Below are 46944 nucleotides of genomic sequence, written 5' to 3' on the forward strand. Positions count from 1 at the left end.
GCCGCAACCCGCACCGCCCAAGCCGCAGCCGGAACCGCCGAAGCCGCAGGTCGCGCCGCCGCCGCCGAAGCCCCGCGTACAGCCCAAGAACGCCATTACGCAAAAGGCCGAGCCGGTCGCCCCGGCGCCGCAGCAAACGCCGGTCGAACCCGTGCAGAATGCCGCGCCTACGCCACCCGCACCGCCTGCCCCGGCCCCCGCGCCCGCGCCGTCCGGCCCGATCGAGGGTCTGGCCGTGAAATGCGAAGATCCGCGTGTGGTCTACCCGACACAGTCGCGTCGCGTCGGCGAAGAAGGCACGGTCACGTTGCGCCTGGTGATCGATACACGCGGCGTGGTGTCCAGCGCCAATGTCGTCAAGTCGAGCGGCTTCCCCCGTCTCGATCAGGCCGCCCGCACCGCTGCACTGGCGATGCGTTGCGCACCCCCGATGCAGAACGGTCGCGCAGTGGAAGCCGCCGCGACCAAACCGTTTAACTTCAATTTGAACGATTAACGCAGCGCGGCAGTCACGCGCTTGTGTAACCATTTAACGAACTGGATCTCCAGAGGAACGCAAAATGCAAGAGTATGGTTTGAGCCACGTCTGGGCACAGGGCGACTTCGTCACCCGCGCCATCGCGATCGTGTTGCTGGTGATGTCGGTGCTGTCGTGGACGGTGATCATCATCAAGGGCACCCAGGTCTTCCGCCTGAGCCGCCTCACGCGCACTGCCGAGCCGGACTTCTGGCACTCGGAAAACTTCTCCGCCGGCCTGCAGAAGCTCGGCGAATCGGGTCAGAACAATCCGTTCCTCGCACTGGCCCTCGCCGGTCAGGACGCCGCCGAGCATCACCGCCAGAGCCAGCCGCATCTGCACGACAAGATGGACGTGAGCGACTGGATCACCCGCGCACTGAAGAATTCGGTGGACGACACGGTCTCGCGCCTGCAAAGCGGTCTGGCGATGCTGGCCTCGATCGGCTCGACTTCCCCGTTCGTGGGCCTGTTCGGCACGGTGTGGGGCATCTATCACGCCCTGCTGGCCATTGGCGCCTCGGGTCAGACGACCATCGACAAAGTGGCCGGCCCGGTGGGTGAAGCCCTGATCATGACCGCCTTCGGTCTGTTCGTCGCCATTCCGGCAGTGCTCGGCTTCAACGCCCTCACGCGCGCCAACAAGGGCATCGTCTCGAAGCTCAACCGCTTTGCGCACAGCCTGCACGCCTACTTCCTGACCGGCGCCAGCATGCACTCGACGCAGTTCGCGAGCAACGTCACCCCGGTGCGCAAGCCGTCCACGCCGGCCAGCGCCAACTAAGCCGGCACGCAAGACAAGGAGTTCGCTATGGCTATGGGTTCATACAGCAGCGACGACGGTGCCGATGACGCCATGATGAGCGAAATCAACATGACGCCGCTCGTCGACGTCATGCTGGTGTTGCTGATCATCTTCATCGTGACGCTGCCGGTGCTCAATCACGCGGTCAAGCTCGATCTGCCGCAGGCAAGCAGCCAGCCGGAAGACACGAAGCCCGCCAAGGTCGACCTGTCGATCCAGGCGGACGGCACGGTCTTCTGGGACAAGCAGGCCATCGACGAGGCCACGCTCAAGGCGCGTCTGGCGCAGGCCGCCGAAGCGCAGCCGCAGCCGGAACTGCATCTGTTCGCCGACAAGAACGTGCGTTACGAAAGCGTCGCCAAGGTGCTCTCGGAAGCGCAGACGGCAGGCGTGACCAAGCTCGGTTTCGTGACCGATCCCGCGACCAAGTAAGTCCGGTCGACGCACGAATCGCAGAAGAGAAGCGCGGTGCATCCCACCGCGCTTTTTTTCGCCCATTCGATTCGTTGCTGCCTCTCCCCATTTCTCCGCTTTTACCCGGCATTGTTCCAATCGGGTAACAATCCTTCCAGCGTTACGGTCTACTCTGCGTGCCATGCGCCCCGATATAGTGAGGACATGACATTGGACGCAAGACGCCATCTCGGCGAGCGTCCCCACAGGAGATTCCGACATGAGCACCACCTTCGCCCGTCCGGTCACCCGTGTCTTCACGGCGGCACAAACGCAGGAAGGCGCCGGTTTTCACGTCAACCGCCCGTTCCCGACGCGCATGATGATGGACTTCGATCCTTTCCTGCTGCTCGACGAAATGGGCCCGATGCAGGTCGCCCCCGGCGACGCCAAGGGCGCCCCCGATCACCCGCACCGCGGCTTCGAGACAGTCACGTATCTGCTCGCCGGCGAGATGGAGCATCGCGACTCGCAAGGTCACGCCGGCAAGCTCACCCCCGGCGACGTGCAATGGATGACGGCCGGTGCGGGCGTGATTCACTCGGAGATGCCTTCGCAGGCGTTCCAGCAGCGCGGCGGTGAGATGCACGGCTTCCAGCTCTGGGTGAACCTGCCGCGCACGGACAAGATGATGACGCCGCGGTATCAGGAACTGCCCGCCGCGGGTATCCCGAGCGCGACGAGCGAAGACGGCAAGGTCTCGGTGCGCGTGATCGCGGGCGAGGCGCTTGGCACGCGCGCGGCCATCGAGACGCGCACGCCGATTCTGTACCAGCACTTCACGCTGCAGCCGCAGGCCTTGCTCGATCATCCGGTGCCGGCGGACTTCAACGTGTTTGCCTACGTGATCGACGGCGAAGGACACTTCGGTGCCGAGGCCACGGCCGCCAAAACGCATCAGATGGTCGTCTTCGGCAACGAAGGCGAGAGCGTTACCGTGCGCAACGATAGCGACAAACCGATGTCGTTTCTGTTGATCGGTGGCAAGCCGTTGGGCGAGCCGGTGGCACGCTACGGCCCGTTCGTCATGAACACGGAAAGCGAGATCCGCCAGGCGATTCTCGACTTCCAGGCCGGACGCATGGGACACATTCCGGCATCGGGCACCCACGCCTGAACGTTGTCGCGCATGACGTGAGGCGGCAATCCGTCACACGGCGGAGCGTGACACCCGTCGTTCGCACCGGCCCGGCGAAATTGGGTCACAATGACACTCAATGTGCGCATTGTGGCCCGAGACATTCGCCGGGCCGTTTTCATCGAGCCCATCAGGAAAACAGGAGCTGTCATGGCTGCAGAAGCGATTGTCACCGCCCATTTAGGCGCCGCGGGTTTCACCACTCACCTCTCGGACGGCAAACACGAATGGCTCGCCGACGAGCCTGCGACGCTCGGCGGCGCCGATCTCGGCCCGGCGCCTGCAGCACTGCTGCTGTCGAGTCTCGGCGCGTGCACATCGATCACGTTGCAGATGTACGCGCGCCGCAAGGAGTGGCCGCTCAAGGACGTAAAGGTCACGCTCGCGATGAATCCCGATGGCAAACCGCCCGCCGGGACCACGCAAATCACGCGAAAGATCGAACTTGCCGGCGATTTGTCGGAGGAACAGCGTCAGCGCCTCTTGGAAATTGCCAATGCGTGCCCAATTCACAAGGTGTTGTCGGGCACGATCGCCATTGACAGTACGCTGGTCGAGTAAGATCCGGCGCGGCCGGCACGCCATGACATGCGTGCCGACCGTCATCGATTGAAGGGGAAAATTCTTGCAGTACGAGCATCTCATCGAGGTCAATGACCTCCTGAACCCACTGGCGTTTTCGCTGTCGCGCGAACAGTTGTGGCGTGGCCTCGTGCTACGCGCCGAGCAACCGGAATCCTTCGTGCTGGGGCTGGATCAATGCGTCGTGCACGAACGCACGGACGATACGCTGGTGCGCGAGTTGCGCTTCGGCGAAGCCGTGGTGCACGATCGCGTGGTCTTCGACGACCGGCAATCCGTCCGCTACGAGACCGCCGCGACCGAGCAGCATGCGGGTGGCTCGCTCACGATGCGTATCGAGGAGCCGACACCGACGCACTACTTCGTGCGCTTCACGTACAGCACCACGCTGCCGGAGGACGCCGCGACGGCCGATACGCGCTATAGCGAATTTGTGAAATCCGCCTATCGTGAAGCCGACATCGACACCGTGACCCAGATTCGCGCGCTGGCCGAGCAAGGCGCACTGGGCTAAGCACCGCCGGGCGGCCGTCTCCGACGGCGTGCTGCCGGACGACCGCACGCGCCGTCCGGCAATTCTGATTATCAAAATCTATTTTCTCAAACACGCCAATAGTCAAATTCAAATATAAATGGGAATGATTCTCATTTAATATTCATCTCACAGTCAGCCACACGGATGAGCGAGATGACCGCAAGCCACACCACTGCCCGCCAGACCCCGCCCGCCACGGCACCGCGTCGCACCCTGTCGGTAGCGCGCACGCAAGTGGCCAGTCCGGCGGCAGAGAAGCCGGCCAGCCACGCAACGGGCCGTGTCCTGACGAGCGATCACCTGCTGCAAGGCACGCAATGCGTGAACATCCTGCACAACGGACAGACGTACCAGTTGCGCGCCACGCGTTACGGCAAGTTGATCCTGACGAAGTAAGCCGTTGAAGTCGTAAAGTATTTTGGCGGTGGCAAGACCACGACCTTGCCGCCACCTTCACCGAGTTTTGTGGGGACCACCTCGCCTAAGAGGTGTTTGGCAGTAGCCAGCGAACGCAACGCGATCCCATGTAGTTACGGCAAGCCCCTCTCTACCTGCGTTGCGCGCCAGCCAAGCCACTTTTTTTGTCCACCCACACGGGTTTCATTGATGTTCTCCTCGTGGTTCCACCTGCCAAGCCTCAGGTGGGCCATCCGGCCTGACAAGCCTTTGACCCGTCCGCAAGGACGGGTTTTCTTTTTCTGACGCTTCCACTGCGCCTAACGGGCACAAGGGCACAAAAAAACATCGCCGGCTCTCACCGGCGATGTTTTCGTCATTCTGGCGTCGGGCAATCCACCTGAGGATCGTTGCCCGGACGGTGCTCAGGCGCGTTACTTGCCCGTCACCGTGGCGATGCCTGCGCGGGCGATCTGCGCGTCTTGCGCCGACTTCACACCGGACACGCCCACTGCACCGATCACGTCACCGTCAACGATGATGGGCACGCCGCCCTCGAGCATCGCCGTGTTCGGCGCGCTGAGGAAGGCAAAACGTCCGCCATTGATCATCTCTTCGAACGCACCGCTTTCGCGACGGCCGACCGCCGAGGTCTGGGCCTTGCCCAGCGACATCATGGCGGTGCTGGGGGCGGCGCCGTCCATGCGATACATCGACAGGGCATGACCGCCGTCGTCGACGATCGTGATGCACACATTCCAGCCATTCGCGGTGGCTTCGGCCACGGCGGCGGCGTTGATCTTCTGCACGTCTTCAACGGTCAGAACAGCTTTCGTCTTCATACGTCTCTCTCGTTTTTCAGGGTTGGCAATTCATGGAGCCCATGCCGCGGCCGGGCTCCGGGAAAATCTGCCTGCTACGATGCCGGGACTTCATGACATCTCGCAGACGATGAGCGCGCCTGGCAATCCGGGCGCACCCATGGATCAATGGCCCACGGCGAGCGCCATCCACTCGCGCATTGCCGCACGCGTGGTGCGCAGGCCGTCGAGCGTGGGCCATACGCCAGGCACGGCATCCGGATCGAGCGGACGCGTGTTGCAACACGGTGCGGGTACCACCGTGAGACCGGCGCGCTCAAACTGGTCGACGGAACGGCGCATATGCCAGGCACTCGTGACCAGGTAGACGCGCGACACGCCGACGTTCGTCAGCATACGCGCGCTGAAAGTGGCGTTTTGCGCCGTATTCAGGGATTGTCCTTCGGTCCATCGCACAGGCACGCCGAACTCGTCAGTGGCGACTTGGGCCATCATGCGACCTTCCGTCACACGACCGCTAGGACTGCCGCCCGAGACCAGCACCGGCAGTTGGGTGTGTCGCGCGAGGAATGCACCATAGCGCACACGCGCCAGCGTATCGGGACTCAAATCGGCGCCATTGTCTCGGCCGAACTCTGCGGCGTTCAGGCTGACGCCGCCACCGAGGATCACCACGGCTTGGGGCAACGTCGCCGCAGCCGCCGGGGTTTGGCGTGCCGCGTCGTAGGCTTTGAGATCCACTACCGTGCCGACCTCGAGCGGGCGGGCCAGTAGATTGCCGAACCAGGGCATGGCCTGCACCCAGAACGCCAGCACCGCGAGGATCATCAGGGTCTTGCCGACGCGCGGACAGCGCCGCCAGAAGATGAGCGCCAGCACCGCGATCACCAGCACATTGGCGGGCGGCAGGAACAGACTGACGAGGAGATTTCGGGCGAGCCAATCGATGGGCATCCCGCCAGTCTACTGGACTGGACTCCCAAGTGCACCCTTTCTCTATGACGGTTCGCGCTCGATAGGGACGCCCGTGCCAACGGTCGCGGCGGGCCACGCTCCGTACTTTCCTCAAGAGGTTCGCGCGGGCATTCCGGTTACACTGCCCGCATGCCCAACCACTTCGCAGCGGACGCCACAACGCTCCCCCGCCAACTGCTGGTGACGCCCGACGTCTCGTCTCGCGCCCACATCGCCACCTTCGCTTCACAACTCGCGCAAGCGCTTGCGCGTGGCATTCGCCTCGTACAGCTTCGCAATCGTTCGCTCGATGCCGACGGCTACCGGGCACTCGCGGAGAGCGCGCTGGCGCTCACGCATGCCGCCGGCGCCGAGCTGATCCTGAACCCGCCGCACGACGTGGCGGATCTCTGGCTCGACGCCGTCGACGATGCGCGTGCCGGCATCGTGCCGCAGGCCGACGGCTGGCACCTGACGAGCGCGCGACTGATGGCCTGCAAGGCGCGCCCACGCGGATGGAAACGCGTGAGCGCCGCCTGCCACGACGCCGCACAACTCGCACACGCCGCTCGACTCGAACTCGACTTCGTCACGCTCTCGCCCGTGCTCGCCACGGCAACGCACCCGAACGCCACGCCACTCGGCTGGCCTGCGTTCACCGCGCTCGCCTCGCAGGCCTCGCTGCCTGTCTTCGCGCTTGGCGGCATGCGTGCCGACATGCTCGCGAACGCCCGACATGCGGGTGCGTACGGCGTCGCCGCGATACGGGCGTTCTGGCCCGCCGCCTGACACCAGACCCCGACGCCGTTCGGGCATCGACCGTACATGAACACGCGGGGACGGTGTCATCCGCCCCCGCGCGATTCGTCGGCTCACACGGTACCAACCGTACCGTCCAGCGCTTCCCTTACTTCGCCAACGCCTGACGCGCGGCGATCACGCCTTGCGCGTACGCCGGATCGATCTTCTCGAAGTGCGCGATCTGGCGGGTCGACACGTCGTCGGGCACCCCCTGCATCGCGGCGGCGATGTTGCCGAACAGGCGCGCCTTCTGTGCGTCGTCGAACAGGTTGAAGAGCGCACGCGGCTGCGAGTAGTAGTCATCGTCTTCACGATGGTCGTAACGGTCCGCCACGGCGCCGACCGCTTGCGGTGGTTCGCGAAATTCCGGCTGCTCGGCGAACGCGCCGTAGCGGTTCGGCTCGTAGTTCGTCGTGCTGCCGAGGTTGCCATCCACGCGCATCGCGCCGTCGCGATGGAAGCTGTTGTGGAACGGGCACTTCGGCGCGTTGACCGGAATGGCGCCGTGATTCACGCCGAGCCGATAACGCTGCGTGTCGCCATACGAGAACAGGCGTCCCTGCAGCATGCGATCGGGCGAGAAGCCGATACCCGGCACGACGTTGGCCGGATTGAACGCCGCCTGCTCAACGTCGGCGAAGTAGTTTTCCGGATTCCGGTTGAGCTCCAGCACACCCACGTCGACGAGCGGATAGTCGGCATGCGGCCACACCTTCGTCAGGTCGAACGGGTTGATGCGATACGTGGCGGCGTCGGCCTCCGGCATCACCTGGACCTGCATGCGCCAGCGCGGGAAGTTACCCGCTTCGATAGCCTCGAACAGGTCGCGCTGTGCGCTCTCGCGATCACCTGCCACGATTTGCGCGGCCTGCGCGTTCGTGAGGTTCTCCACGCCCTGCATCGACTTGAAGTGAAACTTCACCCAGAAGCGTTCGTTCGCCGCATTGACGAAGCTGAACGTATGCGAGCCGAAACCGTGCTGTTGACGATAGTTCGCGGGCAGCCCGCGATCGCTCATGAGGATGGTCACCTGATGCAGCGATTCCGGGTGACGCGACCAGAAGTCCCACGCAGCCGTCGGGTTGCGCAGGTTGGTCTTCGGATCGCGCTTTTGCGTGTGGATGAAGTCGGGGAACTTGAGCGGATCACGCACGAAGAACACCGGCGTGTTGTTGCCCACGAGATCCCAGTTGCCTTCGTCGGTATAGAACTTCAGCGCGAAACCGCGCACATCGCGCTCGGCATCGGCCGCGCCACGCTCGCCGGCCACCGTCGAGAAGCGCAGGAACACCGGCGTTTCCTTGCCGATGGCTTCGAACACGCGCGCCCGGCTGTACTGCGTGATGTCGTGCGTGATGGTGAGCTTGCCGAACGCCCCCGATCCCTTGGCATGCACGCGACGCTCGGGAATCACTTCTCGGTCGAAGTGAGCGAGCTTCTCGAGGAACCACACGTCTTGCAACAACGCGGGGCCGCGCGGGCCGGCAGTCATCGTGTTCTGGTTGTCGGGCACCGGGGCTCCGGCGGCGGTCGTGAGTTTTTGGGTATCGGACATGTGACGCTCTCCTTTTTTGATCGAACAATCGCGCGAAATTGATACGCGCTTCACACTGACTTCACGCTGGCTTCTCGTTGACGTCACGCACCCATGAGGGCGAAGTCGGCGAGTACCTGCGTCAGCGTGGTTTCGATGTCGTGCAAATACGCCTTGAGTTGGGTCATCGTCGGCACCTCGAATGCGTCGGGCTGCATGAGCGGTCGTGAGCGGTTGCAAGCGGTCGGGGGGCGTCTGAGTCGTGCCGCAGCTCCGTTGGAACGGTCGTTTCAAACGCCTGCGACCAGATTAATTATTTTTATCGAAATTATCGAATTGATCGTTTTTATGCATTCAATAGGCAAAAGCAATACGCCGCGGCACGGAGGCAGCGGCGTATGGCTTTTTCGGGGGAACGAACGCGGGGTAGATACGCCCCGCAGCGTCAGTTCGACATCAGTTCGATGTCGCGGGCAGGTCGAGCGGAATCACACCCGGCAGGTCGCATTTGGCAATGGCTTGCGCCACGGCTTCAATGGCGGGCAGGCGCGTGAAGCTCTTGCGCCACGCCAACACCACGCGGCGGTCGGGCACCGGCGCCGAGAACGGCACGTAGCGCAGCAGACTGTCGGGCGCCTGTGTCTCCGGCACCGACGTCTTTGGCAGCACGGTGATCCCCACGCCACTCGCCACCATGTGGCGAATCGTTTCCAGCGACGAGCCTTCGAACGTCTTCTGAATCCCGTCCGCGTTCTGCGAGAAACGCATCAGCTCCGGGCAAACGCCCAGCACGTGATCGCGGAAGCAGTGACCGCTGCCGAGCAGCAGCATCGTTTCCTGCTTCAGATCGCCCGCGTCGATCTGTTCGCGCGTCGCCCAGGGGTGCGAGCGCGGCAGCGCCACGACGAACGGCTCGTCGTAGAGCGGACGCACCATCAGGCCGCTCTCCGGGAACGGCAGCGCCATGATCGCCGCGTCGATTTCGCCCTGCTTGAGCAACTCGATCAGCTTGAGTGTGTAGTTCTCCTGCAGCATGAGCGGCATCTGCGGCGTCGTCTCGATCATCTGCTTGACGAGTGCCGGCAGCAAATACGGTCCGATCGTGTAGATCACGCCAAGTCGCAGCGGGCCGGCGAGCGGATCGCGGCCCTGCTTGGCGATTTCCTTGATGGCGATGGTCTGTTCAAGCACGCGCTGCGCCTGCGCGACGATCTGTTCGCCGAGCGGCGTCACACTGACTTCGGCCGCGCCACGTTCGAAAATCTGTACGTTCAGCTCGTCTTCGAGCTTCTTGATGGCCACCGAGAGCGTCGGCTGGCTGACGAAACAGGCTTCCGCCGCGCGACCGAAATGGCGTTCGCGCGCCACCGCCACGATGTACTTGAGTTCCGTGAGGGTCATGTCGTCCTAACCTGTGTAAATTAATCGAATTACCGCAATCGATAGATTTTGTTTTTTATAGCACAATCGGGCGGTAATTGCCCGTTTTCGGGCGGTGACTCGCCCTGACTTCCGCGCAATTCACGCCGCGCGGGCGCACCTGTCGGCCGCCGTTCACGCCTTAAGATAGTCTTCGCGCGCGCCCAGCCAGCGCTCCAGATGTGCAGCCACGGCCCCCGGGTGCGACTTCAGCAATTGCTCTGCCGCTTCCTGCGCCCCCGGGATCATCCATGCGTCTTCGTTCAGATCGACGAAGCGCAACATGGCCGCCCCCGACTGCCGTGCCCCAAGAAATTCGCCCGGCCCTCGAATCTCCAGATCGCGACGCGCGATCACGAAACCATCGGTGGTCTCGCGCATCGTCTGCAGGCGCGCCTTCGCGCCCATCGACAACGGCGAGGCGTACATCAGCAGGCACACGGATTCCGCCGAGCCGCGCCCGACGCGTCCGCGCAATTGGTGCAGTTGTGCGAGTCCGAAGCGTTCCGCATGCTCGATCACCATCAGCGACGCATTGGGCACGTCGACACCCACTTCGATCACCGTGGTCGCCACCAGCAAATGCGTGTCGCCGCGCGTGAAGTCCTCCATCACGGCGGCCTTCTCGGCGGGCGAGAGGCGTCCGTGCACGAGGCCCACGCGCAGTTCCGGCAGCGCGGCCACGAGTTGTGCGTGCGTGTCGACCGCCGTCTGCAGTTGCAGGGCTTCGCTCTCTTCGATGAGCGGGCAGACCCAGTACACCTGACGGCCGGCAAGCGCCGCCGCCCGCACGCGATCGATCACCTCCGGGCGGCGCGTGTCGCTGATGAGCTTCGTCACCACCGGGCTGCGGCCCGGCGGCAGTTCGTCGATCACCGAGACGTCGAGGTCGGCGTAGTACGTCATGGCGAGCGTGCGCGGAATGGGCGTCGCGCTCATCATCAACTGGTGCGGCATGGCGTTCTCGCCCATGCCCGCACTCTGCATCTTGCTGCGCAACGCAAGCCGCTGTGCCACGCCGAACCGGTGCTGTTCGTCGACGACAGCCATGCCCAGCCGGGCGAACGTGACCGAGTCCTGAATGATCGCGTGCGTACCAATGACGAGTTGCGCTTCGCCGCTCGCCACGCGCGCCAGCGCTTCGCGCTTCTCCTTCGCCTTCATGCTGCCCGCGAGCCACGCAACCTGTACGCCCAGCGGTTCGAGCCAGGCGGAGAGCTTGCGCAGGTGCTGTTCCGCAAGAATTTCGGTAGGCGCCATGATCGCCGCCTGAAAGCCGGCGTCGATGGCTTGCGCAGCGGCGAGTGCGGCAATGATCGTCTTGCCGCTGCCCACGTCCCCCTGCAACAGACGCTGCATCGGATGCGGCTCGGCCAGATCGGCGCGAATCTCCGCCCAGACGCGTTGCTGCGCGCCTGTCAGACGGAACGGCAACGCCGCCTCGAAGCGTTCCAGCAATCCGCCCGCTACGTGCGTGCCGAGGGCCGGTGCGGCGAGCCGTCGGCGCGCGGCCTGCGCCCGTTTGAGCGAGAGTTGCTGCGCGAGGAGTTCTTCGCATTTGATGCGCAACCATGCCGGGTGCGAGCGCTCGATGAGCGCCGTCTCGGACACGTTGGGCGGCGGCGCATGGAGCAGACGCACGGCGTCGGCGAGCGCAGGGAGTGGATGATCGGGGCCGATGGCATGTTGCAGCAACCCGGGCGGCAGTAGCTCGGGCAGCGGTGTGCGTTCCATCGCGTTGTGGATCGCTTTGCGCAGATACGCCTGCGACAGGCCCGCCGCGCTCGGGTACACGGGCGTGAGCGATTCGGGCAGTGGTGCGGCGGCGTCCTGCACGACGCGATACGCCGGGTGCACCATCTCCAGCCCGAAGAAGCCACCGCGCACTTCGCCGCGCACCCGTACCCGCGTGCCGATGGCGAGTTGCTTTTGCTGGCTACCGTAGAAATTCAGAAAACGCAGCACCAGTTCGTCGCCTTCGTCCGCAATGCGTACGACCCACTGGCGGCGCGGCCGGTACGCAACCTCGCTGGACGTCACTACGCCCTCGACCTGCGCCAGCTCGCTCGGCAGCACTTCGCCGATCTTGCGCAGCGTGGTTTCGTCCTCATAGCGCATCGGCAGATGCAGGATCAGGTCGATGTCGCGCTTCAGGCCGAGCTTCGCGAGCTTGTCGGCACTCCCGGCGCCCGCCTTCTTGGCTGCGGGCTTGGCGGGCTTGGCCGCCTTGCCGTCCCTGGACGCTTTGGCAGGCTTGGCGTCGGTGGGGAGGTCGGCATCGGGGCGCTTCGCGGTGCGTCTGGCGCTTTTGGCGGCCGGACGCGGCGAATCTGCCGCGTCGGCAAGATCGACAAGGTCGGCAGGGGCGTCGTCAGGCGCGGTGGCGGGCATTCTGCGTTCGGTCATGCAGTCGCGAGTCGGGCGTTCGCCGATCAGGCACACACCATATCGGCAGCCTTTCGGACGAACCAAGTAAAATAACGGTTGCTACGCATTGTAAACGCTGATGTATACCCTTTCCGATTTCGATTTCGACCTGCCGCCGGAGCTGATCGCGCAGACCGCGCTCACCGAGCGTACCGCCAGCCGACTGCTGGAGGTCGACGGCAGCGTCACGCCGCCGTCCCTTTACGACCGGCACTTCGCCGACCTGCCCAACCTGCTCGCCCCCGGCGACCTGCTGGTGTTCAACGACACCCGCGTGATCAAGGCGCGACTGTTCGGCCAGAAGGCCAGCGGCGGCAAGATCGAAGTCCTCGTCGAGCGCGTGATCGACAATCGCACCGCCCTCGCCCAGATCCGCGCCAGCAAGAGCCCGGGCCCCGGCACCCTGCTTCGTCTGGCCGATGCCTTCGAAGTGACGGTCGGCGAGCGTGTCGATCAGTTCTACACGCTGCATTTCCCCGACGACTGCTACACGTTGCTCGAGACCTACGGCCGTCTGCCGCTGCCGCCCTACATCGAACACGATGCCGACGCCGCCGACGAAACCCGTTACCAGACGGTCTACGCCCGCAACCCGGGCGCGGTGGCTGCGCCCACGGCGGGCCTGCACTTCGACGACGGCCTGTTCGCACGCCTCGACGCACTGGGCGTGCAACGCGCGACCCTGACGCTTCACGTCGGCGCGGGCACGTTCCAGCCGGTGCGTGTCGAGAACATCGGCGAGCACAAGATGCATGCGGAATGGTACGAAGTCACGCCTGCGCTGGTGGACGCCATCGCCGCAACCCGCGCGCGAGGCGGACGCGTCATCGCCGTGGGCACGACCTCGATGCGCGCGCTGGAGTCGGCGGCGCAAGCCACGCTGGCGGCCGGTGGCGCCCCGGGCACATTGCGCGCGGGCAGTGCCGAAACGGACATCTTCATCACGCCGGGCTACCGTTTCCAGGTGGTCGATCGTCTGATTACGAACTTCCATCTGCCCAAATCCACGCTGCTCATGCTGGTGTCGGCTTTCTCGGGCATGGAGACGATCCGCGCGGCCTATCGCCACGCGATCGAGCAGCGCTATCGCTTCTTCAGCTATGGCGACGCGATGATCCTCTCGCGCGTGGAAATGCACGACGCGCCGAAAGCCGCCGCCTGACCGGCATCGCCGGATACCCGGATCGCAGCATCGACCGGCGCACGCCGTCACAATGACGGCCGTGCGACCCGGTACAATACCGCCTTGGCCGCGCATGGGGCGCTGGCCGCTTTTTTGACGTCCCGTGCGGGCGCCGGCTTGTTTTGCTGGTGGTGCCGGGGCGCATGACACATGCTCAAGTTCGAACTCATCACCACCGACGGGCAAGCCCGTCGGGGGCGCGTCACGCTCAATCACGGCGTGGTGGAGACGCCCATCTTCATGCCCGTGGGCACGTACGGCTCGGTCAAGGCGATGTCGCCGGCCGAACTCGTCGAAAACAATGCCCAGATCATTCTCGGCAACACGTTCCACCTCTGGCTGCGCCCGGGACTGGAAACCATCGCCGCACACGGCGGCCTGCACCGCTTCATGGGCTGGGATCGTCCGATTCTCACCGACTCCGGCGGTTTTCAGGTCTTCAGCCTCGGCGAGTTGCGCAAAATCAGCGAAGAAGGCGTGAAATTCGCCTCGCCGGTCAACGGCGACCGTCTGTTCCTGTCGCCGGAAATCTCGATGCAGATCCAGCACGTGCTTAATTCGGACATCGTCATGCAGTTCGACGAATGCACGCCGTATGAGATCGACGGGCGTCCGGCCACGGAAACGGAAGCCGGCCAGTCGATGCGCATGTCGCTGCGCTGGGCCAAGCGCTCCATCGACGAATTCAACCGCCTGGAGAACCCGAACGCACTGTTCGGTATCGTGCAGGGCGGCATGTACGAGCATCTGCGCGACGAGTCGCTCGCAGGGCTCTCCGAGCTGGACTTCCATGGTTACGCCATCGGCGGGCTGTCGGTGGGCGAGCCGAAGGAAGACATGATGCGCGTGCTCGAGCACGTGGCACCGCGCCTGCCGGCGAACAAACCGCACTATTTGATGGGCGTGGGCACGCCGGAAGACCTGGTGGCCGGCGTGGCGGCGGGCGTCGACATGTTCGACTGCGTCATGCCCACGCGAAACGCCCGCAACGGCTGGCTCTTCACGCGTTTCGGCGATCTCAAGATCCGCAATGCGTCGCACAAGACCGATACGCGCCCGCTGGACGAAACTTGCGGCTGTTACACCTGTCGAAACTTCTCGCGCGCCTATCTGCATCATTTGCAGAGAGCCGGGGAGATTCTGGGTGCGCGGCTCAACACCATCCATAACCTGCATTACTATCTCACGCTGATGCAGGAAATCCGGGATGCCATCGAAGCCCACCGATTCGACGCGTTCGTCGCGCAATTCCGCGCCGATCGCGCGCGCGGCGTGCAGTAATGGCGGGGGCCCGGCGACGGGTACCGAATCCCCGTGGAGGGGCGTCGGGCAGTGGTAAAATACCGGGCTTGGATCCTGAATCCTCGCACCGAAACACACGCCGCGCGTATCCGGGTCACCGGTCACACGCGGCTTCTACACGTCTTACATAAGGAGAACCGAACGTGCTGATTTCCGAAGCTTTCGCTCAGACGGCAGGCGCCGCCAGCCCGACCAGCAACCTGATGAGCTTCCTGCCGCTCGTGCTGATGTTCGTGGTGCTGTATTTCATCATGATCCGTCCACAAATGAAGCGTCAGAAAGAAACGCGCAACATGCTGGCCGCCCTCGCCAAGGGCGACGAAGTCGTGACGTCGGGTGGTCTGGCCGGTCGCATCTCGAAGGTCGGCGAGACCTTCGTGACCGTCGAGATCGCAGAGAACGTCGAGATCAACGTGCAAAAGGGTGCGATCACGACCCTGCTGCCGAAGGGCACCATCAAGGCGCTCTGATCCTTCGCGCAACCGCATGCGGCCGCCCTCTCCGGCGGCCGCAGTGCATGGCGGCGCGGGTCTGGCGACCTGCGTTGCCTTGCTAGCCGGTCTGAAGCACGGTTTGCCACGAGGCATCACCCTAGCCCGCCGCTATGAATCGCTATCCTCTCTGGAAATACATCATCATTCTGGTGGCGCTCGCCATCGGGGTGCTCTATACGCTGCCGAACCTGTTCGGTGAAACACCGGCGGTACAGATTTCCAGCGTCAAGGCGACCGTCAAGGTCGATCCCTCGACGCTCTCGCGCGCTGAAGACGCACTCAGAGCACAGAACATCGCCTTCCAGGGCGCTGTGTTCGACAGCACGGGCAACAACCCGAGCGTGCGCATTCGCTTCGCCGACACCGACACCCAGCTGCGCGCCAAGGACCTGCTCCAGGGCGCACTGAATGCCGATCCGACCGACCCGACCTACGTCGTCGCCCTGAACCTGCTCTCCGCTTCGCCGGAATGGCTCACCCGCATTCACGCGCTGCCGATGTACCTCGGCCTCGACCTGCGTGGCGGTGTGCACTTCCTGCTGCAAGTCGACATGGCCGGCGCGATCACCAAGCGTCTGGACGCCGCCGCTGCCGACGCCCGTACGCTGCTGCGCGACAAGAACATCCGCCACAACGGCGTGACGCGCACGGACAACGGTATCGAAGCCGCCTTCAGCACGCAGGAAGAAGCCGAGCGCGCCCGTGGCGCCCTCAGCGACGGCCTGCCCGATCTCGCCTACACCACGCAAGCCGGCCCGAACGGCACGTTCAAGGTGGTCGGTGCGTTCACGGAAGCGGCCCGCCGCGCCGTGCAGGACAACGCCGTCAAGCAGAACATCGTGACGCTGCACAACCGGGTGAACGAACTCGGCGTGGCGGAACCGGTGATCCAGCAGGAAGGTCCGGACCGCATCGTGGTGCAGTTGCCCGGCGTGCAGGACACGGCCAAGGCGAAGGACATCATCGGTCGCACGGCAACGCTCGAAGCCCGTCTGGTCGATCCGGACGCCCCTCGCTTCGTGTCGGCCGACACGCCGGTGCCCCCGCAGGACGAACTGTTCCTGCACGGCAATGGCGCACCGGTCATGCTCAAGCGTCAGGTGATCTTCAGCGGCGATCGCATCACGAGCGCTTCGGCTGGTTTCGACGATCACCAGCAGCCGTCCGTGAACATCAAGCTCGACGCCGCAGGCGGTCGCGTGCTGCGCGATGTCTCGCGCGACAACATCGGCAAGCCGATGGCAATCGTGCTGTTCGAGAAGGGCAAGGGCGAAGTGCTGACGGTGGCGAACATTCGCAGCGAACTGGGCCAGAGCTTCCAGATCACAGGCATGGGCTCGGCACAGGCCGCCAACGACCTGGCGCTGCTGCTGCGCGCCGGTTCGCTCGCCGCCCCGATGGAAATCATCGAAGAACGCACCATCGGCCCGAGCCTCGGCGCCGACAACGTGCACAAGGGTGTGGACTCGGTGCTGTACGGCCTGATCGCCATTGCCGTGTTCATGATGGCGTACTACATGCTGTTCGGCGTGTTCTCGGTCATCGCGCTGCTGTTCAACCTGCTGCTGCTCGTGGCCATCCTGTCGTTGATGCAGGCCACGCTCACGCTGCCGGGTATCGCCGCTATCGCGCTCACGCTCGGTATGGCCATCGACGCCAACGTGCTGATCAACGAACGTATCCGCGAGGAACTGCGTGCGGGGGCCTCGGCACAGAAGGCGATTTCGCTGGGCTTCGAGCACGCCTGGGCCACGATTCTGGACTCGAACGTGACCACGCTGATCGCCGGTCTGGCGCTGCTGGCCTTCGGTTCGGGCCCGGTGCGCGCGTTCGCCGTGGTGCACTGCCTCGGTATCCTGACCTCGATGTTCTCGGCCGTGTTCTTCTCGCGCGGTCTGGTCAACCTGTGGTACGGCGGCCGTCGCAAGCTCAAATCGCTGGCGATCGGTCAGGTCTGGCGCCCGGACGGTGCGAAGAACGCACCGGACGCAGGCGAGCAATAACCGCAGGCGCGAGAGGAAACAGTCATGGAATTTTTCCGCATCAAGAAAGACGTGCCGTTCATGCGGCACGCCCTGATCTTCAACATTGTCTCGGCGCTCACATTCGCGGCGGCGGTGTTCTTCCTGGTCACACGGGGCCTGCACCTGTCGATCGAGTTCACCGGCGGCACGGTCATGGAAGTGGCCTACTCGCAGGCAGCCGATCTCGAGAAGATCCGGGGTGAAGTCGGCAAGCTTGGCTATCGCGACGTGCAGGTGCAGAGCTTCGGCACCTCGCGCGACGTGATGATCCGCCTGCCGATTCAGACCGGTCCGGACGGCAAGCAGGTCACCAGCGCGCAGCAGAGCGATGCCGTGATGACCGCACTCAAGGCCGACGCCCCCGACGTGCAGCTGCGTCGAGTGGAATTCGTCGGACCGCAGATCGGGCACGAACTGTTCACGGACGGGTTGCTTGCGCTCACCTTCGTGGTCGTGGGCATCATCATCTACCTGTCGTTCCGCTTCGAATGGAAGTTCGCTGTCGCGGGCGTGATCGCCAACCTGCACGACGTGGTGATCATTCTCGGCTTCTTCGCCTTCTTCCAGTGGGAGTTCTCGCTGGCGGTGCTCGCGGGGGTGCTGGCCGTGCTCGGCTACTCGGTGAACGAATCGGTCGTGATCTTCGACCGGATTCGCGAGACGTTCCGGAAGATGCGCAAGGCCACGGTGCAGGAAGTCATCGATCACGCCATCACCACGACCATGTCGCGTACGATCATCACGCACGCGAGCACGGAAATGATGGTGCTGTCGATGTTCTTCTTCGGCGGCCAAACGCTGCACTACTTCGCACTGGCACTGACCGTGGGTATTCTGTTCGGTATCTACTCGTCGGTGTTCGTGGCCGCCGCCCTGGCGATGTGGTTCGGCGTGAAGCGCGAAGACCTCATCAAGCACAACAGCAAGGACGGCGAAGAAGACCTCGATCGCAACGATCCGAACTTCGGCGCACGCGTCTGATCGGCGCACTGCGCAGTCTCGATGCATGAAGAAAACCGCCGGCGCGTCCGGCGGTTTTTTTTCGCCCGCCGGCATGTGCAGGTGTCGCAGGCTTGCGGTAATCTCGCGAGGTTCGCCCTTTACGAATTTTCACGCCAATGAAGTCGATCCGCATCTGGGACCTGCCCACTCGCCTGTTTCACTGGTCGTTCGTCGTGCTGGCCGTGGCCGCCTATGTGACCGCCAAGACGGGCGGCAACGCCATGGTCTATCACTTCTGGTGCGGCTATGCCGTGCTCGCGCTGCTGCTGTTCCGGCTGGTCTGGGGCATTGCCGGGCCGCGTTACGCACGCTTCAGCGCGTTCATCACCGGGCCGGGCACCTTCTTGCGCTCGTTGCGCGACCCGCAGGCCACCGACGCGCGCTTCGCGGGTCATACGCCGCTCGGTGGTCTGTCGGTCATCGCCATGCTGCTCTTCTTCGCGATCCAGGCCGGGCTCGGCCTCTTTTCGAACGACGACATCTTCAACGACGGCCCGCTCGTGAAGTTCATCGACAAGGACACGAGCGACATGCTCACCGGCTGGCACCTGCGTAACCAATGGGTGCTCGTGGCGCTCGTCGCGCTGCACGTGCTCGCGATTCTGTACTACCGCATTGCACGCAAGAAGGATCTGATCAAGCCGATGATCGTGGGCGACAAGCGTACGACCGCGCCCGTGCATCCGGCTCGCGACGACTGGCGCGTGCGCACCGGCGCGCTGGTGTTGATCGTGCTCGCCTCGGCGGTGGTGTACCGGATCGTTCATCTGACGCCCGCCGTGGCAGCGTTGCCGTCATATTGAGCGCAGCAGAGGTCTGCCGTCAGCGCATAAAAAAAGCCGGTCATACGACCGGCTTTTTCGTTAGCGAGCGAGCGACGCTTACTTCGCGCGGAAGTTGTCGTGGCAGCTCTTGCACGTCTGTGCCGCTTCGCCGAAGGCCGTCTTGATCGACGCGAGATCGCCGCCCTTGGCCACGGTATTGAGCTTGGCCACGGCCGTTTCCATCTTCTCGGCGGCCTGCTGGAACTTCGCCTTGTCGGAGAACACCTCGGGCTTCGCTTTGCTCTTGGCCGTCGTCTGGCCGCCTTCGAACGCCGGCCACGGCAGCTTCGAGAGCGTTGCAACGAGTTCGGCGTTCTTCGCCACGTCGTCCTTGTTGAACGGGGCGTCGCCCTTGACCACGGCGCCGATGCGGCCGAAGTGATTACCGAGCAGGAACAATGCCGATTGTCGGTACTCCACGGCGTCGTCCGCCTTGGCGAACTGGGCTTGTGCGAGTGCCGGGGCCACGGCAGCGGCGATTGCCGCGAAAGCGAAAGCGAGCTTCATTTGTGGGGTTCTCCTTATAGATTGTGCGGCTATGATACACAGCAACCCACCTATGCGTATGACATGGATGTCATATCGTCATGCCGCCCCTCCAAGCAAAACGGGCCGCATAGGCGGCCCGTTTCGCAGGTGCATCGGCGTCCGGCAGCGTTCGCCGGGGCCTGACGCATGAACCTTACACGCGCTTGGCGAGCGCCTCCGCGATACCGACGTAGTTCGCCGGCGTCATCTCCAGCAGGCGCGCCTTGGCGTCTTCCGGAATCGCCAGTTGCTTGATGAAGGCCTGCAGCGCTTCGCGGGTAATGCCCTTGCCGCGCGTGAGCTCCTTGAGCTGCTCGTACGGGTTCGGCACACCGAAGCGACGCATCACGGTCTGCACCGGCTCGGCCAGCACTTCCCACGTGTTGTCGAGGTCTTCGTCCAGACGCTGCGGATTGACTTCGAGCTTGCCCAGACCGCGCAGGCACGAGTCGTACGCGAGCAGGCTGTAGCCGAACGCCACGCCGATGTTGCGCAGCACGGTCGAATCCGTGAGGTCACGCTGCCAGCGCGAAACCGGCAGCTTGTCGGCCAGGTGGCGCAGCACGGCGTTGGCCAGGCCGAGGTTGCCTTCCGAGTTCTCGAAATCGATCGGGTTGACCTTGTGCGGCATGGTCGACGAGCCGATTTCGCCCGCTTTCGTCTTCTGCTTGAAGTAGCCGACCGAGATATAGCCCCAGACGTCGCGGTTCAGGTCGAGCAGGATCGTGTTGGCACGGGCCACGGCGTCGAACAGCTCGGCCATGTAGTCGTGCGGTTCGATCTGGATCGTGTACGAGTTGAACGTCAGGCCCAGGCGCTGCTCGATCACGGCCTTCGAGAACGCCTCCCAGTCATACGACGGGTAGGCCGACAGGTGGGCGTTGTAGTTACCGACCGCACCGTTCATCTTGGCGAGCAGCTCGACGCGGCGAACGCGCTCGAGCGCACGGGCCAGACGCACGGCCACATTGGCCAGTTCCTTGCCCAGCGTGGTCGGCGAGGCCGGCTGGCCGTGCGTGCGCGAGAGCATCGGCTGCGACGCGTGTTCGCGGGCCAGCTCGCTCAGCTTGGTCACGAGCGATTCCAGCGCCGGCACGATCACCTCGTCGCGCGCGCCCTTGATCATCATGCCGTGCGACGTGTTGTTGATGTCTTCCGAGGTGCAGGCGAAGTGAATGAATTCGCTCGCCTTTTCGAGTTCGGCCTGACCCTGGACCTTTTCCTTGAGCCAGTACTCCACGGCCTTCACGTCGTGGTTCGTGACCTTCTCGATGTCCTTGATGCGCTGGGCATCGGCGTTCGAGAAGTTGGCGGCCAGGTTCAGCAGGAACGTCTCCGCCTCGGCCGAGAACGGGGCGATTTCGTCAAGGCCGGCCTTGGACAGGGCGATCAGCCAATGGATTTCGACCGTCACGCGGTGACGCATGAATGCCGCCTCGGACAGCCACGGACGCAGGGCGTCGGTCTTGCTGGCGTAACGGCCGTCGAGCGGGGAAAGCGCGGTCAGGGGGGAGAATTCGTCGGACATGGCACTGGGCACCGAAAAAGAAAACCGGAGAGCCGGCAATGCGCCAACTCGGAAAGGCCAGTATTTTACCATTCCCCGGGGACGGGCATCCCGCACGTTATACTCTCCCCCGCGCTATCGCGATATATCAAGGATTCACATGAAGTTGATCGGTGCCCTCGCCAGTCCCTACGTTCGCAAAGTCCGCATTGTGCTGGCGGAGAAAAAGCTCGACTACAAGCTCGAACTGGAGAACGTCTGGGGTGACGACACGCGCATCCAGCAGTCCAACCCGCTGGGCAAAGTGCCCTGTCTGGTGATGGAGGACGGCGAGGCCGTGTTCGATTCGCGGGTGATCTGCGAGTACCTCGACACCCTCTCCCCGGTGGGCAAGCTGATCCCGCCCTCGGGCCGCGAGCGCGCCGAAGTGCGCTGCTGGGAAGCCCTCGCCGACGGCCTCACCGACGCCGCCGTGCAGATCCGTGTCGAGACGATGTTCCACGACGAAGCCTCGCGCTCGCAGAAGCTGATCGACCGCCAGATCGGCAAGATCCAGGAAGGTCTGCGGGCGATGGCGCGCGGTCTCGACGAGCGTCAGTGGTGCGCCGGCAACCGCCTGACGCTGGCCGACGTGGCCGTCGTCTGCTCGCTCGGCTACCTCGACTTCCGTTACCCGGAAATCGACTGGCGCGCCGCACACCCGAATCTGGCCCGTCACTTCGAGCGCATGTCCGCACGGACTTCCGTAGCCGACACCGTTCCGACGCTTTGATTTTTTTGCTTCTGAAGCCTTCAGACGGCGGGCTCGCTTGCGCGACTACCCGTCAACCACCGCGCGGGGCGTAGATTCGCGCGGTGGCATCAGCACTGCCGGCCGGTCTCGTCCGGCCCCGGCCGACGGGCTGTGCGTGAGCCACGTTCCCAATCCCTGTAGCAAACGCCAGGCGCGCGATGTGTCGCCGTCGTCCATCTTCGCCTTCGATTTGTCGGTGACCGACGTGCGGGGCGGCGGGGGCATCGAGGCCATCGAGGGCGGCAAGGGCGGCGCTTGGGTGACGTCTCCCAAGCTTGCCCGACGCCGTTGAGCGCCCAATGGCGTAACGTCCCGGGCCACCGCCGCTGCGTCTGCGCGCCCCGCGCCGGTCCGCCCGGCTGTGTCGTTTTTACCCGCTGACGCCGACCGCTGCGGCGCACCGGCGTCGCGCAGACGTGAATAACCCGCCATCACCTTGCGCACGTACTGCTGCGTCTCCGGAAACGGTGGCACGCGGTGTCCGTGACGCAGCACGGCCCCTTCCCCGGCGTTGTACGCCGCCAGCGCCAGGCGCACGTCACCGTCGAAGCGTTTGAGGAGCCATTGCAGATACGACGTCCCCGCACGCAGATTCTCCTCGGGATCTTCCAGACGTCGCACGCCGAAGCGCTGTCCCGTCAACGGCAACACCTGCATCAGGCCGATGGCACCATGCACCGAGACCGCCTGCGGGTCGTATCCCGACTCCGTGTCGATAATGGCGTGCAACAGCGCCGCATCGATCGACGTCGCGCTCGCCGCGCGTTGTATCAGGGCGTCGAACGGCCGGGCGTCGGGCTGCGACGGCGACGTCACCGGCTCGGGAGCAATGGCGATGTCCGGGAGCGTCAAGGGCTCGAGTGGTCTGCCGACGAATGCGCGCGGTTCGGGCACGACGAGTTGGGCGTCCGCCACGCGTGGATGAAACGGCAACAACCCGCGTTCGATCGCTTGCGCCGGCATTGGCGTCGTCGTGAATGCTGCCAACGCGGTTGCCCCCCACAGCACGGGCTGTCTCCATCGCCGCGGCGCCCAAGCCGTCATGCGAGACCTCCCGGCCGGACGTCCCCTTTACGCGATGCGTCGCGCCCGCACTCCCCGCACTCCCCGCACTCCTCGCGCCCCTCATCGCGCTCATCGCCGTCATCCCCCTCGCTCCCCTGCACCTCGTAGGGCAGATCGAGGGCGAGACGCAGAATCGCTGCGACAGCGTCGAACAGATCCGGGGGAATGGGGGCATCGATCTCCACATCGTCCATCAATCGGCGGGCTACCGGCACGTGTTCGACCACGGGCACGCCCGCGCGCTCGGCGAGCCGCACGATGCGGCGCGCGCGCGCATCGCGTCCCTTCTCGATGACGAGCGGTACCGCCGTCTCGCCGGGGACATAGCGCAGGCACACGGCGACATGCGTCGGGTTGCGCACCACGGCCGTCGAGCGTTGCACGTTGTCGGACAGACTGCCGCTCTCGATCGTCTCGCGGTGAATGTCGCGACGTCGGCGCTTGAGCTCCGGATTCCCCTCGACTTCCTTCGTCTCCCGCTTGATCTCGTCGAACGACATCATCAGTTGCTTGCGCAGCTGGTACGTCTGATACGCGAAGTCCAGTCCGCCGAACACCACGTACGCAGCCACCAGCACCGCCATCAACCAGAACAGCAGCTTGACCGTCAGCGCGAGTCCACACGCCGGCCCACACTGCGGCAGCACCGCAAGCGACGGTGTGTACTGACGGATCAGATAGAAGAACACCACACCGAGGACCCCCACCTTGACGAGCGACTTGCCGAACTCGAACAGCGACTGCATCGAGAAGAGTTGCTTGGCCTTCGCGATGGGGTCGATGCGCTCATACTTCGGACGCAAGACATCGGGCGCGACCAGCGCGCCGACCTGCAGCACCATCGTGAGCCACGTCGTCACGATCAGCACTGCGGCGAATCCGCCCGTGAAGCGTGCGAAGACCAGCAGTGACGGGCCGAGCATGCCTTGCACGGCTTCGTCGACCGGATCGCGCAGCACGAGCAGCATGCGCGCGACGAGTGCGATCAGCGCGTCGTAGAGCGCGGGGCCTTCGAACGTCAGCCATGCGAGTGTCACGCCGAGCTGCACGCAGACGGCCAGGTCGGCACTCTTCGCGACGCGTCCCTTCTTGCGCTCGTCCTCGATCTTCTTGGGCGTTGGCGGCCGGTTCTTTTCGCTCATGCGCGCCTCACGATGCGGGGAGTGTCAGCGCGATCCACGCGCGAAACACGTCCGGCAGGCGGTACCATCCGGCGAGCGGCACGGCGATGGCGAACGGCAGGCTCGCCACCGTGACGAGCAGCGCCATCGCGCTCTTGACCGGCATGGCGAGGAAGAACACGTTGAGCTGCTGCGCGGCACGATTGACGAAACCCATCGACATGTCGACAAGCACCATCACCACCATCGCGGGCAGTGCCACGGCCACGCACATCACCTGCATGGCCTGCCACAGCGAAAGCAGCCACGCCAGGCCCCCGTCGTGCCATTGCCACGGGTGGCCGACCGGCAATGCGGCGTAGGATTCGTAGAGCGTGGTGAGCAGCGCGTGCGCCGCCGGGGTAATGAAGAACAGCACGCAGAGCATCTGCGTGAGCGCGATGCCGAACACCGACGACTGCGCCCCCATCAACGGGTTGAGCACGCTCGCCATCGACGCACCGCGCATCGTGTCGATGACGTACCCCGTCATGTCGACCGCCCAGAACGGCAGCGCGGCGGCAAAACCCAACAGCCCGCCGATGCACAGTTCGCGCAAGACCAGCATGCCCCACGCGCCCCATTGCGACGGGATATCCGGCGCCGCGTGAACGAGTGGCACGACGGGGATCGCGAGCGCGAGCACCAGCGCGTTGCGCAACATACCCGCGCCGAGCATGCCGATGGAGAACACCGGCAACAGCATGGCAATGCCCAGCGGACGCAGCATCGCCACGCCCCACGCCAGCAGCCAGCCGAAGAGTTCGCTCCACAGCGGGGCGAGAAGACCGTAGGTGGCCGCGTCTGCGCCCGGAAAGAAGGTTGATGTCATTGCGCTACCGCATCCGGCTGATCTGCTCGAACGCACTGCCCGCGTAGTTGAGCAACACATGCCCCATCCACGCATAGGTGGCGGCCAGCGTGACCGAAACGGCGATCAGCTTGATCAGGAACTGAACGGTCTGGTCCTGCACCTGCGTGAGCGCCTGCACGAGCGAAACCAATACACCGACGGCCGAGGCCACCACCACGGTCGGCAACGACATCAACAGGGTCAGCCAGAGCATTTCGCTCGTGAGATTGACGACGATGGCTTCACTCATTCGCAGGCTCCCACAGGCGTCATGCGTAGGAGAGCATCAACTGCCGCACCAACTGTTCCCAGCCATTCATCATCACGAAAATCAGTAACTTGAACGGCAGCGCAATCGTCATGGGCGACACCATCATCATCCCCATCGCCAGCAGGATGTTCGAGATCACCAGATCGATCACGACGAACGGCAGATACAGCAGCAAGCCGATCTTGAATGCTTCGGCAAGCTGACTCAGCGCGAAGGCCGGCATCAGCACAAGCAGCGAATCGGCCCCGAGACGGTCCCGATGCGCCGCCGGCCACGTCTGACTTCCCAACCCGGCAAAGAAGTCGCGCTGGCGCACGTCGGTGTGACGGGTGAGGAATGCGCGGTACGGCGCGAGGATGCTCGCGTCGACATCGGCGACGAAGTGCTTCGACGACATCGACACGGGACGCGCATCGAGATTCGCCTCGATGTCGAACGCGACCGGCGCCATGATGAAGCACGTGAGCACGAGCGACAGGCCGTAGATGGCGATGTTGGGGGGAATCTGCTGCGTGCCCAGCGCATTGCGCAACAGCGCGAAAACCACGGCCAGCTTCAGGAATGCAGTCCCCAGCACCACCAGCAACGGCAGGATCGAGAGCAGCGAAAGCAGTACGACGAGCTGCACCGGATGGTCGAGCAGGGACATACGAACTCCAGGGAATGCCGCCCGTTGGCGGCGCGACGCCTCGACAGATGACCGGTATGCCGAGGCAAAGCAGCAAGGGAAGCGCGTCGCCGATACGCACGACAACGTGCCACGCCCCAACCTGAGCAAGGCGCGCCAAACGCAGCACGGATGTTAGGTGGCGCCCGGATGCACGCCCATCGGGTGACGACCCGAAATCGCATCGGGAGACGAGATGTCACCCGTCGCCGACGCCTCGGGCGCCCGGGGAATGTCTCCCCCGACCAAGGCATCGATCTGCACGGCAACACGTCCGTCGCCAAACCGCAGCAAACGCCCGCCGGCCCACGGGACAGTGTCTCGATGCAGCGTGATTCGCGTGGCGCAGAGCGCTTGCACATCCGCGGCAAACGGCGACAGTGCCGAAGGAATGTCGCCACCTGCGCGGCATGCGTCCAGCCACGGAATGGGAAGCGGCCTTTGCGCGATGACCGCCTGAACGGTCACTGCGTCGGACGCGGCGAGCCGCGTCACGTGAGCGCCGCACGGCTGGGCGTCGCGCATGGGGACGGCTGACTCGCCGTCGACCAGCCAGTATTCGCCGTTCGCAACGTCAGCCGCCACATCGAGGAGAATCGCATCGCCTGGCAGAAGCGCGTCGCATTGCGCGGCATGCAGGGTGGTCCAACCGGCGGCGAGCACGCAATCGCGTGCAGGAAGCCCCCTTGGGTCCAGAGGGTCGTTCCGCGATTCCGCCTCGCGGCAACGCTCTCGCAACCATGACGTGGCCCCGTCGAGAAAGGCCAGTGCCAGTCGCCGCCCGTCTCGCATCATCACGATGCCGATACGCCAGAGGGTCGTCAACGTCCCCCGTTCGATGCCCGTGACTTCCGGCCATGCGGACTTTCGGGTGCTGCCGCCAACGGCACGCGCGGCGCCGACGGCGGCGTCGATATCAACGCCATCGACGTCGCCGACAGTGACGTCACCGCCAACGTCAGGCGCGCGGTCACCGGTCGACAACGTCAGCGCCGCGGCGACGGCACGCCACTCGCGGGGCAGCGCATCCCATGACGGCACAGGCAAGTGCGGTGCGAGCCAGTCTGCCCACTGCTGCGCATCGCACCAGAAGCGGACCACGCCCACCACCCCCTCATCGACGCGCGCCGTCACGATCAACCCGTCACCTCCCGAATGTAGCCAACCCGCACGCACTTGCGCATCCCCCTCATCGAAGGCCAGGCCACCACGACCGGTGAAGACGTCGTCGAACGCGACGGCGTGACGCAGATCAAGGGACATAACGCGCCTCCACTTCGACGGTGACGGGCAGCTTCAGGCGAGACGTCAGCGCTCGCGAGAACTGTCCCCGATGTGCCTGCAGGCGTCGGTACAACGCGAGTCGGGTACAGAGAAGACTCACCGTGATGCCCTGCCGCCCGCGCCGCGCTTCGACGACCAACGCGTCGAGTGCGCCGCCGTGCACCACAACGCGCAGTGAACTGACGCCGTCCCAATTGGCGTCCTGACGCGCATGCCAGACATGCAGCCAGCGCAGCACATCGAGCGGCCCCGTCACCCGCACGTTACTGTCATCCGTCAACGAGAAGGCCCGCTCACCGTTCTCGTCGTGAGGCCCGAAACGGTTCGACCCGGACGTGCCCGCGTGCGATGCGCCTTGTCGCGTGCCTCCGGCTCGTGCCGGTCCGCCAACGAAGGCTTCGGCAGACAGGCCACTGCGGTGAATGATGTTCATCGTGAGGTCCTTGTAATGGCGTGGGTGGAAAATCGATTCGTGTGACTTTCGGTGTCGCGCAACGTCGTGGTCCGCTTCGCGCTTCCCGCCTCAGCGAGGCGCGCGCCTCAGCAGCGCCTGCAGCTCGCGGAGCTTTTCCTGCTTTCTCGCATTGGCGTGCAGACGTTCGTGCTGCCGCTGCACCTCGGCTTCGACCTGTTGGAGATGCTGGAGCGCCGCAGCGCGACGTGCCTTCGCCTCGCCAAGCGCGGCGCGTGCGCCTTCCACGCGAACCGAAGCCCGTACCGCTTCGCGACGCGCATACAGGCCGCCCTGATTCAAAGTGTCGCGCCACGCGCCATGCAGCGTCGCTTCGGCCTGTTCGCACGCCGTGACCGACGCCTTCGCCTCGATCACCGCCGACGTTGCCCGCGACAACGCGGCCCGCAAACCCGCTTCGCGGCGGTGCGCGAGTGTCGCGAGCGCGTCTACCCCCTTGCGGGCATTCAGCTCGTCAGGTGCTCGAGCCATGCGCGTGTCTCCTCGAATGGCGTGACGTCCTCCTGCGTCTGACAAAGGAATTCGCGAATGCCCGGCGAACGCGCCAGGGCGTCGTCCGTCTCGGGGTCGTTGCCCGCCTGGTACTCGCCGACACGCACCAGTAGTTCGACGTCCGCCGCCAACGCCATCGCGCGTCGCAGGCGTGCCGCTGCCGTCATGTGGTGCGCATCCGTGACCTGCGACATCACGCGCGAGAGGCTGCTCGCAATGTCGATGGCGGGATAGTGATTCTCTTGTGCGAGGCGCCGCGAGAGCACGATATGACCGTCGACAATCGAGCGGACTTCGTCCGCCAGCGGTTCGTCGAGGTTGTCGCCCTCCACGAGCACGGTATAGAACGCCGTGATGCTGCCGCGCGCGCCCGTGCCCGCGCGTTCCAGCAACCGCGGCAACCGCGCGTAGAAGCTCGGCGGCAGACCGCTCACAGCGCCCAGCGGCTCCCCCGCGGCCATGCCGATGTCGCGCACGGCACGGCCGAAGCGCGTGAGCGAATCCATGAGGAGCAGCACGTCCTTGCCGTCATCGCGAAATGCCTCCGCTATCGCCGTGGCGGTGTAGGCGGCTTTCATGCGCTCCAGCGCGGGACGGTCGGACGTCGCGACGACGCACACCGTGCGGGCGCGGGCTTCGGGCGTGAGTGCGCGCTCGAGAAATTCGCGGACTTCGCGCCCACGCTCGCCGATCAGCGCCAGTACGATGACATCGGCCTGCGCCCCCTGGCACATCATCGCCAGCAACGTGCTCTTGCCACCGCCCGCCGCCGCGAAGATGCCGAGGCGCTGGCCGCGTCCGCACGTCAGCATGCCGTCGATGGCACGAATGCCAAGCGAAAGCGGTGTGCTCACGAGCGCGCGCGTCATGGGCGGCGGCGGTTCGGCCTCCAGCGCACGCCAGGCGACCGTCGCCGCATCCCTGCTCGCCGACGTGTCGGGCGATATCGGGCGCCCCAGCCCGTCGAGCACTTCGCCGATGAGGTGTGCGCCGACGGCCACACGCGACGACGTGCCGAGCGCCTGCACCAGCGCCCCGTTGGCCACACCGCCAGGTTCCGCATAAGGCGCCAGCCAGACATGTCGCCCTTCGACGGCGATGACCTCGGCGTCGAGGCATGGCGACACCACGCGGCACTGCTCGCCGAGCGCCGCGCCCGGCAAGCGGGCGCGCAGCGCGTTCGGCGTGATCTTGTCGATGCGCCCGTAGCGAACGGCATCGCCTGAGGCAAGACGCCAGTCGTCACAAGCCTTTCGCTGCGCGTCGAGCGTGCAGCGCAGGCCATGGCCAATGGAGGCGGCGTCGGGCGTGCGCATGTCAGTTCGCGCCTTGCAGATCGATGGTGCCGAGTACACGCACATGCGGTTCGTCGGCGACTTCCTGGAACGACAGCACCGGCAGGTCCGCCCGCTCGCGTTCGATGAGCTTGCGCAGGAAGCGCCGTACATCCATTGCCGTGATCAACACGGCGGGCGTGCCGTCGTGCGCGTGCATGGCATTGTCGATGGCGTCGAGAATCGCGTCGGTCTGTGCGGCGTTCAGATCGGCATACGACCCCGACGCCGTCTGGCGTACTGCGGCGCGCACCGTGTCCTCGATGCCGCGTCCGACGTTCCAGCCGGTGATATGTTCGGCCCCGCGCCGGAAGCGTCGCGTGATGTGACGACGCAAGCTCAAGCGCACGTACTCGGTCAGCATGATCTGATCGCGCTCACGCGGCGCCCACTCGATCAAGGCTTCGAACACGCGCCGCAGGTCGCGAATCGACACGCCCTCGGCGACCAGCCGCTGCAACACTTCCGCCGTCCGGCTGATCGGCAGTTGACGCTGCAACTCCTTGACGAGCTCGCCGTAGCGATCTTCCATCGCGTCCATCAGGAACCGCGCCTCCTGCACGCCGAGGAAGTCGGCCGCGTGGGCGTCGATGACGAGCGAGACACAGTGCGCCACCCGATCGGCACCGTCGAAGATCTGGCCACCTTGCGCCTGCCACGCAGCGCGCTGCGCGGTGTCGAGCCAGTACAACACCTGTCCGCCGAACGGCAACGGCATCGCGCTGGCAGCATCGGCATCGAGACGTCGCAACGACGCATCACGATGCGATGCGTCGACGCGTGCCAGTGCGGCGTCGAGCGCGATGTCGATCGTCATCACGCTCTCGTGATAGAGCTGAACGTCCAGCGTACCGCCGGTCAGTGCGCCATCGACAACGACCTGCACTTCCGGCATGGGCACGCCGAAGTGCTCGAATTTCTCGTTGCGCAACGCCTCGATGCGAGCGGTCAGCACGGCGGTGCCGCCGCTGGCATCCGCCAACGCCGGGCCGACCCGCGCGAGCAACGGCTGGGCCCCTGGACGACCGGGCTTGGCCTGTGTGGACGGTCCGTGGCCGTCGGCGCCGTCCTTGCCGTCGCGCCCCCGGCGCGCGACCCACCACGCCGCGCCGCCCGCAAGCGCCCCGAGCAACGCGAAGTAGTGCATCGGGAAGCCGGGGATCAGGCCGAAGAGTACGAGCACGACCGCCGCGAGCGTGAGCGAGCGCGGCTGCGCGGCGAGTTGGTCGGTCAGTTCGCGTGCAAGATTGCGACGCTGCTCGCCCGGCACACGCGTGACGATGATGCCCGCAGTCACGGAGATCAGCAGCGCCGGGATCTGCGACACCAGACCGTCGCCGATGGACAGGATGGCGTAGATCGCCGCCGCATCGCCGGCACTCATGCCGCGCATGAATACGCCCACCCCGATTCCGCCCAGCAGATTGACGACGATGATGACGAGCCCGGCAATGGCGTCGCCCTTGACGAACTTCATCGCGCCGTCCATCGCGCCGTAGAACTGACTTTCCTTCTGCACGGTGCGGCGCAGGCGCTTGGCCTCTGCGGCGTCGATGGTGCCCGCACGCAGATCGCCGTCAATGCTCATCTGCTTGCCGGGCATGCCGTCGAGCGAGAAGCGCGCGCCGACTTCGGCCACGCGCTCCGAGCCTTTCGTGATCACGATGAAGTTCACCACCGTAATGATGAGAAACACGATCATGCCGACGACGATGTTGCCCCCGGCCGCGAAATCACCGAAGGTGTACACGATGTCTCCGGCGTCGGCGCGCAACAGGATCAGACGGCTCGTGCTGATCGTGAGGCCGAGACGGAACAGCGTGGTCATCAGCAACACGGAGGGGAACGCCGAGAAGTCGAGCGGCTCGTTGATGTAGAGCGCGACCATCAACAGCAGGAGCGACACGCCTAGATTGAGCGCGATGAGCAGATCCATCACCGACGGCGGCATCGGGATGATGATCATGAGAACGGTGACGAGCAGCAGCGCCGCCAGCACGATGTCCTGGCGTCCGGCGGCGGCCCGCAGCCACGAGAGCAGACGCGTCACGCGCCTCCCCCTGCGCCGGCGTCGCGTTGCTGACGCGCGTCGATGCGCTCGAGCAGTCGGCGCATGCGTGCGAGGCACGCCATCCACGCCACCGGCTGCGAGTTGTCGCTCGCGGGCGGCGTCGCGATCAGCATCGGACGCCCCAGCGCCACGCACGCACGCACGGGAATGCCGAGGCTCCACTCCGGGGCGCAGGTCTGCAGCAGCAACGGCAGCCACCGTTGCGCGCTTTCGGCGCGGTCGATGAGCGTGAGGACCAGCGTGACACCGGGCGCTTCCTGCGCCTCCCGCGTACCGTGCGTGGCGACTTCGACGAGCAACAGGCAAGGCGCGAGCGTCACCCGCATGCGAGGGGCGATACGCTGCGGCGGCAGCGACAGCAGATCGAAAAGCTGCTCGAGCTTGCGTTGCGTCTGGGTATCCATCGTCGAGCGGGCGTTGGCGTCGTGTTGAGCGCGTCGGCGTGCACGTCGTGAAGGCACGCACGCCGGGGCGCAGGAAGCTGGCAGCCGGAATGGTCACGCATCTTGTGCGGCCGCGACTATCCGGCCCAGACCTGAAATTCGACGAGCGCTTTCCCGGGACGAACCACACCGGAGCACAGCGTCACGACGTCATAACATCATGCGCAGGCGATACGCCCAATTCACGATGTCCGCGACATTGTGTGCGCCCAGCTTTCGCATCATGTTCAGCCGATGTGTCTCGACGGTCTTCACGCTGATCGACAGCAACTGTGCGATGTCACGATTCCGTTGTCCTTCCGCCACCAGCTTGAGGACTTGCCGCTCACGCAGCGTCAACATGCGCTCGGGCACCTCGACCGTCCGGGGCAACGGCACGAACGGGGCATTCTGCGGATCCAGCGCACTGCCGAACACGGCCGGATCGACGAACCGCTCGCCGCGCATCGTCTCGTTGGCGGCATGGACCAGCGTCTGCCTCGGACTGCTTTTGAGAACGAACGACGACGCCCCGGCTTCGAGCGACTGACGCGCACGCTCGCTGTCGTCGCTCGCAGAGTTCACGACGATGCGCAATTCGGGCCATCGCTGGGTGCATTGCCGGATCACGTCCACGCCGTCCATGCCCGGCAGCCCGAGATCCAGCATCATCAACTCGGGACGGTGCGTCACACAGGCGCGGTACACATCGAGCCCATTGACGACCCTGGCCAGCACGCACCACCCGAGATCCTGCTCGATCAGATGGCACAGCCCGTCGGCCAGCAACTCATGATCCTCGACCACCACAACACCGATACACCCCGCCATTCCCCACTCCTCGACAGTTGATCAAAAGAACTCATGCCTTTTTTTCTGTACACACTCTTTCGACTTCACGCACGTCGGGCAAATCTTGTGCCTTCGCCTGATGCCCGCCATAGGAAATGCCTGCAAACCGCGCATTGCGGTGTGCGCTTCAGGTCTGCGCCGGATGGTGTCATGTGCACGGCGCTAGATAATGAGCATCCCTGATCGTCGCGTGTCGACATGCGGTATTTTCTCTATGCGTCTGCCCTTCGCCCTTGCCTCGCTCGACTGGATCGTTCCACGCGACGTGCAGGGTGCGCGCCTTTCGCTCGAACTCGAAGATCAGCGGGGTTGGACGTGTCCCGCAGGGAGCGGCTACTGCGTCGCCACGGCGATCCCCCTTCCGACTCACTTGCCCTCGTCGCCCACGCACGGTGCGCACGACATGCGCATGCCCGTCATGGCGCTCGAATCCGACACGGCACTCGCGCGCTGGCTCACGCGTCTCTCGCTCGTACTCGCCGGGCAATCGGCACTGCGCGACGACAGCCTGTGTATCGCCAACGACACGCTCTGGTGGGTGCACCGTTTCGATAGTGAGGAACCCGTCGCACAGGTCGAAGCGAAGCTGCGCAGGCAGCTACTGGCCTGCGCGATGGCGGCGGCGTCACCTGCGGACACTCGCCGCACGGCACCACCGGATTCGGGCATCCTGTCGAGCGTCGATGCAGAGCGCCGCCGCTCGTTCCGAACGGCCCTGCGCCGCGGATGATCATGCGATTCCCCCGTTCACGCCGCCTGCTGCGCGCTTTCGCATGGCTGCTTCCGGTTTGCACTTTCGGCACCGATGTCACGGCGGCACCCTCTGCGGCCACGCCACTCTGGCGCGGCGGTCCGTTCGTATTCCAAAGCGCGGGGACACCGTTGGCGGAACTGTTGCGCGACTTCGGTGCCCATCACGGCATTCCGACGGTCGTGAGCCCGCGAGTGGACGACCGCTTTATCGGCGCACTGCCGACGGGTGCCGCAGAGGCGACGCTCGATGTCCTTTCGGAACGTTATCGACTCTCCTGGTACTTCAACGGCCAGACGCTCCACGTCTACAAGTCTAGCGAAGCAGCGCGGCGCGTAGTGCCGCTACGCTACGCGTCGAACGACGACCTGCAGCGACATCTTCGCGACGCGGGCGTTCTCCACCCCAGACACTGTGTCGCCCGGACCATACCGGCGACGCACGCGCTTGAGATCGCGGGTGTGCCGGCTTGCCTGGAGACGGTCGTCACACTGGCGGAGTATCTGGAACGCGATGCACGCGATCGTCAGGAAAGCGAAGAGACCATCAAGATATTTCCCCTAAAATTCGCGACGGCTGACGACACGAGGTACTTTTATCGCGGGCAGGAAGTCGTTGTACCGGGCGTTGTCAGCGTACTGAAGGACCTGGTGCTCGGCGCGGCCCCGCTCGTCGCGACAGCGAACCCGACATCCGCGGCATCACCGTCTGATGCAACCGCAGCGGGGGCCGAACCCGGTCCCGCGTTCGCCGCGCCCCCACATCGCGGCACCCCGCGCTTTTCTGCCGATCCGCGCCGCAACGCCGTCATCGTGCGCGAGCGACGCCGCAACCTGCCCATCTATGGCGATCTGATTGCCCAGCTCGATGTCCGACCGCGGCTCGTCGACATTTCCGTAGCCATCATCGACGTGAATGCCAGCGATATCGCCGAGCTCGGCGTCGACATCTCGGGACGCGCCCAGCTTGGCGGCTTCGGCACCGTCTCCCTGAATGGGCAGGCGAACGAGGGCGATGGCGGCACGTTCACGACGCTCATCGGCGACACCAACAAGTTCATGGTCAATCTCAGCGCGCTGGAGCGAAATTCGAAGGCGCGGGTACTGTCGCGCCCGTCCATCGTCACGCTCGACAACATGCAGGCCGTGCTCGATCGAAACGTGACGTTCTACACCAAGGTATCCGGAGAAAAAGTCGCCAAGCTGGAGAGCGTGACCACCGGTTCCCTGCTGCGTGTCACGCCTCGGCTCGTACCCGCCGAAGCGCAGGGAACTGCCGAGCGCGAACAGGTCATGCTCACGCTCAACATCGAAGACGGCGGCGAAGTGCGCAGCGAGCGCAACACGCGCAGCGAGGTGCCAACGATCCGCAACTCGTCGATTTCGACGCACGCCACGTTGCAGGCCGGTCAGAGTCTGCTGCTCGGCGGCTTCGTCCAGGACACCCAGCACGAACAGGCTCGCAAGATTCCCCTGCTCGGTGATTTGCCGGTCATCGGCTACCTGTTCAGTTCGACGAGCCATCGCACCGACAGCGTCATGCGGCTGTTTCTCATCAAGGCCGAGCCGGCCGACGGAATGCCGAACACATGACGACGCTGACCCTCACGTTGCTCGACGGCCCGCTCGCCGGACGCCCCATGCCGCTGCCAGCGGGCGCGCTCACGATCGGCGGCGGCGACGCCGATATCGCTATGACGCTGGAACACGGTGCGCAGGTCGCGTTGACTGTGAACGACGATGGCGTCCGGGTGCTCGATGCCGCCCCGATATGGGTGGAAGGGGAACCGTTCACGGCGCACGACGACGATATCGTCGACGCACGCATCCTCCCGCTTCACAAGGTGATCGACCTGGCGGGATTGGCGCTCTGGCTCGACGACGGCAGCGTCTCCGCGCCACCCTCGGCGCAGCAGCGTCCGGCGCGAGTTGTCGCCCCCACCAGTCCGCCGCAAGGCACCGAGACCCTGCATTCGCACCGCCGCAGGCCGTTGGCGTGGCTTGTCGTCTCGGGTCTTTCGCTGGTGATCGCCGCCGCCGGCGTGGCGATCTGGCGCACCGGTACCGCCACCGTCATCTCCCGGCCGCCACAACCGGATGCTTTCAAAACGCTCGTCGCGCGCATTGCACCGGGCGTCGCACTCGCCACGACGGGCGACGCCGTGCGCTTGTCCGGCGGCTGTATCGACGACGACGTGCGCGCCCGATTGCGTGCCGAGGCCCGTTGGCAAGGCAAGGCGTTGCGCGACGACACCTGGTGCCCGGCGAATTCGATGCAGACGGTCGGCACGTTGCTGCGACTGCACGGCTTCACGACAGCGCAGGTCGATGTTGCCCCGGACGGCATGGTCGTCATCGACGGCCCACTGGTCGCCGACGCGCGCTGGCGTGCCACCTCCGACGCCCTCGACGCGCTCGCGCTGCCGCACGGCTGGCGTTTGTCGGCCGGCACGGCGAGCAGCTTCGAGCGCCTCGTCTCGACCTTGCGCGACGCCGGTCAGCTACGCGGCATCGACATATCGCGTGACCGCAGCGGTTGGCGGCTGACCGGCGCGCTCACGCCCGGCCGATATGCAGCGCTCAAGGGCATTGTCGATACGTGGAATACGGCGACAGCGTCCGGCGCCGAGCGCCACACCATGCCGGTACGCATCGAACCGCTGCCACCACCGATTCCGACACTTGCCGATACGGGCTTCTCCGCGCCGCTCGCGAGCATCGGGGGCTCGCCGACCTCGCCGGCGCTCACGCTCGCCGACGGCACGCGTCTGTCGCAAGGCGTGCGACTACCGGGCGGCACCCGCGTGATCGCCATCCACGCCGACGGGGTGTCGATCGGCGCGCAGGACCGACTCTTCTACCTGCCCCTCACACCGGAGATCGTCCATGACGCATCTGACGCAGCTTGAAGCCAGTCTCGCGGCATCGCCCGCCGGCGTCTCACGCGACGTCGGCGAGAAGCTCGACATCGCCTACGCATCGTTGGCACGCGCACTGCGAACGCCTCTCACGCCCGCTCAACACGCGCAAGTACAAGCGCAGATGCTTGCCGTCGACGCCGCTGCAGCAATTCTCCGCAGCATGGCGCGCCGATACGACACGTCGTACGGACAACCGTCGTGACGCTCCCCCGCCGCGCCGGAATGGCGACGAGGCGACGGGCGGCGTCGCCCCCCTTGCCTCTGACTTTGCGCGGAAGCGACAACACCACGCGCCGCACCAAAGTCGGCATTCTCCCCTCGTGGGAACCTTCGCTATCGCACCTCGCGCGTGCGCGGTTCTCATTCCCGCGCCATCCGGGCAACGCTTGCCCGGGGCGTGTCATCGACTTCTTCCCTATTCCACACACCATCATGCCAAGTTACGACCTCGCGCAAACCCTTGTCGAAGCGCTGAAGCTGATCGGCTGCGACCCCGCCAAGATCGATGCCGTCGACAACCACTCGCCCATCGAACTGACGTTCAACGCCTCGCCCAGCATCATTGTGGAAACTTTGGAAAACCACGTATGCAGTATTCACGCGGTCGTGGCAACCGATGAAGCTGCGCGGCTGCACCGTGCCAACAGCGAGCGTCTGCTCCAATTCCTGATCGACCCCGCCGAATGGGCGGTGACCGGTCATGTGCAGTTGCGCGAGCGCGACAATCGTCTCATCCTGCACGCCCAGGTGCGCGAAACGGCTGCCGCCGAGGCAGAGCCGTTCGCACAAGCCCTCACCGACTTCTACGACCGGATCAAGCTCTGTCGCGAGCATCTGCGCGGCTGACCGGGCTAGCCTGCCGCAGCCTCGTCCTCACGCGCGATCTCCGTGCGCCAGGCCTCCAGCGCCTCGTCGAGCGCTTCACGTTGCGTTTCGTCGCGAAAGCACCCGTCGTGCGCCGACGTGACCAACCGGGAGAGTTCGCGGGCGAAGGCGTAACGCGATGCCGTCGAGACAAGACCCAGATGGTCCGCGCGTTGCCCCAGCCATTCGACGCCTGCCCAAGGCTGATCGAGCAACGTCAGCGTTTCCGCGACCATGGTGTCCGTCTCGAATGTGTGTCCCCCGGCCGCGCGAATCGATAGCGCCGCCGACTCGCACGACGACTCCATCGTGAGGAACAACACGACACGACGCAGATCGTCGACCACGGCCGATAACCGTTGCACATCCGCGTCCGCCTGCTGCGCGCCGAGTTCGAGTCCGAGTGCCTGCATCAGCGCACGCAAACGGGCACGACGCTGCGGAACCCGACGACACTCGTCAAACCACTGCGTCAATGAACGTTGTGTGCGCTGCGACTCTCGGAAAAGCGTCTTGAGTTGTTGCAGCAGTGCGTTACCCGGACGCGCTCCGTCACTGCACTCCAGTGCGGCGAAAGCCTCGATGGCCCACGTGTCCGACGCGCACAGGTCGTCCAGCGTCTTGCGCAACCGGTTGCGAATCTTCGCGTCGAGACTTCCGTCCGCCAGCCACGCGGCCACGATGAGCGCGGCGTGCCCGCCCGACAGCTGCGCCTGTCGAATCAACTGCTGGGGATCGGAAACAAATGGCAAGTCGCGCAATTGCTCTCGCAGCTTCTCGAACTGCGCACCATTGACACGCGCGAACCGGAGCATCTGCTGCTCGAACAGCGCACGCGCGCGCTGCTTGTCGTCGCGGACATCACGCTCGCCGGTGCGGCGAAAACGCACGCCCAGCGCGAAGCTGAGATTCTCTTGCGACTCGGCAACGGCGGCCTCTTCGTTCTGCGCGATGGCGGCTTCGATCAGCGCGACATGCCCCGGCATCGATGTCGACACGCCGCGCGCCATCCGACCTTCGCCTTCGAGTGCCTGCCATTCGTCCGGCAGTGCGCGCGCCAGCGCTTCGTTCTCCCGCGGTGTGGCGAGCGCCGTGTGGCTGGCCGAGGGTAAGCGCTCAACCACAGGTAACCTCCAACACCGGACCGACGTGCAGACGTTCGGCAAGCGCGGCCAGATCCGCGTCGAGATCCAGACAGACGGTCACCCATTCGCTCTCGATACGCGCCTGCCGTCCGGTCAGCGTCGCATCCGGGACGCACGCCAGTACGATATCCGCGCCGCGCAGCGCATGCACCACGGCGTCGCGATGCACCGGCGGCACGCGCAACGTCAGCGCGCCGTCACGGACCAGACCGGGCAACGCCTGTCCGATGCGCTGCGCGTAGCGTTCTCCCACGTCAAGCGTGCCCACGAAGTTCGACAGCGCGTCGGTCATCGCCTCGGTCACGCGACGCTCCAGGGAGCGCAAAATGTCGCGCTCCATCGTCGCCTCGCCGACCAGCCAGTCGACCGCTTGGCTCACGGCCTCGCGACGTGCCGTTTCGGCCAGTGCCGCCGCTTCCTGCTCTGCCAGTTCGCGCGCCTCGGCCAGCCAGGCGTCGCGACTTTCCTGCGCGTCCCGGCGGGCCTGTTCTCGCTCGGCCAGCGCGGCGTCGCGCGCCGAGCTGGCTTGCGCCATCCAATTCGCGCGCAGGCACGCCTGTTCGCGTAGCGATTCGAGTGCTGACGCAGAAATCACTGGGCCGGCCGGTGCCGGGCCTTCGACCGTTTCGATGGACGTCAATGCAAAATCGACGACATACATAGCATCTTCTCCAGCGCCGCCAGCCGCAACCAGATGTCATCGACCGACGCGTCGATGGTGACACCTGCCGCAGGCGGTGGGGCGTCGAGGGACGGTGGCAGAAGCATTCGTGCGGCCTTCCCGACGGTCTCGACGTCCGCCTCGGACGACGGCGCCGCAACGTCGAGACAGGCGCCCGTGGCCGTCATTGCGGCGATCACGATCCGTTCAGGGGAATGGGCGGTGTGCGCCGGCCACGCGTGCCGGGTGAGCAATAGCCGGTCGCACTGCCATCCGCGCAGCCACGGTGACAACGCGCGTCGATAGGGACCCAGCAAGAGATAGTCGGGACGGGCCATCGCCTGCAAGCCGTACGCGAGCGCCACACGCCGCAGGCTGGGAATCTGCTGCAGCATTGCCAGAGCGGCGTCGGATTGCGGCGGGTTGCATGTCGGCGAGCACGTCGCGCGCGAGTCCGGCCAGCCTCGTCGCCCGGTCAACAGCGCATCGATGTGAGCCCGACAGACGGCGTGGCGGCGGTACGTCTCCCGCCAGGGCGCCATGTCGAACGCCTGCCACCACGCGTCGTCCATGTACCTGCCGGGCTGCCAGATCAATCCGGCGAGCCCGAAGACGTGGCCGACAGCCGCGTTGCGCGCCGTCATCACGACGCCTCCCGTGCAGGCGCACGACGCTTCGGCAAGCGCAGCCCCCAGGTCTTGCGGCGACGCCACGCGAATGCCGCCGCACCGGCAAGCACGGCGCATGCGATGGCCAGCCCCGTCCATTGCAGTCCCGAACGCCATGGCGTGTGGTCCGCGGCCGACGCCTCGATGGCGGCACGCGGCAGCCGGTAGTCGGCGGGTTGCAGAACGATGCTGATACGCTCCGGCGTGAGCCCCGGCACGCTGTCCTGCACAAGGCTGCGGATATCGGTCATGCGCTGCGTCATGTTGACTTCCGGGCTGTACTTGACGAAGACGGCCACCCCCGGTGGCAGCGTCGCCCGCCCGGCCGAGTCCAGCGGCACCTGCGCAATGGAGACCTCGGCGACCATCACGCCGTCGAGTGCGGCGAGCATGCGCTCGAGCCGTTGCTCCTTGAGGAAGATGAGCTTCGCCTGCTCCTGCACAGGGGAACTGACCAACTGCCCGGGCGGGAAGACGTCTGCCACCGACGCGCGCTGTTGCCTCGGCAGCCCGTGCTGGCGCAGCACCTCGACCCCACGCACGAAGTCGTCGCGCTCGATGCGCACCGTCATGCCCGTGGAGTCCGCGCGTTTGTCGGCTTGCAGACCCGAAACGAGTAACAGCGCAAGCATCTGATTCGCTTCCGTCTCGCTCAACGCGCGATGCAGCTCGACCTTGCAGCCGGCGATTGCCACGAGCAGCAGGCAGCCGCCCGACCAACGAGCCCACCTGCGCGGTGCATCCTTTGCCGCCCGGCGATCACCCCAGGTCATTGCATATGAACCAGCTTGTTGACGCCCTGCGTCGCAGCGCCCGCCACCTTCGCCACCGCCTCCAGTGCCAGCACGCGCTCGGTCATGTCCCGCTGCACGGCAAGCAGACGGACCGGATCGTTCAACGCGCGATCATCGAGCGCGACGCGCTCGGCGAGACGCTCGGTGTTGTTCGCCAACTTGCCTGCCGCATTGAGGAGATGGTGCTCGGGCAGCGGCGGCGCGCTCGCCAATGCCTGTGCGAAACGCGCGGCGTCCATGCTGTCCGTGATCGGTGAATCAATCCGGGTCTTCAGGGGCGACTCCATGGCAGACGCCTGCAGGGCAACATCGGGAATCTGGGAAGTCGTCATTTCAACGAGATGAGAGGGGACGTTTTAGGGAATGACGCATCGGACGCCGCATGCCCGGCCTCCGTCTCCGCAATCCATCGGGCCAGCACATCGGCGCCGGCGTCATGCGCCGATGGGTCGTGAATATCCGCCGCATTGGCGCACCCGGCGCGCAACGTGTTCAGGTGCACGCTCGCCGCGCGGGTATCGCCGAGCGCGATCAACAACGCCACGCGCAACAGTTCGCGATTGCTGCCGTCCGACACCAGTAGCGGCAATGCGTCGAGAATCGCCCTGGCTTCCGCTCGCATGCCGTGATTGGCGCCCGTCAGCGCCAGCTCGACAATGATCTGACGCACGGACACATCGAGCCACGGGACGAAGGCAGCGGGCGGTGCCACACCGTCCGGCGCGACGGCATCAGGCCGGGTCATGCGATCTTCGCGATGATGCCCATCAAGGTGTCCTTGACGAGCTTGATGGTCGCGCTGTGCAGCCCGACCATCGTCGAGAACTGCTGCAGCTTGAATTGCACTTCGAGCATGCGCCGGGGATCGTTGGCGGCCTCCGATCGCACGGACTGTGTGGCGTCTTCCGACATGCGGCGCACGCCTTCCGACATGCTGCGATGAACTTCCTCGACGTTCATGGCGCCCCCGCGTCGATCACGGCACCATGACCGGCCACCAGATCGGCACGCATGGCGGCGTAGGCGTCGGCACGCGGCATTGCCACACGGCGGCCGCCACGTGCGGGTGGCGTGCCAAGCCGGATCTCGGTCGGCGCGCAGTCGAAGCGCTTGCGGAACGTGTCGGTGAAATGGGCGTGATTGGTGAAGCCGCACTCCAGCGCGATGTCGAGCACCTTGTGGCGGGTGGAGAGCAGCAGGTCACGCGCCAGTCGCAAACGTCGCTCGAGCAGCCACTGCTTCGCAGGCATGCCATACGTCTGCTGAAACAAATATCGGAACTTGCGCAGCGGCATGCCGAACTCTTCGGCGAGACGCCCGACCGGCCACGGCCGATGGAAATTCGCCTCGACGAAATCGAACAGCGAATGGCTGCCCGCAATCGTCTGGCGCAGCATGGCCGAAAAATACCGCTGATCGCGGCACAGGCAGTAGACGTAGAAGAACCGCAGCATGGCCATTCGATCGACGTCCTGTAACGCCATCGCCACGTCGACCATGCTTGGCTCGAGGACGAGCGTGCGGGCCGCCTGTCGGTGAAAGACCCCGAGCGGGCGCCGGTCGAGCAGGTCGACGACATCCGGATACAGTGCCTGCAGGTCACAGGCATGAAAGTCGTGCGACGCCACGGGCCCTGGAGCATCCATGGTCGCGTCGCAACTGGTCGCGGTCATGCTCCCGGCAGGCAACGTGTGCACAAGTCCGTTCACATGGAGTTTGACGTCGTGGCGGCTGATCAGAAATCGCACCGTACTCATAGCTTCCTCCTCTGACGACAATCCGTCGGCGGGATAACAAAGTCGAAGGCCACACGATAGGCCAGTACGCGCGCGGGCATCATCCGGTGGAGACCTTAAACTGGGGCGTCGCACCCCCGCGTTTTGGTCTTTGGAAGCAAAACTGTCGAAACATGAAAAAAACCCGATGCGAAATTGCATCGGGTTTCAGGTGAAGTGCGCGGTCGCCGCGTGTCGGTGTCCGACCGGATCAGACGTTGCGTCAGGCCATGGCGGCCGGCGAAAAACTGTCGGCGCGCGCCATCGGCCAGTACTTCTCATAGAGCTGATAGCGGAACTGTCCGCGCAACAGATCGCCCGGCTCGAGATACTTGAGCGACTCCGACATCAGACGAATCTCGTTGGACGACACGCGCCGCACGATGTGATGCGCCCGAAGATCCGACGGATGCGACAGCCCCGCCGCCTGAATCAACTCCTGCAAGGCGTGCAAGGTGTGCGAATGGAACTGGTGCACGCGCTGCGCCTTGTCGGGCACCACGAGCGCGCGCTGGCGCAGCGGATCCTGCGTCGCCACGCCGGTCGGGCAGCGATCGGTGTGACACTTCTGTGACTGGATGCAGCCGATGGCAAACATGAACCCGCGCGCGGAGTTGCACCAGTCGGCCCCGATGGCGAGCGTGCGGGCCACGTCGAACGCGGTCACGATCTTGCCCGATGCGCCGATGCGAATCCTGTCGCGCAACCCGGCACCCACCAGCGTGTTATGCACGAGCAACAGCCCTTCCTGCAGCGGCGCGCCCACGTGATCGGTGAACTCCAGCGGTGCGGCACCGGTGCCACCCTCGGAGCCGTCCACGACGATGAAGTCGGGCAGGATGCCGCTCTCGAGCATCGCCTTCACGATGCCGAAGAATTCCCACGGGTGGCCGATACACAGCTTGAACCCCGTGGGCTTGCCGCCCGAGAGCGTGCGCAACCGGTCGACGAACTGCAGCAGACCGAGCGGCGTGGAGAATTCGCTGTGCCGCGACGGCGAAATGCAATCCTGCCCCATCGGCACGCCGCGCGTGGCAGAAATCTCCGGCGTGATCTTGGCCGCAGGCAATACGCCGCCGTGGCCCGGCTTCGCACCTTGCGAGAGCTTCACCTCGATCATCTTCACCTGCGGCGTGGTGGCCTGCGCGGCGAACTTCTCGGCGCTGAACGTGCCGTCGTCGTTGCGGCAACCGAAGTAGCCCGAAGCCACTTCCCAGATCAGGTCGCCGCCCTGTTCGCGGTGATGCGGCGAGATCGAGCCTTCGCCGGTGTCGTGAATGAAGTTGCCGAGCTTCGCGCCACGATTGAGCGAGCGGATCGCATTGGCCGACAACGCGCCGAAGCTCATCGCCGAGATGTTGAAGATCGAAGCGGAATACGGCTGCGCGCGATCGGGGCCGATGGTGATCCGGAAATCGTGATCCTTGAGCACCGTCGGCGCAAGCGAGTGTGCGATCCACTCGTAGCCCGTTGCCTTGACGTCGAGTTCGGTGCCGAACGGACGGCTGTCGACGTCGCCCTTGGCGCGCTGATAGACAATGCTGCGCTGCGCGCGCGAGAACGGTGTCTCGGACGTATCGTCTTCAACGAAATACTGACGGATTTCCGGCCGGATGAACTCGAACAGGAATCGGAAATGTCCCCACAGCGGATAGTTGCGCAGCACCGCATGGCGCTGCTGCACGACATCCCACACACCGAGCGCGACGAGCGCCGCGAAGGGTAACGGCCAGAGCGGATGCCAGCCGTCGACGAGCACCAATGCGAGCGTTGCCACGAGCAACGCTACAGCCAGCCAGAGAGCCAGGAATCGGCGCGAAAACATGAAACCTCCTTGCTTTGGGGGGACATGCGCCGGCACGCTGCCGGGTGTCCCCCCGGCGAGCGCCGGCGGCTTCAATGCGTATTGAGGATGGTGTGCTTGCGTTGGGCGTCGGCGTGGCCCGCTTCGGCCGGTGTCGTGGACGCGATGATGCCGCCGCCCAGACAGACCTCGCCGTCGTACAGGACGGCCGACTGACCCGGCGTGACGGCCCACTGCGCTTCGGAGAACGAGAGCGTGAGCCCCTGGGCATCGGCGCGCACGACCTCGCAAGCTGCGTCGGCCTGACGGTAGCGCGTCTTCGCGCCGCAACGCGTGCCTTCGGCCGGTGCTTCGCCGGCAACCCACGACAGATCTTCGGCGGCGAGCGTACTCGAGAGCAGCCACGGGTGATCGTGTCCCTGCACCACGTAAAGCGTATTGTTCGCCATGTCCTTGCGCGCGACGAACCACGGCTCGCCAGAGCCGTCGCGGCTGCCGCCCAGACCGATGCCCTTGCGCTGCCCCAGCGTGTAGAACGCCAGGCCGACGTGCTCGCCCACAACGGTGCCGTCAGGCGTCTTCATCGGCCCCGGTTGGGTCGGCAGGTAGCGGTTGAGGAAGTCGCGGAACGGGCGCTCCCCGATGAAACAGATGCCCGTCGAATCCTTCTTTTTCGCGTTCGGCAGGCCGATCTGTGCGGCAATCTCGCGCACCTTCGTCTTCGGCATTTCGCCGAGCGGGAACATCGTGCGTGAGAGTTGCTGCTGGTTCAGGCGATGCAGGAAGTAGCTCTGGTCCTTCGTGTGATCGAAGGCCTTGAGCAGTTCGAAGCGGCCGTCGCGCTCGCGCACGCGGGCATAGTGGCCGGTCGCGATGGTCTCGCCACCGAGCGCCACCGCGTGATCGAGAAACGCCTTGAACTTGATTTCGGCATTGCACAGCACGTCCGGATTGGGCGTGCGGCCTGCCGAGTACTCGCGCAGGAACTCCGCGAACACGCGGTCCTTGTATTCGGCGGCGAAGTTCACGGCCTCGACGTCGATGCCGATCAGATCGGCGACCGACACCACGTCGATCCAGTCTTGCCGGGTCGAACAGTATTCGCTGTCGTCATCGTCTTCCCAGTTCTTCATGAACAGACCGACGACGTCGTAGCCTTGTTGTTTGAGCAGCCATGCCGTCACCGACGAATCGACGCCGCCCGACATGCCCACCACTACGCGTTTTTGACTCATGTATTGCCCTGCCCCCCGGTCACCGCCGGATGGGTCTGAAGTATGGCGAGGTCGTAACGTACCCCGCGCAGATAGTCGTCCATGCAGCGCTCGAGAATCGGCGAACGATGCCGCGCCCGTTGGGCTCGCACCTCCTGCGGCGTGAGCCACAGCGTGCCGACGATGCCGTCGTCGAGCGTACGCATCGGATCGAACGCACCCAGCGTACCCGTGAACGTAAAACGCAGGTACGCGATGTCGTCCGGGCCGGGGGCGAGGTAGATGCCCACCAGATGCTGCGGCTCGAACGTGTGCGCCGTCTCTTCGAGCACTTCGCGGCGTACCGCGTCGACGATCGACTCGCCCGGTTCCAGATGTCCGGCCGGCTGATTGATCAACAGGCCCGCACGCTTTTGCTCTTCGACAAACAGAAAACGGCCGTCGCGCTCGACGACCGCTGCCACCGTCACGTTGGGCTTCCAGCGTGCATTCATCGGTCTTCCTTGCAGAACGGGATACGGGCACGGCGCCGTCGGGCCGTTACCTTCTGGACGTTATTCCCGCAAAAGCGACATTTTACCGTCTGGCGGTGATTGGCGCTGACGACACACCCTCCTGGCAACCGACCGGTCGGTCGGCGTTAGCGTCGATTGTCCCGGTTTCGCAGCATATTGATATGCACTTTGATGCAATAGGCGCATTTGTAATCTTCGGGTAAGCTTCGAGGTCCAGCAGTGTGCAGTGGCAGTACCGCATCACCGGTTTGTGCAGTAGTTCGATTGCAGTGGTTTGTGCAGGACTAATGTCATCAGCGGCGAAACAGGTAACGCTCCTGCCCTCCGGCAGCGATTGCGCTGCGCCTCCCTGGCCTGTGGCCGCTGATGAGATCAGTTCACAAACCCAAGGAGAGACGCAATGAAAATCGGCATTCCCGCCGAGACGCTTGCCGGAGAATCCCGTGTCGCGGCCACGCCCGAGACGGTGAAGAAGCTGGTCGCGTCGGGACATCAGATTGTCGTCGGACACGGCGCCGGCGACGCCGCCAGCGTGCCGGACGCCGCCTTCGTTGCCGCCGGCGCCACGCTGGGCAGCGCCGCCGACGCGCTCGGCGCAGAGCTTGTGCTGAAGGTACGCGCCCCGTCGCCGGAAGAACTCGCACAGATCCCGCGCGGCACGGTACTCGTCGGCATGCTCAACCCGTTTGATGCCGAGAACAATGCGCGCATGGCGGCTGCCGGTGTGACAGCCTTCGCGCTCGAAGCCGCGCCGCGCACCACGCGCGCGCAAAGCATGGACGTGCTGTCCTCGCAGGCCAACATCGCCGGCTACAAGGCCGTGATGCTCGCCGCCAACCTCTATCAACGCT

Annotated in this window: 51 protein-coding genes (1 of these 51 cut by a window edge); 21 read left to right on the forward strand and 30 right to left on the reverse strand. The window is 65.1% G+C overall.

The genetic code is table 11. From position 1 onward, the window contains the following. The 7 genes from ABWO90_RS17780 to hemP form a co-directional block, all read left to right on the forward strand. Positions 1–496 carry the 3' portion of an energy transducer TonB gene (locus ABWO90_RS17780; protein WP_353192556.1) on the forward strand. Its footprint begins 227 nt before the window's first position, so 496 of the gene's 723 nt are visible here — the last part of the coding sequence; its start codon lies off the left edge, out of view; the stop codon is at positions 494–496. A 64-nt stretch (positions 497–560) separates the two neighbouring features. Continuing rightward, positions 561–1301, forward strand: a complete 741-nt coding sequence (locus ABWO90_RS17785; RefSeq protein WP_353192557.1) for a MotA/TolQ/ExbB proton channel family protein — start codon at positions 561–563, stop codon at positions 1299–1301. A 27-nt stretch (positions 1302–1328) separates the two neighbouring features. Beyond that, positions 1329–1754, forward strand: a complete 426-nt coding sequence (locus ABWO90_RS17790) for an ExbD/TolR family protein (protein WP_353192558.1) — start codon at positions 1329–1331, stop codon at positions 1752–1754. Between the two features lie 241 nt (positions 1755–1995). Beyond that, positions 1996–2892, forward strand: coding sequence for a pirin family protein (locus tag ABWO90_RS17795; protein WP_353192559.1), 897 nt, complete (start codon positions 1996–1998; stop codon positions 2890–2892). 171 nt (positions 2893–3063) lie between these two features. Continuing rightward, on the forward strand, positions 3064–3474 hold the full coding sequence (locus ABWO90_RS17800; protein WP_353192560.1) for an OsmC family protein: 411 nt from the start codon (positions 3064–3066) through the stop codon (positions 3472–3474). 64 nt (positions 3475–3538) lie between these two features. Further along, positions 3539–4009 (forward strand): SRPBCC family protein, encoded by a 471-nt coding sequence (locus tag ABWO90_RS17805; protein WP_353192561.1) that lies wholly within the window; start codon positions 3539–3541, stop codon positions 4007–4009. A gap of 165 nt (positions 4010–4174) precedes the next feature. After that, the gene (hemP, locus tag ABWO90_RS17810; RefSeq protein ID WP_353192562.1) at positions 4175–4426 is read left to right on the forward strand and encodes a hemin uptake protein HemP; all 252 of its coding nucleotides are present in this window, start codon (positions 4175–4177) and stop codon (positions 4424–4426) included. A 434-nt stretch (positions 4427–4860) separates the two neighbouring features. Here the strand turns inward: hemP and ABWO90_RS17815 are convergent, their stop codons facing one another. After that, positions 4861–5268, reverse strand: a complete 408-nt coding sequence (locus tag ABWO90_RS17815) for a GlcG/HbpS family heme-binding protein (protein ID WP_353192563.1) — start codon at positions 5266–5268, stop codon at positions 4861–4863. Between the two features lie 144 nt (positions 5269–5412). Continuing rightward, positions 5413–6201 carry a YdcF family protein gene (locus ABWO90_RS17820; RefSeq protein WP_353192564.1) on the reverse strand — a complete coding sequence of 263 codons (789 nt, stop codon included), beginning with the start codon at positions 6199–6201 and terminating at the stop codon, positions 5413–5415. A gap of 150 nt (positions 6202–6351) precedes the next feature. On the opposite strand from ABWO90_RS17820, the gene ABWO90_RS17825 reads away from it, so the two are divergent. Further along, positions 6352–6990, forward strand: a complete 639-nt coding sequence (locus ABWO90_RS17825; RefSeq protein ID WP_353192565.1) for a thiamine phosphate synthase — start codon at positions 6352–6354, stop codon at positions 6988–6990. A gap of 118 nt (positions 6991–7108) precedes the next feature. On the opposite strand, the gene ABWO90_RS17830 is transcribed toward ABWO90_RS17825, so the two are convergent. The 3 genes from ABWO90_RS17830 to recG form a co-directional block, all read right to left on the reverse strand. Beyond that, positions 7109–8557 carry a catalase gene (locus ABWO90_RS17830; protein ID WP_353192566.1) on the reverse strand — a complete coding sequence of 483 codons (1449 nt, stop codon included), beginning with the start codon at positions 8555–8557 and terminating at the stop codon, positions 7109–7111. A 435-nt stretch (positions 8558–8992) separates the two neighbouring features. Further along, on the reverse strand, positions 8993–9937 hold the full coding sequence (locus tag ABWO90_RS17835) for a LysR substrate-binding domain-containing protein (protein ID WP_353192567.1): 945 nt from the start codon (positions 9935–9937) through the stop codon (positions 8993–8995). Between the two features lie 153 nt (positions 9938–10090). Next, positions 10091–12361, reverse strand: coding sequence for an ATP-dependent DNA helicase RecG (gene recG, locus ABWO90_RS17840; RefSeq protein ID WP_353192568.1), 2271 nt, complete (start codon positions 12359–12361; stop codon positions 10091–10093). 100 nt (positions 12362–12461) lie between these two features. On the opposite strand from recG, the gene queA reads away from it, so the two are divergent. The 6 genes from queA (at position 12462) to ABWO90_RS17870 (ending at position 19190) form a co-directional block, all read left to right on the forward strand. Continuing rightward, positions 12462–13544, forward strand: a complete 1083-nt coding sequence (gene queA, locus ABWO90_RS17845; protein WP_353192569.1) for a tRNA preQ1(34) S-adenosylmethionine ribosyltransferase-isomerase QueA — start codon at positions 12462–12464, stop codon at positions 13542–13544. Between the two features lie 171 nt (positions 13545–13715). Next, entirely contained in the window at positions 13716–14846 is a 1131-nt protein-coding gene (gene tgt, locus ABWO90_RS17850; protein ID WP_353192570.1) for a tRNA guanosine(34) transglycosylase Tgt, read from the forward strand. Positions 14847–15070: 224 nt separating this feature from the next. Further along, on the forward strand, positions 15071–15337 hold the full coding sequence (gene yajC, locus ABWO90_RS17855; protein ID WP_233179920.1) for a preprotein translocase subunit YajC: 267 nt from the start codon (positions 15071–15073) through the stop codon (positions 15335–15337). Between the two features lie 134 nt (positions 15338–15471). Further along, entirely contained in the window at positions 15472–17364 is a 1893-nt protein-coding gene (gene secD, locus ABWO90_RS17860) for a protein translocase subunit SecD (RefSeq protein ID WP_353192571.1), read from the forward strand. 24 nt (positions 17365–17388) lie between these two features. Then, positions 17389–18366 (forward strand): protein translocase subunit SecF, encoded by a 978-nt coding sequence (gene secF, locus ABWO90_RS17865; RefSeq protein WP_353192572.1) that lies wholly within the window; start codon positions 17389–17391, stop codon positions 18364–18366. Between the two features lie 137 nt (positions 18367–18503). Next, positions 18504–19190 (forward strand): cytochrome b/b6 domain-containing protein, encoded by a 687-nt coding sequence (locus ABWO90_RS17870; RefSeq protein ID WP_353192573.1) that lies wholly within the window; start codon positions 18504–18506, stop codon positions 19188–19190. A 78-nt stretch (positions 19191–19268) separates the two neighbouring features. Here the strand turns inward: ABWO90_RS17870 and ABWO90_RS17875 are convergent, their stop codons facing one another. Then, positions 19269–19718 carry a c-type cytochrome gene (locus ABWO90_RS17875; RefSeq protein ID WP_353192574.1) on the reverse strand — a complete coding sequence of 150 codons (450 nt, stop codon included), beginning with the start codon at positions 19716–19718 and terminating at the stop codon, positions 19269–19271. 175 nt (positions 19719–19893) lie between these two features. After that, entirely contained in the window at positions 19894–21267 is a 1374-nt protein-coding gene (gene purB / locus ABWO90_RS17880; protein ID WP_353192575.1) for an adenylosuccinate lyase, read from the reverse strand. Positions 21268–21406: 139 nt separating this feature from the next. Here purB and ABWO90_RS17885 point away from each other — a divergent pair, with 139 nt between their 5' ends. Then, complete coding sequence (locus tag ABWO90_RS17885) at positions 21407–22018, forward strand: glutathione S-transferase family protein (RefSeq protein WP_353192576.1); 612 nt, start codon at positions 21407–21409, stop codon at positions 22016–22018. Between the two features lie 45 nt (positions 22019–22063). On the opposite strand, the gene ABWO90_RS17890 is transcribed toward ABWO90_RS17885, so the two are convergent. The 12 genes from ABWO90_RS17890 to ABWO90_RS17945 all read right to left on the reverse strand — a co-directional run bounded on the left by ABWO90_RS17890 (position 22064) and on the right by ABWO90_RS17945 (position 32961). Continuing rightward, on the reverse strand, positions 22064–23047 hold the full coding sequence (locus tag ABWO90_RS17890; protein ID WP_353192577.1) for a lytic transglycosylase domain-containing protein: 984 nt from the start codon (positions 23045–23047) through the stop codon (positions 22064–22066). 32 nt (positions 23048–23079) lie between these two features. Beyond that, positions 23080–24246 carry an EscU/YscU/HrcU family type III secretion system export apparatus switch protein gene (locus ABWO90_RS17895; RefSeq protein ID WP_353192578.1) on the reverse strand — a complete coding sequence of 389 codons (1167 nt, stop codon included), beginning with the start codon at positions 24244–24246 and terminating at the stop codon, positions 23080–23082. 7 nt (positions 24247–24253) lie between these two features. After that, on the reverse strand, positions 24254–25096 hold the full coding sequence (gene sctT, locus ABWO90_RS17900) for a type III secretion system export apparatus subunit SctT (protein ID WP_353192579.1): 843 nt from the start codon (positions 25094–25096) through the stop codon (positions 24254–24256). Positions 25097–25100: 4 nt separating this feature from the next. Then, entirely contained in the window at positions 25101–25367 is a 267-nt protein-coding gene (gene sctS, locus ABWO90_RS17905) for a type III secretion system export apparatus subunit SctS (protein WP_353192580.1), read from the reverse strand. 19 nt (positions 25368–25386) lie between these two features. After that, positions 25387–26037, reverse strand: coding sequence for a type III secretion system export apparatus subunit SctR (gene sctR, locus ABWO90_RS17910; protein ID WP_353192581.1), 651 nt, complete (start codon positions 26035–26037; stop codon positions 25387–25389). A 153-nt stretch (positions 26038–26190) separates the two neighbouring features. Further along, positions 26191–27318, reverse strand: coding sequence for a type III secretion system protein SepQ (locus ABWO90_RS17915; RefSeq protein ID WP_353192582.1), 1128 nt, complete (start codon positions 27316–27318; stop codon positions 26191–26193). Continuing rightward, positions 27308–27772 (reverse strand): hypothetical protein, encoded by a 465-nt coding sequence (locus tag ABWO90_RS17920; RefSeq protein WP_353192583.1) that lies wholly within the window; start codon positions 27770–27772, stop codon positions 27308–27310. Before ABWO90_RS17920 ends, ABWO90_RS17915 begins: the two co-directional genes overlap by 11 nt. A gap of 90 nt (positions 27773–27862) precedes the next feature. After that, on the reverse strand, positions 27863–28282 hold the full coding sequence (locus ABWO90_RS17925; RefSeq protein ID WP_353192584.1) for a hypothetical protein: 420 nt from the start codon (positions 28280–28282) through the stop codon (positions 27863–27865). Then, positions 28258–29619 carry a FliI/YscN family ATPase gene (locus ABWO90_RS17930; RefSeq protein ID WP_353192585.1) on the reverse strand — a complete coding sequence of 454 codons (1362 nt, stop codon included), beginning with the start codon at positions 29617–29619 and terminating at the stop codon, positions 28258–28260. The genes ABWO90_RS17925 and ABWO90_RS17930 overlap by 25 nt, the downstream gene beginning before the upstream one ends. 1 nt (position 29620) lies before the next feature. Continuing rightward, positions 29621–31687: a type III secretion system export apparatus subunit SctV gene (sctV, locus tag ABWO90_RS17935; RefSeq protein WP_353192586.1), complete on the reverse strand. Its 2067-nt coding sequence runs from the start codon at positions 31685–31687 to the stop codon at positions 29621–29623. Further along, positions 31684–32112 (reverse strand): hypothetical protein, encoded by a 429-nt coding sequence (locus tag ABWO90_RS17940; RefSeq protein ID WP_353192587.1) that lies wholly within the window; start codon positions 32110–32112, stop codon positions 31684–31686. The genes sctV and ABWO90_RS17940 overlap by 4 nt, the downstream gene beginning before the upstream one ends. 189 nt (positions 32113–32301) lie before the next feature. Further along, positions 32302–32961, reverse strand: coding sequence for a two component system response regulator (locus ABWO90_RS17945; RefSeq protein ID WP_353192588.1), 660 nt, complete (start codon positions 32959–32961; stop codon positions 32302–32304). Positions 32962–33151: 190 nt separating this feature from the next. Here ABWO90_RS17945 and ABWO90_RS17950 point away from each other — a divergent pair, with 190 nt between their 5' ends. Genes ABWO90_RS17950 through ABWO90_RS17970 form a run of 5 tightly spaced genes read left to right on the forward strand, consistent with a single transcriptional unit; the run spans position 33152 to position 37499 of the window. Further along, a complete protein-coding gene (locus ABWO90_RS17950) occupies positions 33152–33712 on the forward strand; it encodes a hypothetical protein (RefSeq protein WP_353192589.1) in 561 nt (186 codons plus the stop codon). Between the two features lie 2 nt (positions 33713–33714). After that, entirely contained in the window at positions 33715–35325 is a 1611-nt protein-coding gene (locus ABWO90_RS17955) for an EscC/YscC/HrcC family type III secretion system outer membrane ring protein (protein WP_353192590.1), read from the forward strand. Next, entirely contained in the window at positions 35322–36641 is a 1320-nt protein-coding gene (gene sctD / locus ABWO90_RS17960) for a type III secretion system inner membrane ring subunit SctD (RefSeq protein ID WP_353192591.1), read from the forward strand. The genes ABWO90_RS17955 and sctD overlap by 4 nt, the downstream gene beginning before the upstream one ends. After that, a complete protein-coding gene (locus ABWO90_RS17965; protein WP_353192592.1) occupies positions 36619–36855 on the forward strand; it encodes an EscE/YscE/SsaE family type III secretion system needle protein co-chaperone in 237 nt (78 codons plus the stop codon). The genes sctD and ABWO90_RS17965 overlap by 23 nt, the downstream gene beginning before the upstream one ends. After that, a complete protein-coding gene (locus ABWO90_RS17970; RefSeq protein WP_353192593.1) occupies positions 36852–37499 on the forward strand; it encodes an InvB/SpaK family type III secretion system chaperone in 648 nt (215 codons plus the stop codon). Before ABWO90_RS17965 ends, ABWO90_RS17970 begins: the two co-directional genes overlap by 4 nt. Positions 37500–37504: 5 nt before the next feature. Here ABWO90_RS17970 and ABWO90_RS17975 read toward each other — a convergent pair whose 3' ends face one another. The 11 genes from ABWO90_RS17975 to ABWO90_RS18025 all read right to left on the reverse strand — a co-directional run bounded on the left by ABWO90_RS17975 (position 37505) and on the right by ABWO90_RS18025 (position 46072). Further along, entirely contained in the window at positions 37505–38641 is a 1137-nt protein-coding gene (locus ABWO90_RS17975; protein ID WP_353192594.1) for a TyeA family type III secretion system gatekeeper subunit, read from the reverse strand. Beyond that, positions 38634–39302 carry a hypothetical protein gene (locus tag ABWO90_RS17980; protein ID WP_353192595.1) on the reverse strand — a complete coding sequence of 223 codons (669 nt, stop codon included), beginning with the start codon at positions 39300–39302 and terminating at the stop codon, positions 38634–38636. The genes ABWO90_RS17975 and ABWO90_RS17980 overlap by 8 nt, the downstream gene beginning before the upstream one ends. Next, a complete protein-coding gene (locus tag ABWO90_RS17985; protein ID WP_353192596.1) occupies positions 39299–39967 on the reverse strand; it encodes a type III secretion system domain-containing protein in 669 nt (222 codons plus the stop codon). Before ABWO90_RS17985 ends, ABWO90_RS17980 begins: the two co-directional genes overlap by 4 nt. Then, positions 39967–40764, reverse strand: a complete 798-nt coding sequence (gene sctJ / locus ABWO90_RS17990) for a type III secretion system inner membrane ring lipoprotein SctJ (RefSeq protein WP_353192597.1) — start codon at positions 40762–40764, stop codon at positions 39967–39969. The genes ABWO90_RS17985 and sctJ overlap by 1 nt, the downstream gene beginning before the upstream one ends. Then, a complete protein-coding gene (gene sctI, locus ABWO90_RS17995) occupies positions 40761–41072 on the reverse strand; it encodes a type III secretion system inner rod subunit SctI (RefSeq protein WP_353192598.1) in 312 nt (103 codons plus the stop codon). Before sctI ends, sctJ begins: the two co-directional genes overlap by 4 nt. A 41-nt stretch (positions 41073–41113) precedes the next feature. Next, positions 41114–41530, reverse strand: coding sequence for a DUF1039 domain-containing protein (locus ABWO90_RS18000; RefSeq protein WP_353192599.1), 417 nt, complete (start codon positions 41528–41530; stop codon positions 41114–41116). Then, positions 41527–41745 carry a type III secretion system needle filament subunit SctF gene (gene sctF / locus ABWO90_RS18005; RefSeq protein ID WP_353192600.1) on the reverse strand — a complete coding sequence of 73 codons (219 nt, stop codon included), beginning with the start codon at positions 41743–41745 and terminating at the stop codon, positions 41527–41529. Before sctF ends, ABWO90_RS18000 begins: the two co-directional genes overlap by 4 nt. Beyond that, entirely contained in the window at positions 41742–42542 is an 801-nt protein-coding gene (locus tag ABWO90_RS18010; RefSeq protein ID WP_353192601.1) for a helix-turn-helix transcriptional regulator, read from the reverse strand. The genes sctF and ABWO90_RS18010 overlap by 4 nt, the downstream gene beginning before the upstream one ends. Before the next feature lie 241 nt (positions 42543–42783). Next, on the reverse strand, positions 42784–44385 hold the full coding sequence (locus ABWO90_RS18015; protein ID WP_353192602.1) for an FMN-binding glutamate synthase family protein: 1602 nt from the start codon (positions 44383–44385) through the stop codon (positions 42784–42786). Between the two features lie 71 nt (positions 44386–44456). Next, on the reverse strand, positions 44457–45599 hold the full coding sequence (mnmA, locus tag ABWO90_RS18020) for a tRNA 2-thiouridine(34) synthase MnmA (protein ID WP_353192603.1): 1143 nt from the start codon (positions 45597–45599) through the stop codon (positions 44457–44459). Continuing rightward, the gene (locus ABWO90_RS18025; RefSeq protein ID WP_353192604.1) at positions 45596–46072 is read right to left on the reverse strand and encodes an NUDIX hydrolase; all 477 of its coding nucleotides are present in this window, start codon (positions 46070–46072) and stop codon (positions 45596–45598) included. The genes mnmA and ABWO90_RS18025 overlap by 4 nt, the downstream gene beginning before the upstream one ends. 421 nt (positions 46073–46493) lie before the next feature. Here ABWO90_RS18025 and ABWO90_RS18030 point away from each other — a divergent pair. Then, positions 46494–46944: Rossmann-fold NAD(P)-binding domain-containing protein (locus ABWO90_RS18030; protein WP_502922653.1), on the forward strand; the 451-nt coding region annotated here is incomplete at its 3' end.

This window comes from Pandoraea pnomenusa, from assembly GCF_040391475.1.
Classification (GTDB): domain Bacteria; phylum Pseudomonadota; class Gammaproteobacteria; order Burkholderiales; family Burkholderiaceae; genus Pandoraea; species Pandoraea pnomenusa_C.

Coding starts and splice junctions, on each gene's coding strand:
- hemP (WP_353192562.1), top strand. CDS start 4,175: ATGAGCGAGATGACCGCAAGCCACACCACTGCCCGCCAGACCCCGCCC.
- sctS (WP_353192580.1), bottom strand. CDS start 25,367: ATGAGTGAAGCCATCGTCGTCAATCTCACGAGCGAAATGCTCTGGCTG.
- ABWO90_RS17795 (WP_353192559.1), top strand. CDS start 1,996: ATGAGCACCACCTTCGCCCGTCCGGTCACCCGTGTCTTCACGGCGGCA.
- tgt (WP_353192570.1), top strand. CDS start 13,716: ATGCTCAAGTTCGAACTCATCACCACCGACGGGCAAGCCCGTCGGGGG.
- sctT (WP_353192579.1), bottom strand. CDS start 25,096: ATGACATCAACCTTCTTTCCGGGCGCAGACGCGGCCACCTACGGTCTT.
- ABWO90_RS17800 (WP_353192560.1), top strand. CDS start 3,064: ATGGCTGCAGAAGCGATTGTCACCGCCCATTTAGGCGCCGCGGGTTTC.
- ABWO90_RS17950 (WP_353192589.1), top strand. CDS start 33,152: ATGAGCATCCCTGATCGTCGCGTGTCGACATGCGGTATTTTCTCTATG.
- ABWO90_RS17885 (WP_353192576.1), top strand. CDS start 21,407: ATGAAGTTGATCGGTGCCCTCGCCAGTCCCTACGTTCGCAAAGTCCGC.
- ABWO90_RS17920 (WP_353192583.1), bottom strand. CDS start 27,772: ATGAACATCATTCACCGCAGTGGCCTGTCTGCCGAAGCCTTCGTTGGC.
- secD (WP_353192571.1), top strand. CDS start 15,472: ATGAATCGCTATCCTCTCTGGAAATACATCATCATTCTGGTGGCGCTC.
- yajC (WP_233179920.1), top strand. CDS start 15,071: ATGAGCTTCCTGCCGCTCGTGCTGATGTTCGTGGTGCTGTATTTCATC.
- ABWO90_RS18025 (WP_353192604.1), bottom strand. CDS start 46,072: ATGAATGCACGCTGGAAGCCCAACGTGACGGTGGCAGCGGTCGTCGAG.
- ABWO90_RS17830 (WP_353192566.1), bottom strand. CDS start 8,557: ATGTCCGATACCCAAAAACTCACGACCGCCGCCGGAGCCCCGGTGCCC.
- ABWO90_RS17790 (WP_353192558.1), top strand. CDS start 1,329: ATGGCTATGGGTTCATACAGCAGCGACGACGGTGCCGATGACGCCATG.
- ABWO90_RS17825 (WP_353192565.1), top strand. CDS start 6,352: ATGCCCAACCACTTCGCAGCGGACGCCACAACGCTCCCCCGCCAACTG.
- sctF (WP_353192600.1), bottom strand. CDS start 41,745: ATGAACGTCGAGGAAGTTCATCGCAGCATGTCGGAAGGCGTGCGCCGC.
- ABWO90_RS17985 (WP_353192596.1), bottom strand. CDS start 39,967: ATGACGGCGCGCAACGCGGCTGTCGGCCACGTCTTCGGGCTCGCCGGA.
- ABWO90_RS17870 (WP_353192573.1), top strand. CDS start 18,504: ATGAAGTCGATCCGCATCTGGGACCTGCCCACTCGCCTGTTTCACTGG.
- ABWO90_RS17940 (WP_353192587.1), bottom strand. CDS start 32,112: ATGGATACCCAGACGCAACGCAAGCTCGAGCAGCTTTTCGATCTGCTG.
- ABWO90_RS17930 (WP_353192585.1), bottom strand. CDS start 29,619: ATGCGCACGCCCGACGCCGCCTCCATTGGCCATGGCCTGCGCTGCACG.
- sctI (WP_353192598.1), bottom strand. CDS start 41,072: ATGGAGTCGCCCCTGAAGACCCGGATTGATTCACCGATCACGGACAGC.
- secF (WP_353192572.1), top strand. CDS start 17,389: ATGGAATTTTTCCGCATCAAGAAAGACGTGCCGTTCATGCGGCACGCC.
- purB (WP_353192575.1), bottom strand. CDS start 21,267: ATGTCCGACGAATTCTCCCCCCTGACCGCGCTTTCCCCGCTCGACGGC.
- ABWO90_RS18010 (WP_353192601.1), bottom strand. CDS start 42,542: ATGAGTACGGTGCGATTTCTGATCAGCCGCCACGACGTCAAACTCCAT.
- ABWO90_RS17835 (WP_353192567.1), bottom strand. CDS start 9,937: ATGACCCTCACGGAACTCAAGTACATCGTGGCGGTGGCGCGCGAACGC.
- ABWO90_RS17785 (WP_353192557.1), top strand. CDS start 561: ATGCAAGAGTATGGTTTGAGCCACGTCTGGGCACAGGGCGACTTCGTC.
- ABWO90_RS17925 (WP_353192584.1), bottom strand. CDS start 28,282: ATGGCTCGAGCACCTGACGAGCTGAATGCCCGCAAGGGGGTAGACGCG.
- ABWO90_RS17895 (WP_353192578.1), bottom strand. CDS start 24,246: ATGAGCGAAAAGAACCGGCCGCCAACGCCCAAGAAGATCGAGGACGAG.
- ABWO90_RS17815 (WP_353192563.1), bottom strand. CDS start 5,268: ATGAAGACGAAAGCTGTTCTGACCGTTGAAGACGTGCAGAAGATCAAC.
- sctJ (WP_353192597.1), bottom strand. CDS start 40,764: ATGACCTGGGGTGATCGCCGGGCGGCAAAGGATGCACCGCGCAGGTGG.
- ABWO90_RS17945 (WP_353192588.1), bottom strand. CDS start 32,961: ATGGCGGGGTGTATCGGTGTTGTGGTGGTCGAGGATCATGAGTTGCTG.
- ABWO90_RS18015 (WP_353192602.1), bottom strand. CDS start 44,385: ATGTTTTCGCGCCGATTCCTGGCTCTCTGGCTGGCTGTAGCGTTGCTC.
- ABWO90_RS18000 (WP_353192599.1), bottom strand. CDS start 41,530: ATGACCCGGCCTGATGCCGTCGCGCCGGACGGTGTGGCACCGCCCGCT.
- queA (WP_353192569.1), top strand. CDS start 12,462: ATGTATACCCTTTCCGATTTCGATTTCGACCTGCCGCCGGAGCTGATC.
- ABWO90_RS17955 (WP_353192590.1), top strand. CDS start 33,715: ATGCGATTCCCCCGTTCACGCCGCCTGCTGCGCGCTTTCGCATGGCTG.
- mnmA (WP_353192603.1), bottom strand. CDS start 45,599: ATGAGTCAAAAACGCGTAGTGGTGGGCATGTCGGGCGGCGTCGATTCG.
- ABWO90_RS17915 (WP_353192582.1), bottom strand. CDS start 27,318: ATGTCCCTTGATCTGCGTCACGCCGTCGCGTTCGACGACGTCTTCACC.
- sctR (WP_353192581.1), bottom strand. CDS start 26,037: ATGTCCCTGCTCGACCATCCGGTGCAGCTCGTCGTACTGCTTTCGCTG.
- recG (WP_353192568.1), bottom strand. CDS start 12,361: ATGACCGAACGCAGAATGCCCGCCACCGCGCCTGACGACGCCCCTGCC.
- ABWO90_RS17965 (WP_353192592.1), top strand. CDS start 36,619: ATGACGCATCTGACGCAGCTTGAAGCCAGTCTCGCGGCATCGCCCGCC.
- ABWO90_RS17820 (WP_353192564.1), bottom strand. CDS start 6,201: ATGCCCATCGATTGGCTCGCCCGAAATCTCCTCGTCAGTCTGTTCCTG.
- ABWO90_RS17875 (WP_353192574.1), bottom strand. CDS start 19,718: ATGAAGCTCGCTTTCGCTTTCGCGGCAATCGCCGCTGCCGTGGCCCCG.
- sctD (WP_353192591.1), top strand. CDS start 35,322: ATGACGACGCTGACCCTCACGTTGCTCGACGGCCCGCTCGCCGGACGC.